Annotated in this window: 51 protein-coding genes (2 of these 51 running past the window's edge); 29 read left to right on the top strand and 22 right to left on the bottom strand. The window is 59.0% G+C overall.

Going from position 1 to position 57,671, the window contains the following annotated elements; genetic code table 11:
* Positions 1-246: the 3' portion of a type II toxin-antitoxin system MqsR family toxin gene (locus AB4O35_RS11065; RefSeq protein WP_049709879.1), read on the top strand. 66 nt of this gene lie to the left of the window's left edge; 246 of the gene's 312 nt are visible here — the last part of the coding sequence; its start codon lies off the left edge, out of view; its stop codon occupies positions 244-246.
* On the top strand, positions 243-734 hold the full coding sequence (locus AB4O35_RS11060) for a type II toxin-antitoxin system MqsA family antitoxin (RefSeq protein WP_065874998.1): 492 nt from the start codon (positions 243-245) through the stop codon (positions 732-734). The genes AB4O35_RS11065 and AB4O35_RS11060 overlap by 4 nt, the downstream gene beginning before the upstream one ends.
* A gap of 51 nt (positions 735-785) precedes the next feature.
* On the opposite strand, the gene AB4O35_RS11055 is transcribed toward AB4O35_RS11060, so the two are convergent.
* From AB4O35_RS11055 to AB4O35_RS11040, 4 genes are all read right to left on the bottom strand, one after another.
* Positions 786-1,550 carry an amino acid ABC transporter ATP-binding protein gene (locus AB4O35_RS11055; protein ID WP_003171943.1) on the bottom strand — a complete coding sequence of 255 codons (765 nt, stop codon included), beginning with the start codon at positions 1,548-1,550 and terminating at the stop codon, positions 786-788.
* An 11-nt stretch (positions 1,551-1,561) separates the two neighbouring features.
* Positions 1,562-2,659: an amino acid ABC transporter permease gene (locus AB4O35_RS11050; protein WP_460149590.1), complete on the bottom strand. Its 1,098-nt coding sequence runs from the start codon at positions 2,657-2,659 to the stop codon at positions 1,562-1,564.
* 10 nt (positions 2,660-2,669) lie between these two features.
* Positions 2,670-3,851 (bottom strand): amino acid ABC transporter permease, encoded by a 1,182-nt coding sequence (locus AB4O35_RS11045; protein ID WP_065874999.1) that lies wholly within the window; start codon positions 3,849-3,851, stop codon positions 2,670-2,672.
* A 72-nt stretch (positions 3,852-3,923) separates the two neighbouring features.
* Positions 3,924-4,955 (bottom strand): amino acid ABC transporter substrate-binding protein, encoded by a 1,032-nt coding sequence (locus AB4O35_RS11040; protein WP_065875000.1) that lies wholly within the window; start codon positions 4,953-4,955, stop codon positions 3,924-3,926.
* 345 nt (positions 4,956-5,300) lie between these two features.
* Between AB4O35_RS11040 and AB4O35_RS11035 the strand changes: the two genes are divergently transcribed.
* Both AB4O35_RS11035 and rhlB read left to right on the top strand, forming a co-directional pair.
* Positions 5,301-5,957, top strand: a complete 657-nt coding sequence (locus tag AB4O35_RS11035) for an alpha/beta hydrolase (RefSeq protein WP_065910574.1) — start codon at positions 5,301-5,303, stop codon at positions 5,955-5,957.
* Between the two features lie 96 nt (positions 5,958-6,053).
* Positions 6,054-7,514 carry an ATP-dependent RNA helicase RhlB gene (gene rhlB, locus AB4O35_RS11030; RefSeq protein WP_175402971.1) on the top strand — a complete coding sequence of 487 codons (1,461 nt, stop codon included), beginning with the start codon at positions 6,054-6,056 and terminating at the stop codon, positions 7,512-7,514.
* An 86-nt stretch (positions 7,515-7,600) separates the two neighbouring features.
* Here the strand turns inward: rhlB and AB4O35_RS11025 are convergent, their stop codons facing one another.
* The 9 genes from AB4O35_RS11025 to AB4O35_RS10985 all read right to left on the bottom strand — a co-directional run bounded on the left by AB4O35_RS11025 (position 7,601) and on the right by AB4O35_RS10985 (position 18,786).
* Entirely contained in the window at positions 7,601-11,563 is a 3,963-nt protein-coding gene (locus AB4O35_RS11025; RefSeq protein WP_460149589.1) for an RHS repeat domain-containing protein, read from the bottom strand.
* On the bottom strand, positions 11,560-12,414 hold the full coding sequence (locus AB4O35_RS11020) for a BRCT domain-containing protein (protein ID WP_460149588.1): 855 nt from the start codon (positions 12,412-12,414) through the stop codon (positions 11,560-11,562). The genes AB4O35_RS11025 and AB4O35_RS11020 overlap by 4 nt, the downstream gene beginning before the upstream one ends.
* Before the next feature lie 76 nt (positions 12,415-12,490).
* Positions 12,491-13,696: a hypothetical protein gene (locus tag AB4O35_RS11015; protein WP_460149587.1), complete on the bottom strand. Its 1,206-nt coding sequence runs from the start codon at positions 13,694-13,696 to the stop codon at positions 12,491-12,493.
* Positions 13,693-14,463 carry a hypothetical protein gene (locus AB4O35_RS11010; RefSeq protein WP_460149586.1) on the bottom strand — a complete coding sequence of 257 codons (771 nt, stop codon included), beginning with the start codon at positions 14,461-14,463 and terminating at the stop codon, positions 13,693-13,695. The genes AB4O35_RS11015 and AB4O35_RS11010 overlap by 4 nt, the downstream gene beginning before the upstream one ends.
* Positions 14,464-14,671: 208 nt before the next feature.
* Positions 14,672-15,124: a molybdopterin synthase catalytic subunit MoaE gene (gene moaE / locus AB4O35_RS11005; protein ID WP_065875007.1), complete on the bottom strand. Its 453-nt coding sequence runs from the start codon at positions 15,122-15,124 to the stop codon at positions 14,672-14,674.
* Positions 15,125-15,126: 2 nt separating this feature from the next.
* Positions 15,127-15,369, bottom strand: coding sequence for a molybdopterin converting factor subunit 1 (gene moaD, locus AB4O35_RS11000; RefSeq protein WP_049709886.1), 243 nt, complete (start codon positions 15,367-15,369; stop codon positions 15,127-15,129).
* A complete protein-coding gene (gene moaC / locus AB4O35_RS10995) occupies positions 15,366-15,839 on the bottom strand; it encodes a cyclic pyranopterin monophosphate synthase MoaC (protein ID WP_016978208.1) in 474 nt (157 codons plus the stop codon). Before moaC ends, moaD begins: the two co-directional genes overlap by 4 nt.
* Positions 15,840-15,927: 88 nt before the next feature.
* On the bottom strand, positions 15,928-17,322 hold the full coding sequence (locus AB4O35_RS10990; protein WP_065875008.1) for a PhoH family protein: 1,395 nt from the start codon (positions 17,320-17,322) through the stop codon (positions 15,928-15,930).
* 339 nt (positions 17,323-17,661) lie between these two features.
* Positions 17,662-18,786, bottom strand: coding sequence for a polysaccharide deacetylase family protein (locus tag AB4O35_RS10985; protein ID WP_065875009.1), 1,125 nt, complete (start codon positions 18,784-18,786; stop codon positions 17,662-17,664).
* Between the two features lie 199 nt (positions 18,787-18,985).
* Here AB4O35_RS10985 and AB4O35_RS10980 point away from each other — a divergent pair, with 199 nt between their 5' ends.
* The 14 genes from AB4O35_RS10980 to AB4O35_RS10915 all read left to right on the top strand — a co-directional run bounded on the left by AB4O35_RS10980 (position 18,986) and on the right by AB4O35_RS10915 (position 38,171).
* On the top strand, positions 18,986-19,894 hold the full coding sequence (locus tag AB4O35_RS10980; protein ID WP_065945253.1) for a hypothetical protein: 909 nt from the start codon (positions 18,986-18,988) through the stop codon (positions 19,892-19,894).
* Positions 19,895-20,029: 135 nt separating this feature from the next.
* Positions 20,030-20,809, top strand: coding sequence for a peroxide stress protein YaaA (gene yaaA, locus AB4O35_RS10975; RefSeq protein ID WP_065945254.1), 780 nt, complete (start codon positions 20,030-20,032; stop codon positions 20,807-20,809).
* 898 nt (positions 20,810-21,707) lie between these two features.
* Complete coding sequence (locus AB4O35_RS10970; RefSeq protein ID WP_065875012.1) at positions 21,708-23,024, top strand: nucleotide sugar dehydrogenase; 1,317 nt, start codon at positions 21,708-21,710, stop codon at positions 23,022-23,024.
* Positions 23,025-23,107: 83 nt separating this feature from the next.
* Positions 23,108-24,589, top strand: coding sequence for a mannuronan synthase (gene alg8 / locus AB4O35_RS10965; RefSeq protein WP_175402968.1), 1,482 nt, complete (start codon positions 23,108-23,110; stop codon positions 24,587-24,589).
* 37 nt (positions 24,590-24,626) lie between these two features.
* Positions 24,627-25,793, top strand: coding sequence for an alginate biosynthesis protein Alg44 (locus tag AB4O35_RS10960; RefSeq protein WP_065875014.1), 1,167 nt, complete (start codon positions 24,627-24,629; stop codon positions 25,791-25,793).
* Positions 25,794-25,876: 83 nt separating this feature from the next.
* Entirely contained in the window at positions 25,877-27,304 is a 1,428-nt protein-coding gene (gene algK / locus AB4O35_RS10955; RefSeq protein ID WP_371915014.1) for an alginate biosynthesis TPR repeat lipoprotein AlgK, read from the top strand.
* Entirely contained in the window at positions 27,301-28,788 is a 1,488-nt protein-coding gene (locus AB4O35_RS10950; protein WP_065875015.1) for an alginate export family protein, read from the top strand. Before algK ends, AB4O35_RS10950 begins: the two co-directional genes overlap by 4 nt.
* Entirely contained in the window at positions 28,788-30,362 is a 1,575-nt protein-coding gene (gene algG, locus AB4O35_RS10945; RefSeq protein ID WP_065875016.1) for a mannuronan 5-epimerase AlgG, read from the top strand. Before AB4O35_RS10950 ends, algG begins: the two co-directional genes overlap by 1 nt.
* Positions 30,363-30,373: 11 nt before the next feature.
* A complete protein-coding gene (locus tag AB4O35_RS10940; RefSeq protein ID WP_065910614.1) occupies positions 30,374-31,822 on the top strand; it encodes an alginate O-acetyltransferase in 1,449 nt (482 codons plus the stop codon).
* An 8-nt stretch (positions 31,823-31,830) separates the two neighbouring features.
* Positions 31,831-32,940 carry a mannuronate-specific alginate lyase gene (locus AB4O35_RS10935; RefSeq protein ID WP_083207046.1) on the top strand — a complete coding sequence of 370 codons (1,110 nt, stop codon included), beginning with the start codon at positions 31,831-31,833 and terminating at the stop codon, positions 32,938-32,940.
* Between the two features lie 146 nt (positions 32,941-33,086).
* Positions 33,087-34,628 (top strand): MBOAT family O-acyltransferase, encoded by a 1,542-nt coding sequence (locus tag AB4O35_RS10930; protein WP_065875018.1) that lies wholly within the window; start codon positions 33,087-33,089, stop codon positions 34,626-34,628.
* Between the two features lie 11 nt (positions 34,629-34,639).
* Complete coding sequence (locus tag AB4O35_RS10925; RefSeq protein ID WP_065945255.1) at positions 34,640-35,824, top strand: alginate O-acetyltransferase; 1,185 nt, start codon at positions 34,640-34,642, stop codon at positions 35,822-35,824.
* 16 nt (positions 35,825-35,840) lie between these two features.
* Complete coding sequence (locus tag AB4O35_RS10920) at positions 35,841-36,494, top strand: alginate O-acetyltransferase AlgF (protein WP_049709899.1); 654 nt, start codon at positions 35,841-35,843, stop codon at positions 36,492-36,494.
* A gap of 225 nt (positions 36,495-36,719) precedes the next feature.
* The gene (locus AB4O35_RS10915) at positions 36,720-38,171 is read left to right on the top strand and encodes a mannose-1-phosphate guanylyltransferase/mannose-6-phosphate isomerase (RefSeq protein ID WP_065875020.1); all 1,452 of its coding nucleotides are present in this window, start codon (positions 36,720-36,722) and stop codon (positions 38,169-38,171) included.
* A gap of 92 nt (positions 38,172-38,263) precedes the next feature.
* Here AB4O35_RS10915 and AB4O35_RS10910 read toward each other — a convergent pair whose 3' ends face one another.
* The gene (locus tag AB4O35_RS10910) at positions 38,264-38,746 is read right to left on the bottom strand and encodes a hypothetical protein (protein WP_065879585.1); all 483 of its coding nucleotides are present in this window, start codon (positions 38,744-38,746) and stop codon (positions 38,264-38,266) included.
* A gap of 170 nt (positions 38,747-38,916) precedes the next feature.
* Positions 38,917-39,330, bottom strand: a complete 414-nt coding sequence (locus tag AB4O35_RS10905) for a hypothetical protein (RefSeq protein ID WP_065875022.1) — start codon at positions 39,328-39,330, stop codon at positions 38,917-38,919.
* 180 nt (positions 39,331-39,510) lie between these two features.
* Between AB4O35_RS10905 and AB4O35_RS10900 the strand changes: the two genes are divergently transcribed.
* Positions 39,511-39,975 carry a multidrug transporter gene (locus tag AB4O35_RS10900; RefSeq protein WP_065879586.1) on the top strand — a complete coding sequence of 155 codons (465 nt, stop codon included), beginning with the start codon at positions 39,511-39,513 and terminating at the stop codon, positions 39,973-39,975.
* A gap of 14 nt (positions 39,976-39,989) precedes the next feature.
* Positions 39,990-40,802, top strand: a complete 813-nt coding sequence (locus AB4O35_RS10895) for an SDR family oxidoreductase (protein WP_065910575.1) — start codon at positions 39,990-39,992, stop codon at positions 40,800-40,802.
* Here the strand turns inward: AB4O35_RS10895 and AB4O35_RS10890 are convergent.
* A complete protein-coding gene (locus AB4O35_RS10890) occupies positions 40,799-41,656 on the bottom strand; it encodes a LysR family transcriptional regulator (protein ID WP_460149585.1) in 858 nt (285 codons plus the stop codon). The two genes, AB4O35_RS10895 and AB4O35_RS10890, sit on opposite strands and share 4 nt — an antisense overlap.
* A gap of 111 nt (positions 41,657-41,767) precedes the next feature.
* On the opposite strand from AB4O35_RS10890, the gene AB4O35_RS10885 reads away from it, so the two are divergent.
* Positions 41,768-42,952: an MFS transporter gene (locus AB4O35_RS10885; protein ID WP_065945256.1), complete on the top strand. Its 1,185-nt coding sequence runs from the start codon at positions 41,768-41,770 to the stop codon at positions 42,950-42,952.
* On the top strand, positions 42,949-43,350 hold the full coding sequence (locus AB4O35_RS10880; RefSeq protein WP_017526200.1) for a hypothetical protein: 402 nt from the start codon (positions 42,949-42,951) through the stop codon (positions 43,348-43,350). Before AB4O35_RS10885 ends, AB4O35_RS10880 begins: the two co-directional genes overlap by 4 nt.
* 105 nt (positions 43,351-43,455) lie before the next feature.
* Here AB4O35_RS10880 and AB4O35_RS10875 read toward each other — a convergent pair whose 3' ends face one another.
* From AB4O35_RS10875 to AB4O35_RS10860, 4 genes are read right to left on the bottom strand one after another with little or no spacing between them, the layout of a single operon-like run.
* Entirely contained in the window at positions 43,456-44,316 is an 861-nt protein-coding gene (locus tag AB4O35_RS10875; RefSeq protein ID WP_065875026.1) for an efflux RND transporter periplasmic adaptor subunit, read from the bottom strand.
* Between the two features lie 10 nt (positions 44,317-44,326).
* Positions 44,327-44,527 (bottom strand): DUF1656 domain-containing protein, encoded by a 201-nt coding sequence (locus AB4O35_RS10870; RefSeq protein WP_065875027.1) that lies wholly within the window; start codon positions 44,525-44,527, stop codon positions 44,327-44,329.
* A complete protein-coding gene (locus tag AB4O35_RS10865) occupies positions 44,517-46,694 on the bottom strand; it encodes an FUSC family protein (RefSeq protein ID WP_065875028.1) in 2,178 nt (725 codons plus the stop codon). Before AB4O35_RS10865 ends, AB4O35_RS10870 begins: the two co-directional genes overlap by 11 nt.
* 10 nt (positions 46,695-46,704) lie before the next feature.
* Complete coding sequence (locus AB4O35_RS10860; RefSeq protein ID WP_065875029.1) at positions 46,705-48,216, bottom strand: efflux transporter outer membrane subunit; 1,512 nt, start codon at positions 48,214-48,216, stop codon at positions 46,705-46,707.
* Positions 48,217-48,398: 182 nt separating this feature from the next.
* On the opposite strand from AB4O35_RS10860, the gene AB4O35_RS10855 reads away from it, so the two are divergent.
* From AB4O35_RS10855 to AB4O35_RS10835, 5 genes are all read left to right on the top strand, one after another.
* Positions 48,399-49,367, top strand: coding sequence for a LysR family transcriptional regulator (locus AB4O35_RS10855; protein WP_065879589.1), 969 nt, complete (start codon positions 48,399-48,401; stop codon positions 49,365-49,367).
* 213 nt (positions 49,368-49,580) lie between these two features.
* Positions 49,581-50,555, top strand: coding sequence for a 2-hydroxyacid dehydrogenase (locus tag AB4O35_RS10850; protein WP_065945257.1), 975 nt, complete (start codon positions 49,581-49,583; stop codon positions 50,553-50,555).
* A 113-nt stretch (positions 50,556-50,668) separates the two neighbouring features.
* Positions 50,669-51,571 (top strand): chemotaxis protein CheV, encoded by a 903-nt coding sequence (locus AB4O35_RS10845; RefSeq protein ID WP_065875032.1) that lies wholly within the window; start codon positions 50,669-50,671, stop codon positions 51,569-51,571.
* A complete protein-coding gene (locus AB4O35_RS10840) occupies positions 51,568-52,050 on the top strand; it encodes a GNAT family N-acetyltransferase (protein ID WP_065945258.1) in 483 nt (160 codons plus the stop codon). Before AB4O35_RS10845 ends, AB4O35_RS10840 begins: the two co-directional genes overlap by 4 nt.
* A gap of 108 nt (positions 52,051-52,158) precedes the next feature.
* Positions 52,159-52,902, top strand: coding sequence for a YkgJ family cysteine cluster protein (locus AB4O35_RS10835; protein WP_065875034.1), 744 nt, complete (start codon positions 52,159-52,161; stop codon positions 52,900-52,902).
* A gap of 126 nt (positions 52,903-53,028) precedes the next feature.
* On the opposite strand, the gene AB4O35_RS10830 is transcribed toward AB4O35_RS10835, so the two are convergent.
* Both AB4O35_RS10830 and AB4O35_RS10825 read right to left on the bottom strand, forming a co-directional pair.
* Complete coding sequence (locus tag AB4O35_RS10830) at positions 53,029-53,799, bottom strand: transporter substrate-binding domain-containing protein (protein WP_065875035.1); 771 nt, start codon at positions 53,797-53,799, stop codon at positions 53,029-53,031.
* A gap of 164 nt (positions 53,800-53,963) precedes the next feature.
* On the bottom strand, positions 53,964-54,197 hold the full coding sequence (locus AB4O35_RS10825; protein ID WP_065875036.1) for a hypothetical protein: 234 nt from the start codon (positions 54,195-54,197) through the stop codon (positions 53,964-53,966).
* 212 nt (positions 54,198-54,409) lie between these two features.
* Here AB4O35_RS10825 and AB4O35_RS10820 point away from each other — a divergent pair, with 212 nt between their 5' ends.
* Together AB4O35_RS10820 and AB4O35_RS10815 are read left to right on the top strand one after the other, a co-directional pair.
* Complete coding sequence (locus AB4O35_RS10820; RefSeq protein WP_065875037.1) at positions 54,410-55,576, top strand: efflux RND transporter periplasmic adaptor subunit; 1,167 nt, start codon at positions 54,410-54,412, stop codon at positions 55,574-55,576.
* Positions 55,573-57,671, top strand: partial view of a multidrug efflux RND transporter permease subunit gene (locus AB4O35_RS10815; RefSeq protein WP_065910579.1) — the 5' portion only. 1,000 nt of this gene lie beyond the right edge of the window; 2,099 of the gene's 3,099 nt are visible here — the first part of the coding sequence; the start codon lies at positions 55,573-55,575; its stop codon lies off the right edge, out of view. The genes AB4O35_RS10820 and AB4O35_RS10815 overlap by 4 nt, the downstream gene beginning before the upstream one ends.

The raw sequence follows: 57,671 nt of genomic DNA, 5'->3' as shown, positions 1-57,671 counted from the left end.
AGAGCGTTTACCCACACAGCACAAAGGTGCGGCAGGGAACTCCACTTCAGCATCAAGGAAATGCAGGATGCCATCTATGAGTTACAAAACTGGATGTTGTACAAGTCGATGACCACCTATAGAGATCATCGGGTTTGGCAGGACGTGTATCACACGTACGCAAAAGATAGGGAGATTTACATCAAGGTCACTTACTCCCCGGACGGTGACCCTCCGGTGATCTCCTTCAAGGAGAAGAACCTATGAAGGTAAAAAATTGCTACATCTGTGGTGCCCCCGACGCATTGCATTATTTTGAGGGCCGCAGTGAAACCATCAGGGTCAGAGGTATGGAGCGCCGGGTAGACAATCTTTCCGGCTGGGAATGTCACGTATGCGGTGACGGCTTTTGGGACCCCGATACCGATAGTGCGGATCGTTATGGCGAAGCCGGCGATGAACTCGTCATAGCAGCCCAAAAGATGATTGGCGCCGAGATGAAACGTATCCGCCGCAAATTGCACCTTACGCAAAAGGAAGCGGTGGAATTACTGTCCGGTGGCGGCCACAACGCATTCTCTCGCTACGAACGCGGCGAGCTTCTTCCCCCCAAGCCGCTGGTATTACTGATGCGGCTATTGGATCGTCACCCGCATTTGCTGGCAGATGCCGAAGTCTTGGCAGAAGGTGCTGACATGCGTGGCGCTTTCACCTACACCGTGAACAACGACGCTGAGGCACTCAAAGTGTCCTAGCCCCAAAAAATAAACCCGGCGCCAGGCCGGGTTTATTCATTCAAACATCGATCAATGCAAAATCTGGCTCAAGAACAACTTGGTCCGGTCATTCTGCGGGTTGTCGAAGAAGTCATTCGGCGCCGCCTGTTCCACGATCTCGCCCTTGTCCATGAAGATCACGCGGTTGGCCACGGTGCGCGCAAAGCCCATTTCGTGGGTCACGCACAACATGGTCATGCCGTCTTCGGCCAGGCCGATCATGGTGTCCAGAACTTCCTTCACCATTTCCGGATCGAGTGCCGAAGTCGGCTCATCGAACAGCATGATTTTCGGCTTCATGCACAAGGCACGGGCGATCGCCACACGCTGTTGCTGGCCGCCGGACAGTTGCCCCGGAAACTTGTGCGCCTGTTCCGGAATGCGCACGCGCTCCAGGTAATGCATGGCGATTTCTTCGGCCTTGCGCTTGGGCATCTTGCGCACCCACATCGGCGCCAGCGTGCAGTTCTGCAGGATGGTCAGGTGCGGGAACAGGTTGAAGTGCTGGAACACCATGCCGACTTCACGGCGGATCGCTTCGATCTGCTTGAGGTCGTTGGTCAGCTCCACGCCATCGACCACGATGCGGCCCTGCTGGTGCTCTTCCAGACGGTTGAGGCAGCGGATGGTGGTGGATTTGCCTGAACCCGACGGGCCGCACAGCACGATACGCTCGCCCTGCTTGACGTTGAGGTTGATGTCTTTCAACACGTGGAACTGGCCGTACCACTTGTTGACGCCCTGCATCTGGATAATGCCTTCAGGGCTCACAGGCTGTTTGATCGCTTCGCTCATAACATCAACTCCTAACGCTTGTGGCCAGTGTCGAGCTTGTGTTCCAAATGAATGGAATAGCGCGACATACCAAAACAGAAAATCCAGAACACCAGGGCCGCGAACACGTAGCCTTCAGTGGCCATGCCCAACCATTTCGGGTCGGCGGCGGCTTGCTTGACGCTGTTGAGCAGGTCGAACAGGCCGATGATGATCACCAGGCTGGTGTCCTTGAACAGCGCAATAAACGTGTTGACGATGCCGGGGATGACCATCTTCAGGGCTTGCGGCAGAATCACCAGGCCCATCGAGCGCCAGTAGCCGAGGCCCATCGCTGCGGCCGATTCGTACTGACCTTTGGGAATCGCCTGCAAGCCACCGCGCACCACTTCCGCCACGTAGGCCGACTGGAACAGGATCACGCCGATCAATGCGCGCAGCAGTTTGTCGATGCCCATGCCTTCGGGAAGAAACAACGGCAGCATCACCGAGGACATGAACAGCACGGTGATCAACGGCACGCCGCGCCAGAATTCGATGAAAGTCACGCAGACCACCCGAATCGCCGGCATGTTCGAACGCCGCCCCAGCGCCAGCATGATGCCCAGCGGCAAGGCGCCAGCAATGCCGACGGTGGCGATCACCAGGGTCAGCATCAGGCCGCCCCATTGGCTGGTCGCCACGTTGGTCAGGCCGAAGATTCCGCCGTGCAGCAGGAAGAACGCGATGATCGGGTACAGCACCAGGAAGCTCAGGCCGTAGACCGCCTTGCGTTGAAAACGCGAGATGAACAACGGCGCCACGCCAACGATGGCCAGCCACACGGTGAGGTCTACACGCCAGCGCAGGTCTCCAGGGTAGTAGCCGTACATGAACTGCCCGAAGCGCTGTTGGATAAACACCCAGCAGGCGCCCTCTTTGGTGCAGTCGGCGCGCGTGGTGCCGACCCAGTTGGCGTCGATGATCGCCCAGCTCAGGATCGGCGGCACCACCAGGTACACAAGGTAGAACGCGAGCAACGTCAGCAGCGTATTGAGCCAGCTGGAAAACAGGTTGGCGCGCATCCATGCCATCGGCCCGAACACTTTGTTCGGCGGCGGCATATCAGGTTTGAAAATATGTGAACTCATGGGCGTTTCCTCACCGCTCGATCAGCGCAATGCGCTTGTTGTACCAGTTCATCAGCAGGGAAATGCTGATGCTGATCGCCAGGTACACGCTCATGGTGATAGCAATAACTTCGATGGCCTGGCCGGTCTGGTTGAGCACCGTGCCGGCAAACAGCGAAACCATTTCCGGGTAACCGATACCGGCGGCCAGCGAAGAGTTTTTCGCTAGGTTGAGGTATTGGCTGGTCAGCGGCGGAATGATCACCCGCAGGGCCTGCGGAATGATGACCTTGCGCAGCGTCGGCCCAGGGCGCAGGCCCAGGGAACGCGCGGCTTCGGTCTGGCCATGGCTGACGGACTTGATGCCCGAACGCACGATCTCGGCGATAAACGCTGCCGTATAAACAGTAAGCGCCAGGGTCAGTGCCAGCAGTTCGGGGATGAGTACCCAACCGTCGACAAAGTTGAAGCCCTGCAGCTTAGGCATTTCCCAGTGCAGCGGCGCGCCGAAGATCAAGGCGCACAACGCCGGAATCACGATGAACAGCGCCAGGCCCGCCCAGAATTTGTGGAACGGTACGCCCGTCGCTTCAAAGCGCTTGTTGGCCCAGCGAGCCATCAGCACGATTGCGACAATCGCCACCACCACACTGACCACAAACGGCCAGAAACCGTCGGCTGCAAGCGCTGCCGGCATGTTCAGGCCGCGGCTGCTGACAAAGAAGGTGTCACCGAAGTTGTGGCTGTTACGCGGCCCCGGCATGGTCAGGAACACCGCGAAATACCAGAACAGGATTTGCAGCAGCGGCGGAATGTTGCGGAACACTTCCACATACACGGTTGCCAGCTTGTTGATCATCCAGTTCGGCGACAGCCGCGCGACGCCGATGATGAACCCCAGCAGCGTCGCCAGGATCACGCCGATAAACGTCACCAGCAAGGTGTTGAGCAAACCGATCACAAACACCCGGGCATAACTGTCCGATTCGGTGTAGTCGATCAGGTGCTGCGCGATGCCGAAGCCGGCACTGCGTTCAAGAAAGTCGAAACCCGAGGTAATGCCCCGGTGTTGAAGGTTGGTCTGGGTATTGTTGAAGAGGTACCAGCCCAGCGAGACCACCGCCACAATCGTGATGATCTGGAAGAGCCACGCACGCACTTTGGGATCGCTGAAGCTGAGCTTCTGCTTTGGTGCGCCGATTTGATTTTGCATGAAGTGCCCCGGAAATAATGGAACAGAACATCACCCGGTGGTTGGCCCACCGGGTGACAGAACCATCAGCGATCAGCGCACAGGTGGTGCGTATTGAATGCCGCCGGCGTTCCACAGCGCGTTCAGGCCACGGTCGATTTCCAGCGGGGTGCTCTTGCCGAGGTTGCGCTCGAACACTTCGCCGTAGTTACCGACTTGCTTGACGATCTGTACGACCCAGTCTTTCTTCACTTTCAGGTCTTTGCCGTATTCGCCGTCAGCACCGAGCAGACGAGCGACGTCCGGGTTCTTGGTGGACTTGGCTTCAGCTTCAACGTTTTTCGAAGTGATACCGGCTTCTTCAGCGTTGAGCATGGCGTAGCCAACCCAGCGCACGATGGCCAGCCACTCGTCATCGCCGTTACGCACGACTGGGCCCAATGGTTCCTTGGAAATGGTTTCCGGCAGGACCACGTAGTCTTTCGGTGCGGCCAGCTTGCTGCGCTGGGCGAACAGTTGGGACTTGTCGGAGGTCAGTACGTCGCAACGACCGGATTCCAGCGACTTGGCGCTTTCATCGGAGGTGTCGAAGGTGATCGGGGTGTATTTGAGGTTGTTGCCGCGGAAGTAGTCGGAAACGTTCAGCTCGGTGGTGGTACCGGCCTGGATACAGATGGTTGCACCGTCCAGTTCCTTGGCACTTTTAACGCCCAGCTTGTTGTTTACCAGGAAGCCGATGCCGTCGTAGTACGTGATGAAGCCTGGGAATTTCAGGCCCATGCCGGCGTCGCGGGAGCTGGTCATGGTGGTATTACGGGACAGAATGTCGACTTCGCCCGATTGAAGCGCGGTGAAACGCTCCTTGGCGTTCAACTGGCTGAATTTGACCTTGGTCGCGTCACCGAAAACGGCAGCGGCCACAGCGCGGCACACATCAGCGTCAATCCCCAGGATCTTGCCGCTGGCATCCGGTACCGAGAAACCCGGCAGACCGTCACTCACGCCACATTGCACAAAGCCTTTCTTCTGCACGGCGTCCAGCGTGGCGCCAGCTTGGGCGAAACCACTGACACCCAGTACAGCCGCCGCAGAAACGATGGCCAGGGTGGATTTCAATACCTTCATTCAAACCTCCAGTTGCTCTTGTTGTGTCGGAGCTCGAACCTCAGCGCACCCTTATGAGGCGATATCGACCCGTGTTGGCTTTTTTTGGGGTCAAGCGGCATGAGGTTGTTGCGGTCAATCCAGTTGCTATCCCATAAGCGGCAGTCACTGATAGTGTTACCGTCCTGAGATAGCGCTGACATCGTCCAACACATAGCAAGGCCCGTACCAGAGTGCCGGCTGAGCCGATTCAGCCCACGGTCAATAGCAAAAGATTCAACCGTGCGACATCTTCTTAACAGATCAACTAGTCGCGCACCGTTCCGTTGCACCTAATCGGAGCGCGCGCACATTAATGGAGCAGACATGACCGAACCCTTGATTCTTCAGCCCGCCAAGCCCGCAGACGCCTGCGTAATCTGGTTGCATGGCCTGGGTGCCGATCGCTACGACTTCCTGCCGGTGGCCGAGGCGTTACAGGAAAGCTTGCTGACGACCCGCTTCGTTTTGCCCCAGGCACCGACCCGTCCGGTGACGATCAACGGCGGCTATGAGATGCCCAGTTGGTACGACATCAAGGCCATGAGCCCGGCCCGCTCGATCAGCCTGGAAGAGCTGGAGGTGTCGGCAAAAATGGTCACGGATTTGATCGAAGCGCAGAAGAGAACCGGAATAGACGCGTCGCGGATTTTCCTCGCCGGGTTTTCCCAGGGCGGCGCCGTGGTCTTTCATACCGCGTTCCTGAATTGGGAAGGCCCACTGGGCGGCGTTATTGCCCTCTCAACCTACGCACCGACATTCGGCGATGAGCTGGAGTTATCCGCCAGCCAGCAGCGCATTCCAACGCTGTGTCTGCACGGCCAGTACGATGAAGTGGTACAGAACGCCATGGGTCGCACGGCGTATGAGCACCTGAAGAGCCGTGGTGTCACCGTGACATGGCAGGAATACCCAATGGGCCACGAAGTGTTACCCCAGGAGATACACGATATCGGCGCCTGGCTGACCGCGCGCCTGGGCTGAAACCCGGCGTTTATGTAGCCGTATGACAGACGCACTACGCCGCGCCCGATTCTTGCATTACACTGGCCGGCGTACATTCCTTAACCAATTAATGAGATCACCGTGCTCAAAGCACTCAAGAAGATGTTCGGCAAAAGCGAGGCTGAGCCGCTCGCGCCTGATTCCAGTGCTCCTGTCTCTATTACCGGCAGCCGCAACGACGGTGAACAACCCGGCCGGACAGCACCCGTTGCCCAGCCGAAGGTGACACCGCCTGAACAGGCAACACCGGCGGCAGCCGCTCCCGCGCCAGTGGCTCCAAAGCCTCGCCGCGAACGCGCACCAAAGCCGGTCGTCATCCCCTGGAAGCTCGAAGACTTCGTCGTCGAACCCCAGGAAGGCAAGACCCGCTTCCACGATTTCAAACTGGCCCCGGAACTGATGCACGCCATCCAGGACCTGGGTTTCCCGTACTGCACGCCGATCCAGGCGCAGGTGCTGGGCTTTACCCTGGCGGGCAAGGACGCCATCGGCCGCGCCCAGACCGGTACCGGCAAGACCGCCGCGTTCCTGATTTCGATCATCACCCAACTGCTGCAGACGCCGCCGCCGAAAGAACGCTACATGGGTGAACCGCGCGCGCTGATCATCGCCCCGACCCGGGAGCTGGTGGTACAGATCGCCAAGGACGCCGCCGACCTGACCAAGTACACCGGCCTCAACGTCATGACATTCGTCGGTGGCATGGACTTCGACAAGCAGCTCAAGCACCTCGAAGCCCGTCACTGCGACATCCTGGTAGCCACGCCGGGCCGCCTGCTCGACTTCAACCAGCGCGGCGACGTGCACCTGGACATGGTCGAAGTGATGGTGCTGGACGAAGCCGACCGCATGCTCGACATGGGCTTTATCCCGCAAGTGCGCCAGATCATTCGCCAAACTCCACCGAAGGCCGAGCGCCAGACCCTGCTGTTCTCCGCGACCTTCACCGAAGACGTGATGAACCTCGCCAAGCAGTGGACTACCGACCCGTCCATCGTTGAGATCGAAGCGCTCAACGTCGCCAGCGAAAACGTCGAGCAACACATCTACGCCGTGGCCGGCGCCGACAAGTACAAGCTGCTCTACAACCTGATCAACGATAACGGTTGGGAGCGGGTGATGGTGTTCGCCAACCGCAAGGATGAAGTACGCCGCATCGAAGAGCGCCTGGTGCGTGACGGCGTCAACGCCGCGCAGCTGTCGGGCGACGTGCCGCAGCATAAGCGCATCAAGACATTGGAAGGCTTTCGCGAAGGCAAGATTCGCGTGCTGGTGGCCACCGACGTGGCCGGGCGCGGGATTCACATCGACGGCATCAGCCACGTGATCAACTTCACCCTGCCGGAAGTGCCGGACGACTACGTGCACCGCATTGGCCGTACCGGCCGTGCCGGGGCGGCGGGGGTGTCGATCAGTTTTGCGGGTGAGGATGACTCGTACCAGTTGCCGTCGATTGAGACGTTGCTGGGCCGCAAGATCAGCTGTGAGACGCCGTCGACGCATTTGCTGCGGGCGGTGGAACGTAAGCGGCCTTAAGCGCAACGCGATTAAAAAAGTGAGCGGGCCCGCCCGCTCTCAAATTTGTTGCATCAAACACGTCCCGCGCCACCGTCCTACCGATATCAATTCCACCAGGATGGTTGGCGAATGCGCGACTCCTCGTCTCTGAATGCCTGAAAGTAACCTGCACTGCTCGTTGGCATATCAAAAAAAAGACTGCCAGCGGCCTGTGGCTGTGCCGAAGCGTTCGAACCCGGCCCCGTCGGGCCTGACTCAGAAGCCGGTGACGCCGCTTTGCTTCTGGCCTCTATCGCTCGGCCAAAATTGGTCGTTCTCAAAGCAAAGCGCGTGACGCCATAAACCTTGCTGAAGGTAGTAACGCCCTGTTTGTCGGTGAACTTGTAGGTCAAGCCCACCATGCGTTTGCCCGCCGCCTGCAGACCGCTTCCAAGCGGGGTATCAAAAAAGCCAGCGTACTTGACGAAGTCTTTGGCAGTCCCGGCTTTCGCTGCCGCGTTGTAAGCCAGGTTTGCCGATGTATAGGCTCCCCCAATACTGGCCGTCCATGAAGCAATGGAAAACCCTAAAGAGGCCCACCCCAGGTTGCGAATATGGTGGGAACGGTCCCACCCCGTCATTCTGTCAACCTCTGCAATGCCAAGCGCCGCAGTACTCAAGGTTCCACCCACTACGCCCAATGCAGAAGCGATAAAAACTGCCGATTTGGAGGCAACTACCATCGCCGCCGTAGCGGCGGAGGCTGTCGCAGCAACTGCCGCTGCGCCACCCGAAGCCGCTGCTAAACCTGCCGCCGTCGCCGCCGCCGTATAGGCAGCCGCAGCCGCCATCAACCCGGGCGTCGCAAATCCTACCGTTACTATCGACAGGGCTAATGCCGTCCCGGTCAGAACCCACTTCAGCCAGCTCGGCCACAAACCGCTGGGGTCCATCAAGTTGATTGGATTACACGCACAATACGCGTAGCTATTGAATCCACCCTCATCGAATGGAGCAAGCGGATCAACCTGCAGAAAAACCAGCAGACTAGGATCGTAGACGCGCTGGCCGTTGCCCAAAATATAGAGGTTGCACGACGCATCCAGTCGATGACCATTGAACGCTGGCAGTTGCAGGTCTGCCATGGTGCGAGTCTTTCCGTCATTCGGTACAACTTGCGCATCGCCATAGGGCGTGTAATGTCGCCGCACATGCGCAAGCCCCGGAGCCGATATGCCGCGCACGCTACCTGATGCATCGTTAGTGTGCAGTTGTGGCCCATCCACACCGCCGCTGCGCGCCAACACCTGATCCCCTCCGTCGGCAAAACGGATTTTTTTATTGCCTTCCACCACGGTATCAAGGCGGTCTTCCACGTACATCAGCTTCACAGGAGGTTCGTTGCCCCTGGAAGCAAGTACCTGGCGTGATTCGGCATCGTACTCATAGCTGTACTGGAGGGCATTGGCCCGTACTCCAGTCAGTTGATCAAAACTGTTATAGGTATAGGTCTGGCCTGAGGCTCCGACCTGCAAGTTGCCCGCCGCATCATAAGTCAGAGTGACATCCTGCACTGGGAGAGTGTGAGTGAGCCGGGTCAAACAGGTAGGGTCGGTGCCGGTGAAAAAGCGCACGCACGTATCTTGCGTACCGTCGGTAAAGGAGGTGATTACCTGGGTAATGTTATTAAGGCTATCAAAACTGAAAACCTGCCCTACGACGCCACGCCCCAACTGGTCCTTAGGCTGTTCGCGACCCTCACAGCGATAAGTCTTGAGCCTCAGGAAGGCATCGTAGGTAAATTTCTCATCGGTCACCACTTGTGAGCTCGCATCCGTCAGAACCCGTGTCGCCAGCATACTGTTGGCATCGTATGTGCTGGTGATCACTTGCAGCAGCGCGCCGTTCTGCTCAAAACGGCGTGAGGACTCACGCCCCAGCCCATCGTAAGACAGCATGGTTACGACTTCAGTGCTGCCATAGGCAGTGGTCAGGTTCTGTGGCCGACCCAACGTATCATAGCTCTGCTCAACGACCATACTGCCCGTGACTATCTTGGTAAACCGACCGCGCTCGTCATAATCAAGCCGACTAACCTGACCATCAGCGGCCGTTTGATGCAGCAGTCGACCGCCAGGGGAATAGCTGTAGAGGGCAGTCAACGAAGTGCCATTGATGTTTTGAGTCTCCTTCTCGAGATGGCCGTTCTCATCATGAACATACTCATGGATCAGGCCATTGGTCTCCGTGCGCGTCAGTGTTCCCGCAACATAATCATGCTTGTAGGTACTTACCGGGAGCCCCGTCATCTCCACCTTGGTTTGCACATCCAGCTCTTTGTCATAAGTAATGCTTTGACGAGCACCACGAGGGGATACCATCGCAACGGGCGCCATCCACCCTGCCTCATACTCCCATGTAGAGGCTTGCCCCGTGCCACGACTCTGGCTGGTCATGCGCCCCAGGCTGTCATAACTGCGTGTGCCCAACTGTTTGCCGTCGATCAAGAGTGCGCTGACCGTTTCGCTGCTGGTACCCGGCGCGTAGTCAATTTTGCGCAACCGTTGCGGGGTGCCGTCCACAGGCTTTTGAAGAACGGTCAACAGCCGGCCGAAGGTGTCATAGGTGAACTCACTCGAAGTGCCATTGATATCCTTCACCAGCAGGCATCGGCCCAGGCCATCATAGGTGCGCGACTCTACTTCGACGCCGTTATTGCTGGCATCAAGTCGCTCCACCTTCACCGGCTGACTATGCTCATTGAAATAAGTTTTCAGACGTTCACCACCCTCAACGCCCTCAACCTTGAGATTCAACTGCGGATCGTATTCATCAATCAGAACGCGGCCATCGGGACCGGTTACGCTGCTGGGGTTGCCCCAACCATTGTAGGAATAGACCGTCTTCAGCACACGCTGGCCGTCGGTCACATAATCGAAATCGACCTGTTCAATGAGTTGCCCAAGCGCATCGTAAGTCCGTGTTCCGATAGCGCGTTCCAGCGGTCCCGCCATCAGTTGATTATCGGAAACCTGGCGGCCAAGCCCATCAAACCTTGTGACGACCTGGCGACCTTGGGCATCTGTGGTGATCAGATGAGCAGCGTTGCTCTGCGTCGAAAAATGGTAGGCATAGTTACGCTTAGCCTGCTGCGGTTTGCCCGGAGAAACCACTTCCTCAACCAGTCGACCATTGACATCGAATGCTAGAGCCACTGCACAACCACCGTCCCGGATCATTGATTCCTGGCGCCGGTTGACCAGCGATAGTGTGCGTTGAGACTCAACCCATTGCCCTTCACGGCCCAGCAGTCGGCGCGTTTCAATAAGACGATCACCCGCGATGGTATAGCTGAAGTTGCTGACCAGCGTCAGTCCAGCAATGGTGCAAGAGGATGTTTCCAACCGACCTACCAGCTCGGCAGGCGCGCTGTAGTAAGTGTGCTGCTGGCTGAAACTCCCAGCCTGAAGGATGGACTGCTGCAAGACAAAGTAACTGGCGCCCGTCGCCGGCAAGCGGGTGTGGGTGTAGTCGGTGACTCGCGCAGCAACCGTGGCTCCCACAGGAAAAAGGCGCTCTTGCTTCACGTAGCGAGGAAAGAGGTTGTGAGAGTCGGCCGGGCATTTTGCAGCTTCACCAGTGATCGGGTAGTAGCTGTACTCGGTGCGAACGCCGGATACTTCAGTGAGACTTAGCTCATTGCCAAAGTCGTCGGTCTCGATATGCTCAGACACCTCCCTTGCAGGGTTACCCGCCCGTTCATAGCGCTGGGTAACCGTCTTCGGAATCGCGTAATTGGCCGGTTGATCAGAGAACTGACCCGCGACCACGTTATAGATGACGCTGGTCTTGCTTATGGTGCCATCGCGCCGCACCGTTTTTTCGGTCTGCAGGTGAAATTTGTTGTAGGTCGTACGTGTAACCATCAGCACCTTGTCATTGTCGGCTGCGTCAATGCGGGTTTCCTCCGACCAATAAACGTAAGCCCCCGCCACCTTCAACAAGTTGTCCTCGCCCTCCTGGAAACCACCTGAAAAAGGGTATCCGGAGAAGTTGCTGCCCGGACTGTAGCTATATTTTCTGATCATGCGCGGCTGATTGGCGCCAGGAATCTGCACCCACGTGTCGACGCTGGGAATGTATTGGTTGTTACCGTAGGCAAGGGTATTTTCGCTGTAGACAATGCGTTCCTCCCCCCCATAGGCCGCTTTACACTCTCGATAGCACTCAAGCCATTGCGGAACACGGTATAGGCGAACGTGTAAGCAGCAGACCCGGGCGGACCACTGCGATCATAGGGAACGGTGACACCGGTTAAATACTCGTTGGCATATGAAAATCGGACGCGTGCGTAACGCCCGCCGCCGACAAGGGTATCGACCGTCGACAGTATCCAGCTCTGGGAATAGGTCAACACCACAAGTTCCTCGCCCTTCTGATTAAGGATGCGATCGAGGTGTTCACCCAAAGCATATCGAAAGCTCAAGCTCTCGCCATTTTCAAACTGAATGGTATTTATACGATAGGGCACGGTACTGCCATGCTTTTTCAAAACCTCGACGGTTCCATCCTTATAAACTACATGTAGCGTGTCCGCAGCCGGCCGCTTGACCACCAAATCCCTTAACTTACGATCTGTGAATGCAAGCGTGCCCCCTACTGACGGCAGGCTCTGGGTTTTATAGCGCTCACCCGTGAGTAGCGTGAGCGTAAGGTTGTCAACATCAAACTCGGTATTACTGATTCGCCAACCAATACCGTACCTTGAAGGCTGAGTGTTCAGCATTGAAAATGACAGCGTGACATCCTTAGACACTTCTAAAGGGCCGTTTGGATATAAGGTTGCCAATTGAACCTTAGACGTGTATTGCAATGTGCGGTCATCGACAGAACCGGCCAAATAAGAGCCAAAGCAAAACGCATTCGAGTAAACATTCATACGGACGCACCTCAAGTCAGCATTTGAAATTGAACGCCGCCTCATCAATAACAACAAGACTCAAGGTTCCTAAGCACTAGTTATAATCGGTAAAGTAGGCGGTATTACCGTCCTCACTCTGATTAATATAATACGCCTGCTCACATCCGTAATTATCGATCAGCCGCAATGGCGTTTTTGTGTCTCCGCTACCGAACGAAATCGAAGGCCTTGTCACTCTCGCAATACGCATTACTGTATTATGATGATCCGCTTTTATTATAATATTTGGATCCACTAATCCATCATTCGCAATATCACCAAATCGAACGACGGCATTAACATCATCACCTAACAGCACACCAATTTTTCTAGAGCGCCCTAAAGCACCCCCATCATGAGCGTAACACGACTGAAATTTTAACCCTTCACTAGGCAACGACAGAGGGGTGTCCAACCCTTTGTTCATCAGAAACTCGACACCGCCCATTGACGGACGCACATAATACATATCTAAATCAGTAGAGACTGCGCCATTAAAAACATCATAGCGATTCACAGTTAACTCACCAACCCGAATAACATAAGGCCTGACAGGTGAAAGAGTGATAAATGAATTACCCACGTACCCGTAAGTTGTATAAACCACGCCACCTACAATTATTCTCGCCATAAATCTGATTGATTCTAATGGGATGCCTGGCGCAACGCGCATATATCGCTCAATTATTTCAGCTCTAGGATCATTGGTAACTGTATACCCACTATCATCACACACAGAGTTCTCGGCATCCAGGCTGCGAATTCCCGTATCGAAGATGTTTTTATCTGTGTCAACAGACCACCCCGTCGGGAGTGGGGCAAACTTATCTGATGAATAAAAGGTGATCGTTGCGCTTTTTTTCTCCTCATTCGTCAGGGGTTTTTCCACCCAGATGCTCCCATCGAGAGTTTCTTCTTTGACGACTTCAATCAAAACTTTGCATTGATGGCGATTATTGGTATAGAGCTCATTACTATTGGGCTGCCCACTAGGGAAAAAAATCTTGAAGACTTTGACGTTAGTTTCAGCGATCTCCTCATAGTCCTCCACCCGCATCCCAAAACCGCCAGATGATTTCGATAAACGGTATTTTTGTGTCGTCCCGACATTATCAATCAATGTCCATGCACTGCGAGTGTCTTCGCGAAGAATTGGCATATCATCACTCACGTGGAGAGCACGCATGATCGTCGGACGCTCATGAAATCGTACTAGCGGATTTTTCCATGGATGGTAGAAACCATGATGAATATCACTCAAATGCAGCTGCAGACCGGAATAGTCCCCCCCCTGACAACGCCAGCCTTCCACCCCAAGTTGTATGCTTCCTCATGTAAGAACGATGTTTGGAACAGCTCTCCCTCTTCAGAAAATTCAACAGACCGTCCAAGCCCTAAATTCCAAGTAAAATACATTGGGCTTGGAGGCGTCCAATAGGAACATTGAATGGTACATCTGGCGTCTACATACGCAGCATCTGCAGATTCAGAGAGATCCTCAGCTTTAATGACGAATGGACGGATCGGCTTAACGACTACCGACGAATCTTCCTCATCGCCTGCACAGCCTGCCGACGTATAAACTTGGCCATCAAATTCAACCTTGGCCACAAGGGTGATAGGTGCATAACTATCAGTTGGGGCGCAACGCATAAAACGCCGCACATACTCTTTTTTAGAACCTACACCGCAGATCGAAGTTTCATTTTTTCTAGCCTTGCCCTGCCCTGTTTTATTTTTTTGCAGGCCAAGATCATATTGATTTCTCTTCTTATCACACGACCATCCCGACGCGAGTGGTTGAATCTTATCAGCGAAACACTGGATGACCGTTACACTGGCACGCTCAGACTCCGACAATTCAGTTTCATGCCACACTCCGTTCCCATCCTGAGCCTCTTTAATCACTTCGATAATTAGCTCGCACTGATGGTTACCATTGGCATATACCGAGCAACGCGAACTTTCATCGCCAGAGCCTCTGATTGTAAAATGAGAAAGGCGAATAGAATCTTCGGTCTGAGCCATGTCAAATTCCTTATAGAAATTATGAAAAATAAGAAAATTACAGGCTCGACAAACTTATTATAAATTTCTTTAACCGCTATAAGCCACCGCACCATACGGTCGATTAAAAGTCTTTCACCAAGGTGATGACAACTGTCAGAAGTAACAGTTAATAAGAACAAATAGAAATAGTCATGAAGTTTTGCGCTTCAAAAAGCCATGAAAACTCTCACACGTTCCAACGATGTGCAGCCGCACAATCGCTTTCCCGCCCTTCCACCCAACGCGGCCCCTCACTGGTGTTCTCTTTCTTCCAGAACGGCGCCCGCGTCTTCAGGTAGTCCATCACAAACGCACAGGCATCAAACGCCGCCTGCCGATGGGCACTGGCGGCTGCAACAAACACAATCGGCTCACCCGGCTCCAGCGCGCCAATACGATGCAGCACTTCCAGCTTGAGCAACGGCCAGCGCTGCTCAGCTTCGACTGCGATCTTGGCCAGGGCCTTTTCGGTCATGCCGGGGTAGTGCTCCAGGAACATCCCTGCCACGTCCAGGCCGTCGTTGAAGTCGCGGACATAGCCCACAAAACTCACCACCCCGCCCACGCCCACATTGGCCGCGTGCATGGCATTCACCTCAAAACCCGGATCGAACGCCTGGGCCTGCACACGAATGGCCATGATCAGCCTCCGGTCACGGGTGGAAAGAATGCTACTTCGTCACCTGCCTGCACTGGCTCATCGAGGCCGCACAACTCTTCGTTGCGCGCACACATCAGGCTGGTCTCGTTGAGTACGGCAAACTCCGGGTCACTGGCCAACGCTAGACGCACCGCATCGACAGTGGCGAAATCGCCCTCCACCTCCAGCGAGTCAAAGCCCACTGCTTCGGCGTAACGCGCAAAAAACAATACGTTGATGCTCATGCCTGGTCCGCCTTGAAGTGCCCGCTTTTACCGCCGAGCTTTTCCAGCAGGCGAATGCTTTCGATGGTCATGCCACGGTCCACGGCCTTGCACATGTCGTAGATCGTCAATGCCGCGACGCTGGCAGCGGTCAACGCTTCCATCTCTACACCGGTCTGGCCGGAGAGTTTGCAGCGCGCCAGGATATGCACAGCGTCCACGCCATCGGCGCTCAGTTCGACCTTGACGCCCGTCAACATCAGCGGGTGGCACAGAGGGATGAGATCACTGGTTTTTTTCGCAGCCTGGATCCCGGCAATGCGGGCCACGGCAAATACGTCGCCCTTGGGATGGGCGCCGTCGACAATCATTTTCAGGGTCTCGGGCAGCATGCGCACGCGCGCTTCGGCCACCGCCTCACGGAACGTCACGGACTTGTCGGTGACGTCGACCATATGGGCGCGACCTTGGGAATCGAGATGAGTCAGCACAGGGATACTCCTGATCAGGAGCACCGATTGTAAACCTATCGCCGATCAAAATGTGGGAGGGGCAAGTGCCCTCCCACACTGACCGCATTTACAAGTGAGATTCGGCGTATTCGGCCAGAATCGAACGGGGCACCCCTTGCAGCGCAATGTGCACGCCGTTGGGGAAGTCTTTGAAGCGTTCCGTCAGGTACGTCAGCCCGGAGCTGGTCGCGGACAGGTAAGGGGTGTCGATCTGTGCCAGGTTGCCCAGGCACACCACTTTGGAACCGGCACCGGCACGGGTGATGATGGTTTTCATCTGGTGCGGGGTCAGGTTCTGGCATTCATCGATCAAAATCAGGCTCTGCTGGAAGCTGCGACCTCGGATGTAGTTGAGGGATTTGAACTGCAACGGCACTTTGCTGAGGATGTAGTCGACGCTGCCATGGGTGTTTTCGTCATCCATGTGCAAGGCTTCGAGGTTGTCGGTGATCGCCCCCAGCCACGGTTCCATTTTTTCCGCCTCGGTGCCGGGCAGGAAACCGATTTCCTGGTCCAGGCCCTGCACGCTGCGGGTGGCGATGATGCGGCGATAGCGCTTGGTCACCATGGTCTGCTCGATGGCGGCAGCCAAGGCAAGGATGGTTTTACCGGAACCGGCAGCCCCCGTCAGGTTGACCAGGTGGATGTCCGGGTCGAGCAGCGCGTACAGCGCCAGGCTCTGGTAGATATCGCGCGGTTTCAGGCCCCAGGCTTCCTGGTGCAACAGGGGTTCCTGATGCAGGTCGAGAATCAGCAGCTTGTCGACCTGGATTTCTTTGATCCAGCCCACAAAGCCCTGTTCGTCGATGATGAATTCGTTGATGTGTACAGCCGGCAGGTTGTCGATCAACTGTACCTGATGCCAGGTGCGGCCATGGTCCTGACGGGTTTCGACCTTGCTGACGAGGTCCCAGAAGGAGCCGGGCACCGTGTGATAGCCACGCGACAACATCGACACGTCGTCGACCAGTTGGTCAGTGCTGTAGTCCTCGGCAGCGATCCCACACGCTCGTGCCTTGAGGCGCATATTGATGTCTTTGGTCACCAGTACCAGGCGCAGATCCTTGTCGCGCGCGTGCAGGTCGATCAATTGGTTGATGATTTTGTTGTCGTTCAGATTTTCCGGCAGCAGGCTGTTGGGCTCGCTGCGCTTGCTCATCAGAATCGACAGCAAGCCCTTGGGCCCGCTTTTGCCACGCTGGATCGGTACGCCGACTTCAACATCCTCCGGCGATGCTTCGCCCAGTGTCTTGTCGATCAGGCGGATGGCCTGGCGGCATTCGGCGGCAACGCTGTGGTGCCCGCTTTTGAGTTTGTCGAGCTCCTCAAGCACGATCATCGGGATGGCGACGTGGTGTTCTTCAAAGTTAAGCAGTGCGTTCGGATCGTGGATCAGTACGTTGGTATCAAGCACATAAAGGATTGGCTGGTCGGAAGAAGGGTTACGTCCATGATCATCCATACTCGGTCACCTTTGTGGGAGCCAGTCGACGCAATACCTGGGCGGTGCTGCGCCTCGATTCGACCACCGACTGCACCTGAGTGACGTCAAGCGCAGTGCCCACATGAGGAGTCTTGGAAGACGCCACCTGTGTTGCAGGTTTCGGCGATCTGACTTCGTAATACCGCAAAACCCATGACAGGAAAAAGCACTTTGACGCTTTTTTGAAGTTTATTTTTCAGGATGACGAATAGCACTAGCCGTGTACCAGGTACCCCGTTAAAGTCGGAAGTCCGCCTGCATCGAAATATCGTACAAAATCACCCCGAAAATGCCTCACACCCAACAGGGCCGGGCACTTCAGCGAAACGCCTCTCGGCAGTCCTGCCAACCCAGTCCACTCTGTGCCGTTGCCTGTAGCAGGATGGGCAAAGCAACCCGCGCTTTGTCCTGGGTGTCGTGAAACACAATCACACCTTTGCGCCACAGCAGCATCAACGTCAGCACCCGTTGCGCCGACTCATCGGCCTTGAGCTTGCCCGGCTCGTCCTGGGAATCGATGTCCCACAATGCCACCTGCAAGCCTTGGGCTTGAAAGAAACCCTGGCTGTCGGCACGACGCTGGCCGTAGGGCGGACGGAAGAGAGGCACGTAGTTTTCCGGCATCAGGTTTTGCGCCAGTGAGGCACTGCGGGTGATGGAGCTCTGCCAATCCACCCAATGACTGTGGGAACGGTACTGCCAACCCTGGGTGCCCACGCACTGACCCTGGTACAGCGCCTGCACATCAGCAACGGAACTGCGCTCCACCCGGGTTTGCAGGCTGCTGCCGAGGGCGAAGAACGTGGCGTTCATCTTTTGCTTGCGCAGGTAGTCGGTGAGCCAGTCGGTGTTACCGCTGACCGAGGCCGGGCCGCCGTCGAAGGTCAGCAGGAACAGGCGGTCGTTGAATTCATCGCCATTACGCTCATGGTCGCCAAACCGCGCGATTTCGCTGCTGATCTGTGGAAACAGCGCAGCCTTGCGCAGCAGTTCGTCCAGGTACCGTTCATGGAAGCTATGACTGGGGGCGGCCCAGCCTATATAGAAGGAATCGCTGCTGACCTCGAACTTGCCGGCCTGCTCGCGCAGGTCGTCCATGTTTTCCACCAGGTAGCAGAACGAGGCATCCTCCTCGCAGCTCCTTTGGGCAAGCGTGTAGTTCTCCAGCAGGCGCTGCCAGAGCTGACGACGCAGGTCGTCGATGGCGGACAGATTGATGATCTTCAGGCCAAGGCGCTGTTTGAGCGCGCTTTCATCCTGATTCTCGCTGGCCAACAGGCTATGGGCGAACATCAGGATTTCCGCGCGCGAGGCGACGTCGAACAGCGCCGGGCTGCCGAGTTTTTCTGGCCAGGTGCCACGGTCGAGGCTGGCCACATCCACCGGGGCGGCGTGAGCGCTCAGGCAGAACAGGCAAGCGGATAAAAAAAGCGCGATTCGCACAACGGGTCTCCCTCTCCAGAGTCGACCGGCACTATAGCCGATCAGTCACTCGTCCACGCCTATGCCGGAGCGTGAATAGGGTCGGCGCTAAAGTGGCGCAGCACCTCATTTGCCCGGTAGAGTCAATTGAGCGCCGGTGTGTATCCAGCTGTGCGCAAAGGGATCCGCATTCATCTAAAGACCGAAAGGAATATTGAATATGCATGAGCAGGCAAGGCTGACCAAGAGCCATCAGACATTGGGGCAAGTCGGGCAATTGGTTTCCATTGAAGACATCGAAAAGAACTACTCGACCTCCGCCAAAGCCAATAGCGCAGTGGAGGTTGAGTGCGCGAACACACGCTGCAAGGTTAAAGTTCGCATTACTATCATTTCGCCCTCCAAGCCTGGCCGAAAAATAACGCCTTCATCCTATTTTCATGGAAAGCACATAGCGGGTTGCGATCGCAAACCTTCACAGCCGCAGCTGGCTCCTATGCACGCTTCACCAACGCAAGGAGCCAACCCGGATAAAAACAATATCCCCGCTGTTTGGGTGGATCCTATCGGCACCTCTCCTGGCTCCGGGGGCCCCACCGCGATCTCTCCAAGCCAGATCAATCCTTCAGGCGCTTCGACCCAAGGCCGATCCCGGACCGGCGCAGGCACGAGTAAAAGCCAGTCCCAGCGGGTTGAGCGCTTCGCGAAGGAGTGGCTCAAATTGACTCAGCAGGTCAGAAAAACCCAGCCGCTAGAAGCCCCCTGGAATCTCGGCGGCACTTACGCCTCAGCGTTTTATCCCTTTGATTATCAAGACACAGAATCGATGTATTCAGTTGGGACAAGAATACACACGGCCTCCGTGGTGTCGGGAAAACTCTCCAATGGCGATTTTTACATTCGCCTGAAAGAACAAAAAGCGCACGCAACTCCAAAGATCGTCATTATCAATGCTGCCATGCTGAGCGCCAGCGTCGCTGGCCAATCGCTGGCAATGCAGCTCATCAACCCAGGAGTACCGACCAGCAAAACGTACATTTTTTTCCTCGGCGCATTTCTGGCAAACCAGACGACGAGCCAGGAAGAATTGATCGTTGCTCACCCCCATTACTTTTACGTGCAAACCTAACAATGTGGAACGAGCCTTGACCCCGAGCGCATTTAACCCCTAGGCGCGTAACGAGTGCATACCTATCGCCATCATAGGTGGAGTCAAAACGCCCAAGCCCCTAGAATCCCTCCCACGATTACAGGAGCCAACTTCATGCTGATGGTGATTTCCCCCGCCAAGACCCTCGATTTCGAGACCGCGCCCGTGACCCAGCGCTTCACCCAGCCGCAGTACCTGGACCACTCCCAGGAACTGATCGAGCAATTGCGCACCCTCAGCCCGGCGCAAATCAGCGAATTGATGCACGTCTCCGACAAGATCGGCGGCCTCAACGCTGCCCGGTTCGGCAGCTGGACCCCAGCGTTCACCCAAGCCAACGCCAAACAGGCGCTGCTGGCGTTCAAGGGTGACGTCTACACCGGCCTGAATGCCGAAACCTTCAGCGATGCCGATTTCACCTACGCCCAGGACCACCTGCGCATGCTCTCGGGTCTCTATGGCCTGCTGCGCCCGCTGGACCTGATGATGCCGTACCGCCTGGAAATGGGCACCAAACTGGCCAACGCCCGTGGCAAGGACCTGTACGCCTTCTGGGGCACGCGCATCAGCGAATGGCTCAATCAAGCGCTGGTCGAACAAGGTGATGACGTACTGCTCAACCTGGCCTCCAACGAGTACTTCTCGGCGGTCAAGCGCACGGCCCTGAACGCACGGATCATCAACACCGAGTTCAAGGACCTGAAGAACGGCCAGTACAAGATCATCAGCTTCTACGCCAAGAAGGCACGGGGCATGATGAGCCGCTTTGTGATCGAAGAACGTATCAACGACCCGGAAAAGCTCAAGGCGTTTGATGTGCAAGGGTATCGCTTCAATGCAGAGCAGTCGAAACCGGATAACCTGGTGTTTTTGCGCGATCACGCACCGCAATAAGGCGTAACCGCCTCTTCAGACAATGAGGTCCAAATGTGGGAGCGGGCTTGCTCGCGAATGCGCAATGTCAGCCACTGAATGAGTTGACTGACCCACCGCATTCGCGAGCAAGCCCGCTCCCACATTTTTAGGTGCACGCCCATCAAGATTCGTCATATTTTTGGCGTCAAAAAACATCCTGAAGCATGTCTAACAATTCTTTCACTCGACATTCGTCATTTTTTTTCGTAGTGGCACCACTTTTTTAAAAGCGTGATGGCACAAAACTATCCCTGCGCGCCAACTCCCCACAACTACTGGCCCAAATAGCAAGTGCTATCAATATAGTACTAGTGCCATCTTGCCTAATATTTCAAGAAATTTCGGGAAACAGGATGAGCGGCCCGGAACTTCGTCAAAACGCACGGCTCATACCACCGGTAACGAAATTCTCTGTTTCTGTAGGAGATGACTTACATGACGACCAATGGAGAGTATCGAAGTTGTCACATTAAACTTTGACCGAATGGTCACTTTACAAATGCTTAGTTACGAGCGGCGACAAGGATGATTTGCCACGAACTATGAGGCCAAGGCTGTGCTTACCCTAATGGGTCAGTGATACAACCCAAGACATTGATATTTAAGGCTAAAAACCCATATCAAAATCTTGTGGCACTGGCGCCACGCCCTTCTCCCAGGAAGGCTGGCTGCATTTCAGGGCAGGCCCCAATAACAAGGCCAAGTTGCGCACAACTTGAGTGCAATAGTTAGTCACTCGCTATTTAACATGCCTGCACGCGATAAGTCGGCGTCTATTCGCCTAACTTTCGCGGCATCAGTGACGCTTGCAAACATGAACTCCGGCCAATTATTGGCATGATTAACACCGTCTTCAATGACACATGAGGTAAATGCGATGCGCATCAGCATATTTGGTTTGGGTTACGTTGGCGCAGTCTGTGCCGGTTGCCTGTCTGCACGTGGCCACGAAGTGGTCGGCGTAGATATCTCCAAGGATAAGATCGACCTGATCAACGCTGGCAAATCGCCGATTGTTGAGCCAGGCCTGGGCGAACTGTTGAGCCAGGGTATTGAAACCGGCCGGCTGCGCGGCACGACCAACTTCGCCGAAGCCATCCGCGATACCGACCTGTCGATGATTTGCGTCGGCACGCCGAGCAAGAAGAACGGCGACCTGGAACTCGACTACATCGAAGCGGTATGCCGCGAGATCGGCCTGGTCCTGCGTGACAAAGCCACCCGCCACACTGTGGTCGTGCGTAGCACCGTCTTGCCAGGCACCGTAGCCAACGTGGTGATCCCGATCCTCGAAGACTGCTCTGGCAAAAAAGCCGGTGTGGACTTCGGCGTTGCAGTCAACCCGGAATTCCTGCGTGAATCCACCGCCATCGCTGACTACGACCTGCCACCGATGACCGTGATCGGCGAATTCGACAAAGCCTCCGGCGATGTCCTGCAGTCGCTGTACGAAGAACTCGACGCACCGATCATCCGCAAGGACATCGCCGTTGCCGAGATGATCAAGTACACCTGCAACGTGTGGCACGCCACCAAAGTGACCTTCGCCAACGAGATCGGCAACATCGCCAAGGCTGTCGGCGTCGACGGTCGCGAAGTGATGGAAGTGGTCTGCCAGGACAAGACCCTCAACCTGTCCCAGTACTACATGCGCCCAGGCTTCGCCTTCGGCGGTTCGTGCCTGCCAAAAGACGTGCGTGCCCTCACCTACCGCGCCAGCACCCTGGACGTGGAAGCGCCGCTGCTCAACTCGCTGATGCGCAGCAACGAGTCCCAGGTGCAGAACGCCTTCGACATCGTTTCCAGCCACGACAAACGCAAAGTCGCGCTGCTGGGCCTGAGCTTCAAGGCCGGCACCGATGACCTGCGCGAAAGCCCGCTGGTCGAGCTGGCAGAAATGCTGATCGGCAAGGGTTATGACCTGAGCATCTACGACAGCAACGTCGAGTACGCCCGTGTCCACGGCGCGAACAAAGACTACATCGAAGGCAAGATCCCGCACGTGTCGTCCCTGCTCAACTCGGACTTCGACGACGTGATCAACAACTCCGACGTGATCATCCTGGGCAACCGCGATGAGAAGTTCCGTGCCCTGGCGCAGAACGCACCGCACGGTAAGCAAGTGATCGACCTGGTGGGCTTCATGTCCAAGGCCACCAGCACGACCGGTCGTACCGAAGGCATTTGCTGGTAACAGCAACGGCCAGTTCCGGGCTGCAAGCGTACTAATCCCCAGCGCTTGCAGCCTGGAGCCTTCTTCACCTTCGGATGACGCTCATGTCCAAGTTAAAACACGTACTGCTCCAATCCGCCGGCTGGCTGTTCTTCCTGAGCCTGCTGATGGGACTCGCCCTGCTGCTGCCGGCGAGTACGTTCGACGCTGAGTCGAAGAATTTTATTTTCCTGATTGGCGCCGTCGGTATCTGGCGCTACTCGATGGGTGCAACGCATTTCTTTCGCGGCATGCTGTTCCTGTACGTGGTCTACCCGCACCTGCGCCGCAAAGTGCGCAAGCTGGGCAAGGCCGCCGACCCGTCCCATGTGTTCCTGATGGTCACCAGTTTCCGTATTGATGCGCTGACCACTGCACAGGTCTACAGCTCGGTGATCCGTGAAGCCATCGAATGCGGCTTCCCCACCACCGTGGTCTGCTCACTAGTGGAAATGTCCGACGAGCTGCTGGTGAAGAGTTTGTGGGAACGCATGAACCCACCGGAGCACGTCAAGCTCGACTTCGTGCGGATCGCCGGTACCGGCAAACGCGACGGCCTGGCCTTTGGTTTCCGCGCCATCTCCCGCCATCTGCCGGATGACCGCGCAGTGGTTGCGGTGATCGATGGCGACACCGTGCTCGCCGAAGGCGTCGTGCGCAAGACCGTGCCGTGGTTCCAGCTGTTCGGCAATGTCGGCGGCCTGACCACCAACGAGTTCTGCGAAGTGCGCGGCGGCTACATCATGAGCGAGTGGCACAAACTGCGCTTCGCCCAACGCCACATCAACATGTGCTCCATGGCCCTGTCCAAGCGCGTACTGACCATGACCGGTCGTATGTCGGTGTTCCGTGCCAGCGTAGTGACCGACCCGGGCTTTATCGCCGATGTGGAAAGCGACTCGCTGCAACACTGGCGCCTGGGCCGCTTCAAGTTCTTGACCGGCGACGACAAGTCCAGCTGGTTCAGCCTGATGCGCCTGGGTTACGACACGTTCTACGTGCCGGACGCCGCGATCAATACCGTGGAACACCCGCCGGAAAAAAGCTTCATCAAGGCCAGCCGCAAGCTGATGTTTCGCTGGTACGGCAACAACCTGCGCCAGAACTCCCGTGCCCTGGGCCTGGGTGTGCGTCGGTTGGGCTTGTTCACCAGCGTGGTGCTGTTCGACCAGCGCGTGTCGATGTGGACGTCCCTGCTCGGCCTGACCGTGGCGATCATCGCCACTTTCAAATACGGCGGCGCGTTCATCCTTGCGTACCTGCTGTGGATCGGCATCACCCGCCTGATCCTGACCCTGCTGCTGTCGTGCTCCGGCCACAAGATCGGCCCGGCCTACCCGGTGATTCTCTATTACAACCAGATCATGGGCGCGCTGGTGAAGATCTACGTGTTCTTCCGCCTTGATCAACAGTCCTGGACCCGCCAGGACACCAAACTGACCCGCGATTTGGCCAGCTTTCAACGTTGGTTCAACACCTGGTCGTCTCGGACCATGACCTTCTCCGCCGGCAGCATCTTTGTTGCCGTGTTGCTGATGATGGTCTGACCCTGCCAAGCCTGAATTAACTCTAGGAAATGCCCTGATGAACAGTCCAGTAAACGCCAACGTAGTCCACGAATCCGAAGCCCAGCGCCAGCACGCCCGCGTCAAAATCCCGGCCAAGCTGCGCTTTTTCAACACCGACCGCACGCCGACCGAAGCACGCGTGCTCGACCTGTCCGCTGGCGGCCTCGCGTTCACCGCGACGCAGCCGCTGACCATCGGTGAAGTGCACAAGGGGCGCCTGCAATTCGTCATCGATAACCTCGGCCTGGCGATGGACGTGGAGCTGCAGATTCGCTCCTACGACCGCCAGACCGGCCGCACCGGTTGCCAGTTCCAGAACCTCGATGCCCAGGATATTTCCACCCTGCGCCACTTGATCACCTCGCACTTGTCCGGTGACATCGTGACCATGGGCGACGTGCTCGCGACCCTGCAGCGCGACAACTTCACCAAGGCGCGCAAGGTCAAGGACAGCGGCAGCAACATGAGCGCCTTCGGTCGCTTGCGCGCCGTGACGTTCAGCCTGGCAATCTTCCTGGTGGGTCTGGCCGCGTTCGGCTTTGTGTTCAAGTCGGTCTACGGCATGTACTTCGTCAGCCACGCCCAGGCCGGCATTGTCAGCGTGCCTGGCATGAACGTGACCATGCCGCGCGACGGCACCGTGCAAAGCCTGCTCAAGGGTGATGCGATCGCGGCCAAAGGCGCACCACTGGCCACCTTCAGCACCAGCATGCTGGATGTGCTCAAGGGCCATCTGGATGAAGACCAACTGCAACCGGCCAAGGTTGAAGAGCTGTTCGGCAAGCAAATGACCGGCACCCTGACTTCGCCATGCGATTGCATCGTTGCCCAGCAAATGGTCGCCGACGGTCAGTACGCCAGCAAAGGCGATGTGATCTTCCAACTGGTACCGCGCGGCGCCCAAGCCAATGTTGAAGCACGCTTCACCTATCGCCAGTTTGGTGACGTTCGCCCAGGCACACCGGTGAGCTTCCAGGTGGCCGACGAAGAACAACTGCGCACCGGCACCATCGTCAGCAGCACCAGCCTGAACAGCGCCGACCTGTCCTCCGACATCCGCGTGCAGATCAAGCCTGACGCTCCGCTGGACAGCACCTACGCCGGCCGCCCGGTCGAAGTGACCAGCGACCGCGGCCCATCGCTGAACTGGCTGATCGACAAAGCCATGGCTCACGGTCTGTAAGCGAGGACATGCCTGTGATGACTTTCCCAAAAACACCGCAATCCCTGTGGGAGCGGGCTTGCTCGCTAAGGGATCAGCGCGGTATGCCTGATGGACCGCGTCGCCTGCTTCGCGAGCAAGCCCGCTCCCACATTGGATCGCTGTGCACATTGGCACTGGCCATTTCTCTGGCCGGTTGCGCCGGCCTGCCTGACCAACGCCTGGCCAATGAAGCGCTCAAGCGTGGCGACACCGTCACCGCGCAGCAGAATTACCAGCAACTGGCAGACCTGGGTTACAGCGAGGCCCAAGTGGGCCTCGCCGATATCCAGATAGGCACCCGCGATCCGGCGCAAATCAAACAGGCTGAAGCCACTTACCGTGCGGCGGCGGACACCTCGCCCCGCGCCCAGGCACGCCTCGGCCGCCTGCTGGTGGCGAAGCCCGGCTCCACCGAAGCCGAGCACCATGAAGCCGAAGGCCTGCTGAAAAAAGCTTTTGCCAACGGTGAAGGCAACACGTTGATCCCGCTGGCGATGCTGTACCTGCAATACCCGCACAGCTTTCCGAACGTGAACGCCCAGCAGCAGATCAGCAAGTGGCAAGCAGCGGGTTATCCGGAAGCCGGCCTGGCCCAGGTGCTGCTGTATCGCACCCAGGATACCTACGACCAGCATCTGGATGATGTGGAGCGCATTTGTAAAGCCGCGCTCAACACCACCGACATCTGCTACGTCGAGCTGGCCACGGTTTACCAGAAAAAAGCCGAACCGGAAAAACAGGCCGAGCTGCTCAAGCAAATGGAAGCGGGCTACAGCCGTGGCACCGTCACCGCACAACGCGTCGACAGTGTTGCTCGCGTATTGGGTGATGCTTCGTTGGGCAAGACCGACGAAAAAACTGCCCAGGCCCTGCTGGAAAAAATCGCGCCTGGCTACCCGGCTTCCTGGGTGAGCCTGGCGCAACTGCTCTACGACTTCCCGGAGCTCGGCGACGTCGACCAAATGATGAAGTACCTGGACAACGGCCGCGCCGCCGACCAGCCGCGCGCCGAGCTGTTGCTGGGCAAGCTCTACTACGAAGGCAAGTGGGTACCGGCAGACGCCAAGGCCGCCGAAGCACACTTCCAGAAAGCCGTAGGCCGCGAAGTGGCTGCCGATTACTACCTCGGCCAGATCTACCGCCGTGGCTACCTGGGCAAGGTCTACTCGCAAAAAGCCCTGGACCACTTGCTGACGGCGGCGCGCAACGGCCAGAACAGCGCCGACTTCGCCATCGCCCAGTTGTTTTCCCAAGGCAAGGGCACCAAGCCCGACCCACTGAATGCCTATGTCTTCAGCCAATTGGCTAAAGCCCAGGGCACGCCAGAGGCCAATGACTTGGCCACGCAGCTGGAGGCACCGCTGACGCCTGAGCAACGCGCTCAAGGCCAACGCCTGGTGCAACAGGAACTGGCCGCACGCGGCACCCTGGCCCAGAGCACGCTGCAACTGCACGCCCTGCAAGAAGAAGACGGCGAGGAATCCCTATGAAGCTCAACCCATTCGTCAAGGCCGGCATCGGCCTGACCTTCGCCCTGCTGTGGTCGTGCCCGACCCTGGCCGCCCTGACCGAAGCCAAGAACTTCGGCCTGGAAGTCAAAGCCACCGCGCAGTCCGAAGATGACCGCGACCTCGGCACGCAGAAAGGCGGCGACGTCAACGGCATCGGCCTCGACCTGCGCCCGTGGATCTACGGTGAAAGCGGCAACTGGAGCGCCTACGCCATGGGCCAGGCGGTTGCGTCCAGCGACATCATCGAGACCGACACCCTGCAACAGTCGGCCAATGACGAAAACCAGCAAACCAGCAACAACGATCGCAAGACCAAGAAAAACTACTTGGCCATGCGTGAGTTCTGGGTCGGCTACAGCGGCTTCACGCCCTACCCTGGCGAGATCCTCAAGCTCGGTCGCCAACGCCTGCGCAATGACGACGGACAATGGCGCGATACCAACATCGAAGCACTGAACTGGACCTTTGACACCACCCTGCTCAAGGCCAACGTCGGCGTTGCCGAACGCTTCAGCGAATACCGCACCGACCTCAAGGAACTGTCGCCGAAGGACAAGGACCGTCAGCACCTGTACGCCGACGCTTCCTACCAGTGGACGCCGGGCCAATGGATCGGCCTGCGCGGCCACCACACCCATGACAACGGCAAGCTCGATTACCCGGAACCGGGCCAGCCGACCGACTCGCTGGACAAGCGCGAGAACGGCGACCTGACCTGGCTCGGCATCGAAGCCAACAGCGACGCCTATAACTGGCGCAACACCAACACCGTCAACTATTGGGCGAGCATCACCGGCATGCAGGGCGACCGTGACACGGTCAACGCTTTGAAGGCCGACGGCACCCGCCCCGACCAGGCCAAGCGCAGCGATGACGTGAATGGTTGGGCTACCGACTTGGGTATCCGCCTGCGCCTCGACCCGCAGTGGCAAGTGGGTGCTGCCTACGCCCGCGCCAGCGCCGAGTACGAACAGAACGGCCTGCAAAGCAACCGTTCGAACTGGACCGGCACCCAGTCCCGCGTGCACCGCTTCGGCGAAGCCTTCCGTGGCGAAATGAACAACATGCAGTCCATGAGCCTCTTCGGTTCCTGGCAGTTGCGCGAGGACTACGACGCCAGCTTGGTGTACCACAAGTTCTGGCGTGTCGACGGTAACAAGCCGGTGGGCAGCAACGGCATCGATGCCGTGCAGAACAACACCGACGATGTGACCGGCGCGATCCTGTCCAGCACTTCCCTGCCGCTTGAAGACGGCAAGAAAGACCTGGGCCAGGAGATGGACCTGGTCGTTACCAAGTACTTCAAGACCGGCTTGCTGCCGGCCGCGCTCAGCCAGTCGATCGACGAACCGTCGGCCCTGGTGCGCTTCCGTGCCGGTGTGTTCAAACCGGGTGACGCCTATGGCAGCCAGGTCGATTCGTACATGCATCGCGCCTTTGTCGACGTGATTTGGAAGTTCTGATGGGAGCCTGCGCAATGATTCCTCAACGCTTGCTGGTGACCGCGATGCTGATGGCCAGCGCCACAGCCTTCGCCGATACCGCGCAGCAGGTCAAGGCGCCGACCATCGCCAAAGAACTGCAACAGGCCAAGACCTACACTATTTCCAGCCCGCCGACCGCGCCGCTGGAAATGGCCAAGCCGGCCCTGCCGGATCTTTCGGGCTACACCGCTGCAGCGATGCAAAAGAAGATCGTGCGTGGCAAAGCGGGCAAGATCAGCATCCGTCGCATGATGCAGGAAGACGCCCTCAAGGACTTCATTGGCGGTGACAACAAGATGGCCGAATGGGTGGTGCGCCAGCACGGCATTCCCCAGGCGATCTTTGTCGATGACGGCTACATGAACCTCAAGGACCTGCTGGGCAAGGTGCCCAAGCAGTACCTGAGCGAAACCTCGCCGGGCGTGTTCCTGGCCAAGTTGCCGATCGTGGTCGGGCGCAAAGGCATCCTGGAAATCGACAAGAAGACCCAGGAGTTGCGTTTGTCCCAGGAAGCCGGTTCGTTCCTGATCAACGATGGCCAGCTGTTTGTGAGTGACACCAAAGTCACCGGCTGGAGCGAAAAAGCCAACGGCCCGGCGCTGTTCAAGTCGCCCAAGGAATTTCGCCCGTTCCTGCTGGCTTGGGGCGGCACCGAGACGTACATCGCCAATACCAAGATGGCGAGCTTCGGCTACGCCAACAGTAAGTCGTACGGGGTGAGTATTTCCCAGTACACGCCGAATATGGCCAAGGTACTCAAGCGCCCTGAGCCGACCGGCTGGATCATTGATTCCGAGTTCTCGGACATGTGGTACGGCTTCTACTGCTACGAGACCACGGGCTTTGTGATCAAGGGCAATACCTACAAAGACAACATCGTCTACGGCATTGACCCTCATGACCGTTCCCACGGCCTGATCATCGCGGACAACACCGTCTACGGCACCAAGAAGAAGCACGGCATCATCATTTCCCGGGAAGTGAACGACAGCTTCATCTTCAACAACCGCAGCTACGACAACAAGCTCTCCGGCCTGGTGCTCGACCGTAACAGCGTCAACAACTACGTGGCTGACAACGAGTTCTACCGCAACCACACCGACGGCATCACGCTCTATGAGAGCGGTGACAACCTGCTGTGGGGCAATAAAGTGATTGCCAACCGTCGCCACGGTATCCGCGTGCGTAACAGCGTGAACATCAAGCTGTACGAAAACACCTCGATGGCCAACGGCCTGACGGGGCTTTACGGCCACATCAAGGATTTGACCGACACCGACCGTGACATCGCCCTCGACCCGTTCGACGCCAAAGTTTCGCTGATCGTGGTCGGCGGAGAGCTGGCGGGTAACGGCAGCGGACCGCTGTCCATCGATTCGCCGTTGAGTGTCGAGTTGTACCGCGTGTCGATGCTGGCGCCGACCAAATCCAGCGGCATCAGCTTCTCCGGCATTCTTGGCGAGCGCCAGGAAGAAATTCTCGACCTGCTGGTACGCCAGCAGAAAGCCGTGCTGATCGACCCTGTCGAACGCCAGACCGAAATGCAGGACTGAGGATGACCCTTATGCACCCACACATGATCAAACTGCTCAGCCTCTCGGGTCTGACCCTCGGCCTGCTTGCGGCCAGCCAGGGCGTGCGCGCCGACGAAATCAAGGCGCCGACCTTCACCGCCGAACCGTGCTGCAGCCTGTGCCCGGCGGCGCATGATGCGAGCAACTACACCACGCGCTACCAGCAGAACTTCACCACCTTGGTACAAGCCCAGGGCGACTGGCTGTTCCGTACCCAGGAAGACCTGCGTACCGAGTTCGACACCACGCCTTCCGGCTACAAGCGCATGCAACAGCTGCACGATGCGTTCAAGGCCAAGGGCGTTGAATTGGTGGTGGTTTACCAGCCCACCCGTGGCCTGGTGAACCGCAATAAACTCAACCCGGAAGAGAAAGCCAAGTTCGATTTCGACAAGGCACTGGGCAACTACAAGACCATGCTCGGCCGTTTCGCCAAGATGGGCTACGTGGTGCCGGACCTGTCGCCGTTGACCAACGAACAGCTTCCGGATGAACTGCCGGCCCACGATTTCTACTTCCGTGGCGACCAGCACTGGACGCCCTACGGCGCCCAGCGCACGGCGAAAATCGTCGGTGCCAAAGTGCGTGCAATGCCTGAGTTTGCCGACATTCCCAAGCGCGAATTCGAAACCAAGCGTTCCGGGCGCATGGGCAAGACCGGCACCCTGCACAACATGGCCGGCCAGCTGTGCGGCACGAGCTACGCGATCCAGTACATGGACCAGTTCACCACCGAGCCCAAAGGCGAAGCCGGTGATGGCGACCTGTTCGGCGACTCGGGCAACCCGCAGATCACCCTCGTGGGCACCAGCCACAGTGGCAAGAACTACAACTTCGCCGGTTTCCTCGAGCAGGAAATCGGTGCCGATATCCTCAACGTCGCCTTCCCTGGCGGCGGTCTGGAAGGTTCGATGATCCAGTACCTGGGCAGCGACGAATTCCAGAAGTCGCCGCCAAAGATTCTGATCTGGGAGTTCTCGCCGCTGTATCGCCTCGACCAGGAGACCATCTATCGCCAGATGATGTCCCTGCTCGACAACGGCTGCGAAGGCAAGACCGCACAGATGACGGCCAGCACGACATTGAAACCCGGCAAGAACGAATTGCTGGTTAACAGTTCGAACAAAGACCTGCGCAACGCCAACCACCAGGTTGATATCCGCTTCGCCGATCCATCGGTGAAAACCTTGCAAGCCACCCTCTGGTACATGAACGGGCGCCACGAGGACATCAAGATCGAGAAACCCGAAACATCCGATACAGACGGGCGTTTCGCCTTTGAACTGCGCACCGATGAAGACTGGGCCTCGCAGAACTTGCTGGCCGTGGAAGTGCAGGGTCCCGAAGCGGGCGCTGCCGCGCAAAAGGTTGAAGCGAAAATTTGCACACGCAACGTATTCCCAAGCAGCGGTCAAAAAACCGCATCACTCGGGCAATGAGGTTACCTATGCAGAAGTTATTGATCCCTACGTTACTCGGCCTGGCGATGTTCGCCGGCTCCGTTAACGCCGCCGCGCCACTGCGTCCGCCCCAGGGTTATTTCGCACCGATTGAAGCCTTCAAGACCGGCGACTTCAAGAATGACTGCGACGCCATGCCGGCGCCGTACACCGGCTCGCTGCAATTTCGCAGCAAGTACGAAGGTTCGGACAAGGCGCGTTCCACGCTGAATGTGCAATCCGAAAAAGCCTTCCGCGACAGCACCGCTGATATCACCAAGCTGGAAAAAGACACCAGCAAGCGCGTGATGCAGTTCATGCGCGACGGTCGTCCGGAGCAGCTGGAATGCACCCTCAACTGGCTCACGAGCTGGGCCAAGGCGGATGCGTTGATGTCCAAGGACTTCAACCACACCGGCAAGTCCATGCGCAAATGGGCGCTGGGCAGCATGGCGTCGGCCTATGTACGCCTGAAGTTCTCCGATTCGCACCCGTTGGCCAACCACCAGCAGGAATCGCAAATCATCGAAGCCTGGTTCAACAAACTGGCCGATCAGGTAGTAAGCGACTGGGACAACCTGCCGCTGGAGAAAACCAACAACCACTCCTACTGGGCCGCCTGGTCGGTGATGGCAACGTCCGTCGCCACCAACCGCCGCGACCTGTTTGATTGGGCGGTGAAGGAATACAAGGTCGGCGTGAACCAGGTCGATGACCAGGGCTTCTTGCCGAACGAATTGAAGCGCCAGCAACGCGCCTTGTCGTACCACAACTACGCCCTGCCGCCGCTGTCGATGATCGCCAGTTTTGCCCTGGTCAACGGTGTTGATCTGCGCCAGGAAAACAACAGCGCGCTCAAGCGCCTGGGCGACAAAGTGCTGGCCGGGGTGAAAGACCCGGAAATCTTCGAACAGAAGAATGGCAAAGAGCAAGACATGAAGGACCTCAAGGAAGACATGAAATATGCCTGGCTTGAGCCGTTCTGCACCCTCTACACCTGTGCGCCGGATGTGATCGAGCGCAAACACGGGATGCAGCCATTCAAGACGTTCCGCCTCGGGGGTGACCTGACCAAGGTGTACGACCCGACGCATGAAAAGGGCAACAAAGGTAGCTGACGAAACGCACTTCAAATGTGGGAGCCCGCTCCCACAGTTTGAACCGGTTTCGTCAGTAGGAATGTAGTACCGCCCCCTCGCGAAATCGTGGGGGGGTTTGGGGGGGCTCTGGCCCTTGACTGTTGGTTAAACATGGAGAGATCGGGATGGTTTTCTCGTCCAATGTGTTCCTGTTTCTGTTCTTGCCGATCTTTCTCGGCTTGTACTATTTGAGCGGGCAACGCTATCGCAACCTGCTGCTGCTGCTGGCCAGCTACGTGTTCTACGCCTGGTGGCGAGTGGACTTCCTGGCGCTGTTCGCCGCGGTGACGCTGTGGAACTACTGGATCGGCCTCAAGGTCGGTGCGGCAGGCGTGCGCACCAAGCCGGCCCAGCGCTGGCTGCTGCTGGGCGTGGTGGTCGACCTGTGCATCCTCGGCTACTTCAAGTACGCCAACTTCGGCGTCGACAGCATCAATGTGATGATGAAGTCGGCGGGCCTGGAGCCGTTTATCCTGACCCACGTGTTGTTGCCGATCGGTATCTCGTTCTACATCTTCGAGTCCATCAGCTACATCATCGACGTGTACCGTGGCGACACCCCGGCCACGCGCAACCTCATCGACTTTGCAGCGTTCGTGGCGATCTTCCCGCACTTGATTGCCGGCCCTGTGTTGCGCTTTCGCGACCTGGCCGACCAGTTCAACAACCGCACCCACACCCTCGACAAGTTCTCCGAGGGCTGCACGCGGTTCATGCAGGGGTTCATCAAGAAGGTCTTCATCGCCGACACCCTGGCGGTGGTGGCCGACCATTGCTTCGCCCTGCAAAACCCGACAACGGGCGATGCCTGGCTCGGCGCGCTGGCCTACACCGCACAGCTGTACTTCGACTTCTCCGGCTACAGCGACATGGCGATTGGCTTGGGCTTGATGATGGGTTTCCGCTTCATGGAAAACTTCAAGCAGCCGTACATCAGCCAGTCGATCACCGAGTTCTGGCGTCGCTGGCACATCAGCCTCTCCACCTGGCTGCGTGACTACCTGTACATCACCCTGGGCGGCAACCGTAAAGGCACGCTGACCACCTACCGCAACCTGTTCCTGACCATGTTGCTCGGTGGCCTGTGGCACGGTGCGAACATCACCTACATCGTGTGGGGCGCCTGGCACGGCATGTGGCTGGCGATTGAAAAAGCCATCGGCCTCAACACCTCGCCGCGCAGCTTCAACCCCGTACGGTGGGCCTTTACCTTCCTGCTGGTGGTGATGGGCTGGGTGATCTTCCGCGCCGAAAACCTGCACGTCGCCGGCCGTATGTACGGTGCGATGTTCAGCTTTGGCGAGTGGTCGCTGTCGGAACTCAACCGCGCCAACCTCACCGGCCTGCAAGTAGCAACCCTGGTGGTGGCCTATGCAACCCTGGCGTTTTTTGGCCTGCGCGACTTCTACACCAATCGCCCTGCCGAGAAAACCGAGAAGACCAAGCCAGCCGACCCGAGCCTGATCAAGGCCGTACCGGGCGACAACCCTGGCAGCATCCACGAGCCCGGCTTCACCGTGGGCCAAGATGCCGCCGTGCAACCGGCCTACTGGACCGCTGACTGGCCACGCTACGCCATGCGCGCTGCGGTGCTGCTGCTGTTCGTGGCGTCGATTCTTAAATTGTCGGCGCAGAGTTTCTCGCCGTTCCTTTACTTCCAATTCTGAGGGAGCCGACCATGACCCGTTCATTACGCGTCCTCTATATCGGCCTGTTCCTGGTGGTGCTGCTGGCCCTGGGTGCCTGGTCACTGCGCAGTTTCTTCGGTTTCAGCACCAATGCCGACGCAACCGTGCTCAACGGCCGTTGGACCAAGGCTGTCGAGACGCACTACGACGAAGAGTTCCCGATCAAACGCCTGGGCACCAACCTGTGGGCAGCGCTGGATTATAAGCTGTTCAATGAAGGTCGCCCTGGCGTGGTACTGGGTCGCGATCACTGGTTGTACAGCGACGAGGAGTTCAACCCCGCCGTCAACGAAGACCAGAACCTTGAAGGCAACTACGCGCTGGTCGAAGGCGTACGCCAGAAGCTTAAGGCGCAGGGCATTCAGCTGGTGATGGCGATCGTGCCGGCCAAGGTGCGCCTGTACCCGGAACACCTGGGTGAAGTGAAACCGGCCAGCGTCCACGCCAACCTGTACCAAGACTTCCACGCCCGTGTCGCCGCCGACAAGATCATCGCCCCCGACCTGCTTGGCCCACTGCAACAGGCCAAGCTCGCTGGCAAGCAAGTGTTCCTGCGCACCGACACGCACTGGACGCCGGACGGTGCTGAAATTGCCGCCAAGCAGTTGGCTAAGACGATTACCGAAAAGACCCCGCTGAGCGGCGAGCCACAGCGCTTTGTCACCGAAGCCGAGAAAACCGAGCCGCACAAAGGCGACCTGCGCCTGTTCCTGCCTCTGGACCCGCTGTTCGAAAACCTGATGCCACCTAAAGAGCCGCTGGAAAAACGCGTCACGCACCTGGCCGAAACCAAAGGTGACGACGCGCTGTTCAGCGACAGCGAAACCCCGGTGGCACTGGTGGGCACCAGCTACAGCGCCAACCCCAACTGGAACTTCGTCGGCGCCCTCAAGCAAGCCCTGGGCAGCGACGTAGTCAGCTACGCCGAAGACGGCCATGGCCCGATCCTGCCAATGCTCAGCTACCTCAAAAGCGATGACTTCAAGAACAGCCCGCCACAGGTGCTGATCTGGGAGTTTCCTGAACGTTATCTGCCCGTGAACAACGAAATCGGCGATGCCGACCCCAAGTGGGTTGCGCAACTTAAACAAGCCGGTACGCGCCAACAGAACATGGCACTGAACACCCCAGCTAAAAACCCAAAATCCGAGACGCCCGACCGGGCGCAAAACTGAAAGAGAGGTAACTCACATGACTTTCACTACTACTCCGCGTCGTCTCGCCAAAACCTTGGCCCTCGCCGCTGGCATGAGCATCGCTTCGATGTCGGCCTTCGCCGGTGATGCTGCCTTGTACGGCCCCGTCGCACCGAAAGGTTCGAGCTTCGTGCGCGTCTACAACGCCTCAAATCAAGAAGTCAGCGCCACCGTTGGCAGCACCAACCTGAGCGAAGTCGCGCCACTGGCGAGCAGCGATTTCAGCTTCATGCCGGGCGGTGACTACAGCGCGAAGGTAGGCAGCCAGACCGTGCCGGTCAAACTCGCCGCAGACCACTACTACACCCTGGTCAACAACGGCAGCGGCCAGCCACAGCTGATCGAAGAACCACCGTTCAAGAATAAGCAGAAGTCCCTGGTGCGCGTGCAGAACCTCAGCGACAAGGCCCTGACCCTGAAAACCGCTGACGGCAAGACCGACGTGGTCAAGTCCGTGGCTGCCAAAGGCCGCGGCGAGCGCGAAATCAACCCGGTGAAAGTGAGCCTGGCCTTGTATGACGGCGACAAGAAAGTCAGCGACCTGAAGCCAGTGGCGCTGGAGCGCGGTGAAGCCGCCGTGCTGTACGTCACGGGTTCCGGTTCGAGCCTGTCGCCAGTCTGGGTGAAACGCCCAGTGTCGACCCGCTAACTGAATTTTCGATCTGGCTCCATTCCCCTTGTGGAAACAGGGCCCTGTGGGAGCCGGGCTTGCCCGCGATGGCATCCCCTCGGTGTAACTGAAACACCGAGTCGCCTGCATCGCAGGCAAGCCAGCTCCCACAGGGACCGAGTAGCCCGATCGAACCGAGACAAAAACAAGAGTGAAACGACAAACCTTCGTAGCTCTGACCCAAATTGATTCAAGGAGAAACACATGATCCCAGTAATCCTTTCCGGTGGTAGCGGCTCACGTCTTTGGCCGCTTTCCCGTAAACAGTTTCCTAAACAATTCCTGGCCCTGACCGGCGAACACACGCTGTTCCAGCAAACCCTGGAACGCCTGGTGTTCGAAGGCATGGACGCCCCGATCGTGGTCTGCAACAAGGACCACCGCTTTATCGTCAACGAACAACTGGCGACCCGTAAGCTGGAATGCCAGCGCATCCTGATGGAACCGTTCGGCCGCAACACGGCGCCGGCCGTGGCTCTCACCGCGATGATGCTGGTCAACGAAGGCCGCGACGAGCTGATGCTGGTGCTGCCGGCCGACCACGTGATCGACGACCAGAAAGCCCTGCAACGTGCACTGGCCCTGGCTACCGTAGCCGCCGAGCGTGGTGAGATGGTGTTGTTCGGCGTGCCGGCGACCCGTCCGGAAACCGGTTATGGCTACATCAAGTCCACGGCTGATTCGCTGCTGCCCGAGGGCGTGAGCCGCGTGCAACAGTTCGTGGAAAAGCCCGATGAAAAACGTGCCGTCGAGTTCGTCAAAAGCGGCGGTTACTTCTGGAACAGCGGCATGTTCCTGTTCCGCGCCAGCCGCTTCCTCGAAGAGCTGAAAAAGCACGATCCGGACATCTACGACACCTGCGTGCTGACCCTGGAACGCAGCGAGCAAGATGCCGACACCGTGTCCTTCGACGAAGCCACCTTCGCCTGCTGCCCGGACAACTCCATCGACTACGCTGTGATGGAAAAAACCCAGCGCGCCTGCGTGGTTCCGCTGAGCGCCGGCTGGAGCGACGTGGGTTGCTGGGCGTCGCTGTGGGCTGTCAACGACAAAGACGTCCACGGTAACGTCAGCAAAGGCGACGTGGTGATCCAGGACAGCCGCAACTGCATGATCCACGGCAACGGCAAACTGGTGTCGGTGATCGGACTGGACAACATCGTGGTCGTTGAAACCAAGGACGCGATGATGATTGCCCACAAGGACAAGGTCCAGGGCGTCAAGCAGATGGTCAACACCCTGAACGACCAGGGCCGCACTGAAACCCAGAACCACTGTGAAGTCTATCGCCCGTGGGGCTCCTACGACTCGGTGGACATGGGCGGCCGCTTCCAAGTCAAACACATTTCGGTCAAGCCGGGCGCGTGCCTGTCGCTGCAAATGCACCACCACCGCGCCGAACACTGGATCGTGGTCAGCGGCACGGCCGAAGTGACCTGTGACGAGAACGTGTTCCTGCTCACCGAAAACCAGTCCACCTACATCCCGATCGCTTCGGTGCACCGCCTGCGTAACCCAGGCAAGATCCCGTTGGAGATCATCGAAGTACAATCGGGCAGCTACTTGGGCGAAGACGATATCGAGCGATTTGAAGATATCTACGGCCGCTCGACGCCAGTTGAACGTGGCGTGTCGGTGAAAACTATCGCGCAGTAAAACAGTCGTACAAGAAGCCCCCGTCCAGCCGACTGCGTCCCCTATCCGCAGCCGGTTGGGCGGGGGCTTTTTAGTTCACAGGCCGTTCAAGCCTATGCGCGACCGCCCCAGTTACTCGGGGAATAGGCATTGTAATTGCCCGTATTGTTAGTGCTGGTGCCCGCAATGTCATATTTTTTCTTGCCATATTCCTCCATAGTCCTGCCGCCCCAGACCATAGCCCCCCCGAAAACTTTCGCACCTGCGCCACCATTGGTCGCAACTCTCGCGCCAACCCCCTGCATCGCCGCACCTGCCACCGTTATGGCGACCCCGGCGACCTTACCCTTATTCGAATCATCTTTAACGTGAAGCGCCGTTGAAAACTGCGAATTGACGCGATTGCTGATGCCTTGCATGAGTGTCTGGCGCAGATTCGTAAGCCCCAGGTTTTGCATACGCGGTAACCCGTTCGAGCTGACCTCTTGCTTGGGCACTTGATTGGGTGTTCCCAACACCGCAGGCGCTGGCGTGGATGCCAGCGAGACAAAGGCGTCGGTACAGGGGCGAGGGTATTTGATACGGTCATAGAACATCTCACTTCGTAAGTCTACGGTTGAGTTCCTTCATGGCTTAGCGCGCAACTCCGTGCTCAAACTCTGTGGGAAAAAGCTCGAAACCGGTTCCCGTATCAAAGGAAATGCCCACGCACCCAGGTCGTGCTTTGCGGCTGCTGAACAGACGCAATCCTGGGTTTTGATTGCCGTTACCTACGACTGGCGCGATCGAATGTGTCGGCACCATACTCTTGGGCAACCTTGCCTCCCACGATCATCGCGGCGCCGAGGACTTTGGACAACGTCCCACCGCTGGTGACCAGTGTTTGCCCAGCCTCCTGGGTTGCCATGCCGCCCATGGCAATACCAAATCCCTTGGCGTGCCTGGCGTTCATACCGCTGTTGCGCAGATCTGCTGAAGGCGCTTGCAGCAAGGTTTGCCCCAAGTTTGTAAGCTTCTGATTCTGCATACGACCAGACGGGCGTGAACCCGGCTCTTCGTTCGTTTGCCTGGACGCTCCAGCCGTATTCGGCGCTGGTGCTCGCTGAGCCGTGATGAGAGAGGTCACCGCCGACGCCAGGGCGGAGGTGACGGCCGGCGCAAGAAGGGCTGCTGCAATCATAGTTTTTCTCACTTAATCAGACTGCGGTTGATAACCCTCCTGGGTAGTTGGCATTTCCCTATGCTGGCTCTGTGGAGAAAATGAGTTATCAGGTTCCCTGTAAACGAAAACCGCTACCCGCGATAGGCACCGAGGCCACCCCGCAGGTAGGATGTTTTATCTGCTTATGAGGTTGTCATCATGTTCTTCGGCGTCCTATTGATCATCACCTGGTTGATCCTGTTGCTGCGCTATCCGGCCAAGGCCTTGCCGGTGTCGCTGGCCGCCGCCGTTGGCCTGGGTCTGGTCGCCGTTTGGGTGGTATGGCTGGACAACCGCGAAGCCTCTCAATTAGCCCGACTGGAACTGCGCATCACCTATGCCGCCGCAGAATGCCCGGCCGACCGGCCGCTCAAACTGACCCTGAACAACGGCAACGACGTGCCCCTCACCGAGCTGCGGTGGCGCGTCGCCGCCTATGCGCCGGGCGACACGGTCAACCTCGCCGACAATGTCTACGCCGCCCCGCGCTATCGCGGACCGGGTGAGTTGCAGGCCGGCGCCACCTGGGACGATTGCCTGCCCACACCGCCTCTACGCGCCGGCTACCGCCCGCAAACCCTCGAATTTCGTGCCGAGCACCTGCAAGGCAGTTTCTCGGACTGACAAAGGACTGACCCATGCCCAACGTACTCATCACCGGATGTTCAAGCGGCATCGGCCGTGCCCTGGCGGATGCCTTCAAAACCGCCGGCTACACGGTGTGGGCCAGCGCCCGCCGCCCGGAAGACGTCGCCGCCCTTTCCGCCGCCGGGTTTAATGCCGTCGAACTGGACGTCAACGACAGCGCCGCCTTGCAGCGCCTGGCCGAACAATTGGGCGAATTGGATGTGCTGGTCAACAACGCCGGTTATGGCGCCATGGGTCCGTTACTCGACGGCGGCACCGAAGCCATGCAGCGCCAATTCGAGACCAACGTGTTCTCTATCGTGGGTGTGACCCAAGCGTTGTTTCCGGCCCTGCGGCGCAGTAAAGGCCTGGTGGTGAATATCGGCAGTGTTTCCGGTGTGCTGGTCACGCCGTTTGCCGGCGCCTACTGCGCGTCAAAAGCCGCCGTACATGCCTTGAGCGATGCACTGCGCATGGAACTGGCGCCGTTTGGCGTGCGCGTGATGGAAGTGCAACCCGGCGCCATCAACACCCACTTCGCGAAAAACGCCGGGGCCCAGGCCGAGTTGTTGATCAATGAGCAATCCCCTTGGTGGCCGTTGCGCGACGGCATCCGTGCGCGCAGCCAGGCCTCCCAGGACAAACCCACACCGGCCAGCGTGTTTGCGGCGGATGTGCTGAAGGCTGTGCAACAAGATCTACCGCCACGCCTGCTGCGTTCGGGCAATGGCAGCCGGGCATTGCCGTTGATGGCGGCGTTACTGCCCAAGGGGTTGCTGGAGAAGGTACTCAAGAAGCGCTTCGGGCTCGCCGGCTCGCTTTAGCTCTTCATGAAATCAATAAACGCCCGCATCTTCAGCGGCAAATGCCGAGTGTCCGGATACAGTGCGTAGACCCCTTGCGGGGCGAAGCGATGGTCCGGCAACAGGCGCACCAACCTGCCGGCGTCCAGATCGTCTTTGACCAGCCATTGGGGCAACACCGCCACGCCATGCCCGCGCACGGCGAAGGCTTGCAGGACTGCGGCGCTGTCAACCACGAGGGTGGTGTGCCCCGTGCGGTATTGATGCTCGACGCCCACCGAGTCGGTCACCGTCAATTCGGTCAGCCGCCCATGGCCCAACCTGGGCATCTGCTCCAATTCATCCAGGGTGCTAACCCCTGCTAACGCTGGCGCCGCCACGGCAAACACCTCGAACGTCGACAACTGCACCGCGCGCAGGTTGGAATCCAGCAAACGTCCCAGGCGGATCGCCACGTCAAAACGCTCGGAGATCAAATCTGCATGGGTCGAGGAGGTGGATAAGTGAATATTCAAGTCCGGATGCAAGCGGCGGAAAGCTTCGATAGCCGGAACGACCACGGCCAACGCGTATTCCACGGTGGTGGTAATGCGCAACGAACCTTTGAGCTGGGCATGCTCCGAGCGCGCCTCTTCCACCGCCAGCCGCGCCTCTTCGAGCATGCGCGTACAGCGCAGGTAGAAGCGTTCGCCGGCATCGGTCAGCGCCAATTGGCGGGTGTTGCGGGTCAACAGGGTCACGCCCAACTCGGCTTCCAGGCGTTTGAGGTTGAAGCTGACCACGGCGCGGGTCTGCCCCAGCAAATCAGCCGCAGCCGTCAGCGAGCCGGCCTCGACCACGGCCTTGAAGGTGTCGAATCGGTCCAGGCTGACCATCGGCAGCGCGCTCCTTTGTCAAAATATTTTTGACAAACTAACAGGCAAACCGACGTATACCAAACACTGCATCCCTCCTACCCTGCCCGCTTCATTCGCAGGATTGCGCCCATGACCTACCGCTCGAAAGTCGCCTGGATCTTTTTGCTAGGCTTCGCCCTGGACTTGGTGAATATGTTTGTCGCCACGGTCGCCTACCCGGATATCGCCCGCGACCTGCAGGCCTCGGTCACGCAACTGGCGTGGATCAGCAACGCCTACATGCTCGGCCTGACGGTGATCATTCCGCTCAGCGTCTGGCTGGCCGCGATGATGGGAGAAAGAGCCTTGATCGCCGCCAGCCTGCTGTTGTTCGCCGGAGCCTCGGTGATGGTGGGCCAGGCGAGTTCGATTGAAACGCTGATCGGCTGGCGCGGCCTGCAAGGGCTGGGCGGTGGCCTGCTGATTCCCGTTGGGCAGGCCATGGCTTACCGGCACTTCCCTGCCGCTGAGCGCAGCCAACTGACGGCGCGGGTGATGTCAGTGGCGTTGTTGGTGCCCGCGTTGTCCCCAGCGTTGGGCGGTTTGATTGTCGACAGCCTGTCATGGCGCTGGATCTTCTACGCCAACCTGCCGCTGGCGCTGATCACACTGCTGCTGGCCCTGCTGTGGATAAAACCCGACGCGCCCACACCTGTAAGGCCGGGCCTGGACGTGAGCAGTATTTTCAAACAGATCGGCAGCCCGATGTTGCGGGTCGCCATGCTGATCTATCTGTGCATTCCCGGCGTCTTTATCGGCACCAGCCTGATCGCCATCCTCTACCTGCGCGGCCTCGGCTATGACGCCACGCACACCGGTGCGCTGATGCTGCCCTGGGCGCTGGCCTCGGCAGTCGCAATTTACCTCAGCAAAAAGCTCTTCAACCGTTGCGGGCCGAAGCCGTTGTTGCTGGCGGGCATGGCGCTGCAATGCATCGGCATTCTGTTGCTGAACGAGCCTGCGCTGATTATCCCGGCCTATCTGTTGATGGGTTTGGGCGGCAGCCTGTGCAGCAGCACCGCGCAAACCCTGGCGTTTCTCGATATCCCCGCCGAACGCATGGGCCACGCCAGCGCCTTGTGGAACATCAATCGGCAAGTGAGCTTCTGCCTGGGCGCCGCGCTGCTGAGTGGATTGTTGTCGGCCTTGGATTCTTTCGCCATTACCTTCACGATGGCAGCAGCCCTGACCCTGCTGCCTCTTTTTGCAGTGCTGCGCCTGGACACGTCCCGAGTGCGCGCATTGCTCCACCCTGCCAGCGAGCCTCACCGATGATTGATTACAGCGACTTTTTTGAAGAAGTGATCCAGACCCACGTCGAGATCGAGCAATGGTTTGCCGGGGTTGCGCCAGAGGGCACCTTGCAGAACTTGCTCGCGCGCTTCTCTCCGGAATTCAGCATGGTTGCCCCGGCGACCGGCACACGGGTCAATACCGCCGGGGTCAACGCCCTGTTCACGCGTTTGGGCGGCATGCGTCCGGGGTTGAAGATCACGTTGAGCGAGATGACCGGGATTGACCGGCATGCGCGTGGCGCCACGGTGACTTATCGTGAACATCAGGTGGATGACAGCGGCACGCAGACGGACCGCCGCGCCACGGTGGTGTTCGAGAAGCAGGCCAGTGGCGCGCTGTTGTGGCGTCACCTGCATGAGACCTTTATCAAAGCCTGACAGGGTCGATAAATGTGGGAGCGGGCTTGCTCGCGAAGGCGTTGGGTCAGTCGATGGATTAGGTGACTGTCACACCGTATTCGCGAGCAAGCCCGCTCCCACATTTTAGTTGCGTGTTTGATCAACAATCACCGTGCAAGTAATCCCCGCCGCCAACAACACCCCCTCCGGCACTTCATCGATATGAATGCGCACTGGGACCCGCTGCGCCAAACGCACCCAGTTGAAGGTGGGGTTCACATCGGCAATCAGCTCGCGGCTTTCGGGGTTGTCACGGTCATAGATGCCGCGCGAGATGCTTTCTACGTGCCCCTTGAGGGTCTCGCCGCTCATCAATTGCATATCGGCTTTATCACCGACCTTGACGTGAGGCAGTTTGGTTTCTTCGAAGAACCCGTAAACCCAGAACGAGTTCATATCGACAACGGCCATCTTGGCTTCGCCGATGCGCGCGTAGTCGCCGCGATGCACATTCAGGTTGGTGACATAACCATCGACCGCCGCGACGACTTGAGTGCGTTTCAGGTTGAGTTCGGCCGCTTCCAATTGCGCCAGAGCGTGCTGGTAATCTGCCAAGGCCGAATCGGCGATGTTGCTGGCGTCTTCGCGGTTTTCCTTGGAGATCACCAGCGCATCGAGGTCGGCGCGGCGGTGGGCGTTGACCTTGCGCATTTCCCAAGTGGCCTTGCGCGAAGCCACCAACGATTGCGCCTGCTTGACTGCGATGCGGTAGTGCTCGGGGTCGATCTGCATCAGCAAGTCGCCCTTTTTCACCAACTGGTTGTCACGCACCGGCACGTCGACCACTTCACCCGTAACGTCAGCCGCCACGTTGATGATGTCCGCACGCACGCGGCCGTCGCGGGTCCACGGGGTCTCCATGTAATGCACCCACAGCGTGCGGCCAATCCAGATCGCCAAGGCCAGTACCAGCAAGGTCGCGAGCAGGCTGAAAAACTTTTTCATCGGGGCATTCTCAACGGTAGACGGTCAGCGCCAGGGCGCCAAACAGGCAAACGAACAGGCTCAGGCGCAGCAACGCCGGGTGCCAGAAAAAACGGTACAGGTCGAACCCGGCCAGGAAGCGATCCAGCGCCCAGGCCAGCACGGCCGCGATCAGGAACATCAGGGTGATGGTCGGCATGTACACGCCGTGGAAGGCGATTTCACGGGGCATTCGGGGATCCTTTGAGGGCAGCGAGCGGCGATTGCGGGTCCAGCAATGAGGTGCGGATAAAATGCAGGTAGCTTTTCACCCGCCGCAGCGCCGAGGTATCGAAGTGCGGGGCGAAGGGTTCGTCGGTGGCCTGCACGCGGCTGATCGCGTGGTCCACAGCGATCAGGCCACGCTCCAGGTTGCTCGCGCTGGGTTGCAGGAACAAGCGCACCAGCGAGCGGCCCATCACGCGGATCGCCTGGCGCCAGGGCTGGGATTCGGCGTACGCCGGGTGCACCGGCAAAATCGCCTGTTCCTTACGCAACTCGATGATCGCGTGGCCGACTTCCAGCACCACGAACATCCAGCGCAGCAGGTCGCGCTGCACGTGTGGCTGGCCGACGGCGAGGCCGTAGGCCTGGTGCAGCAGGTCGCGGGTGCGGCTTTCGAAACTCGAGGCCAGGCCCTTGAGCTTGCCGCTGATCGCGTACACCACTTGCTCGCGCAGGTCCTGCTCCAGGCGGCGCCACAGCCAGCGGCTGTTGGGCGGCAGGATGATCGCCCCCGCCGCCGCGCACACCAGCATGCCGATGACCATGGCGATGTAGTCGTTGATAAAGGTGTAGGGGTTGTAGACCGTGAGGTTGTCCGGCACCGAGCCGGTGCTGAAGAAGATCAGCAGGCCCACGCCCACACCCGCGTATTGCGGGCGTGAAGCGAGGAAGGCCCCAAAGATGATCACCGGGGCGAGCATCACGCAGAGCAGCGGGAAGCCGTCGATCAAGGGAAATACGAAGAACATTTCGACAAAACCCACCAGCGCGCCGATCAAGGTGCCGCACGCCATCTGGAATGCCATGCGCTTGGGGTTCGGTGTGGCGGCGGACAAGCCGACGGTGGCGGCGGCGATCAGGGTCATGGTGGCGCCGCTGGGCCAGGCGGTGGCAACCCAATAGCTGCCGAGCACGATCAAGATGAATGACGCACGAATCCCTGAGGCGGCGCAGGCCAGCCAGTTGGTTTTCGGTATGAAGGTTTCGTCCCACTGCTCGCGCGCATGGCTGTGATCCGCGAGGGAGGCGTGGGTTTGCGCGTAGTTGTGCAGGTCATCGACAAAACGGTAAAGCAGCTCGTAGGCGGTATGGAAATCCAGCTGTTCGGCTTCGCTGGGGCTCTGTTCCTGGAAGGTCGCGCGCAGGCTGCGGACCTTGGCCGGCAGGCCGTCCTTGTAGGCGCTCAGATGAGCCACCAGGCGCGCTGCGTCAGGGCTGGTGAGCGCGCGACCGGAGAAGCCATCGAGCACTTCGGCAAGGTCCTGCAGGCCGGGTTTGATGGCGGCGACCACATGATCGGCGTCATCGGTTCGCAGGCGTTCAAGCAACTGGTGCAAGGCGTTGAACCGCGTGGTGATGCTCATGAATTCGCTGTTGAGGCGGCTCAGCCGACCGTTGCGCCGGCGCATGTGCGGGTCTTCAAACACGGTGAGGCTGCGCAGCCCTTCCAGGCCGATCGCTTCGGCGATAAACCGGACGTTGCTGGCCTCGAAACCGTCCCGTTTACTGCGCCCGCGCAGGCCGTCGGTGACAAACAGCGCGAACACGCCAAAACGTTGGTACAAGGCGTTGCGCATGGCGGCGCTGCTGGTTTGCGGCAGGATCGCCGCGCTGACCAGCGTGGAACACAATATCCCCAGGGAGATTTCCAGCACGCGCCACACCGCCGCCATAAAGGCGCCGTCCGGGTGGGCCAGGGCCGGCAAGCCGACCATCGCCGCCGTGTAGCCGGCCAGTACAAACCCGTAGGCGCGAAAGTTACGGTTGCGCGTCGCACCGGCGGTGCAGACGCCGACCCAGATCGCCAACGCGCCGAGGAACAGTTCGGTATTCTGCGCAAACAGGGCAATCAACAACACCATCACCGCCGACCCCGTCAGGGTGCCAAGGAAGCGGTAGAAACTCTTGGCAAACACCTGGCCGCTCTGCGGTTGCATCACGATAAACACGGTGATCATTGCCGTGCGCGGTTGCGGCAGCTCCAGGCGCATGGCCAACCACAGCGTGAGGAACGCGGCGATCAGCACCTTGAAGATATACACCCAGGTCACGCCGTCGCTGCGTGCCCAGTCGAAAAAACCACGGCGCCACTCAAGGGAATGCAGCCAGCGCAGCGGTGCAGGCAAGGGGGTCATCACATCCTACTCAGTGATCAAACACGGCGAGCGCCGCCGGGGTCTTGCTCGGGAGGATCTTGGTATCTGGCGGTACGTCGTCGCCGGCTTTGATGCCGCCGCCAAGAGCGGTCACCAGTTCGGCGTGGGTGGTCAGGCGTGCGGCCTGTACGTGTTGCTCGATCTGCTGCTGGCGGAACAGCAAGGTCTGGGCGTTGAGCACATTGAGGTAGTCGGTGAGGCCGCGCTGGTAGGCGATCATCGCGATGTCGTAGGTCTTTTGCGCCGAGGCCACCGATTGCGCGGCGAAAGAGGATTGCTTATCCATCGATTCACGGCGGATCAATTGATCGCTGATGCCTTTGAGCGCATTCACTAGGGTTTGGTTATAGCGCGCCACCGCGATGTCATATCCGGCACTGGCCTCACCCAGTTGCGCACGCAAGCGACCGCCGTCGAAGATCGGCAAGGTGATCGCCGGGCCAACGTTGTAGTTGAATTTCTTGCCCGCCAGGAACGCCAGCATGCCGCCGCCGGTGGCCACGTAGCCGAGGCTGCCGACCAGGTCCACGTTGGGATAAAAGCCGGCGTGGGCCACATCGATGCCACGCGCCTGGGCGGCAACTTGCCAGCGGCTGGCGACCACATCCGGGCGTTGACCGAGCAATTGCGCGGGCAGGCTTGAGGGTAATGTCAGCGGTGCGGCCAGAGACAGTGTCGGGCGTTGCAATCGCGCGCCCTCCCCCGGGCCTTTGCCCGCCAACGCCGCCAGCTGGTTACGGCTCAGGGCAATTTCTTCGTCCAGGGCGTCAAGTTGGCGGTGGGTTTCCGGCAGCGGGGTTTCAGCCTGGCTGACGTCGAAGTGCGTGCCGATCCCGGCGTTCAGGCGTTTGTTGGCCAGGTCGAGAATCTGCTGCTGTTGCGCCAGGGTGGCCGCGACGATATCGCGATTGGCGTAATGCAAGGACAGCTGGATATAAACGCGCACCACGTTGTTCTGCAATTCGAGCTGGGCCTGGCGCGCTTCGGCGGCGCTCATATGCGCCAGGTCGACGGCACGCTCGGAGGCATTGCTTTCGCGGCCCCAGAGATCGAGGGCATAGCTCAGGCCGAGGGACGAATTGTTGTCCCAGGTGTTGGCGCCACTCAATTCACCGGGACCGTAGAACTGATCCTTCGGCCAGTTGTGGCGCTTGAGGGTGGTGTCACTGTTGACCTGCAACGACTCGGCTGACTCGGCAATGCCGGCCATCGCCCGTGCTTCACGTACGCGTGCGGCGGCCATGGCCATGCTCGGGTTGTTTTGAGTGGCGAGGTCGACCCAGCGGTTGAGTTGAGGGTCGCCGTAGGCCCGCCACCATTGCGCGGTGGGCCAATGAGCGTCCTTGGCGGCACTCTGGATCGCTTCGTCGGTGGCCAGGTTGTTGGCGTTGAGGGACTGGCCTTGGGGGGCGATTCCTCCGGTTCCGATGCAGCCGCTGATTGCTAACGATAAAGCCCAAACACTGAGAGCCTTCAACTCTCTGTTGATGCGACGCGGCACTGCTGCGAATTCCTGAGGTGGGGGTGCGGGGAGAGGTGGCGCAATTCTAGGCGGCGGCATGGAGGACGATAAGCTGGCATTCCTGTGAATCTTTGTTACCGTTCAAGCGATAATCCGTTGGTAGGGATCACTGGACGGCGTAACTTTCTGTCACAATTTGGCATCTCCCCTGAGAACTCTCCATGGACACTTTGCAAAACATGCGCGCCTTCAGTTGCGTGGCCGAAGCCGGCAGCTTCACCGCCGCCGCCGTGCACCTGGATACCACCACGGCCAACGTGTCGCGCGCGGTCTCCAACCTTGAGGCCCATCTGCAAACCCGCTTGCTCAACCGCACCACCCGCCGCATTGCGCTGACCGAAGCCGGAAAGCGTTATTTGCTGCGCTGCGAGCAGATCCTGGCCTACGTCGAAGAAGCCGAGGCCGAAGCCAGCGACGCCCACGCGCGCCCTTCCGGGCAGCTGAAAGTGCACACCATGACTGGCATCGGCCAGCATTTCGTGATTGACGCCATCGCCCGCTACCGCCGTACCCACCCGGACGTGACCTTCGACCTGACCCTGGCCAACCGCGTGCCGGACTTGCTCGACGAGGGCTATGACGTGTCGATCGTGCTCGCCAGCGAGCTGCCGGACTCGGGTTTCGTGTCGCAGCGCCTGGGCATCACCTACAGCATCGCCTGCGCCTCGCCGGATTACGTCAAGGCCAAGGGCTGCGCGCATCGCCCCCATGACCTGCTCAACCATGCCTGCCTGCGCCTGGTCAGCCCGGTGATCCAGCTGGACAAGTGGACCTTCAACGGCCCCGAAGGCCAGGAAAGCGTGGCGATCAACACCTCGCCGTTCCTGGTGAACTCGGCCGATGCGATGAAAACCGCGATCACCAGCGGCATGGGCATCGGCTTGCTGCCGGTGTATGCGGCCATCGAGGGCTTGCGCAACGGCACGCTGGTGCGGGTGATGCCCAATTACCGCTCCCAGGAGTTGAACCTGTACGCCATCTACCCGTCGCGCCAATACCTCGATGCGAAGATCAAAACCTGGGTGGAATACCTGCGCGGCTCGCTGCCGGAGATTCTGGCAGCGCACCAGGCGGAGTTGGTGACGTATGAGTTGAGTGGCAGCCTGAGCGGCGCGCGAATGGCGAACTGATTGTAGTGAGCGGGCTTGCCCCGCGCTGGGTGGCGAAGCCGCCCCAACCCGAGCACCAAATTTCTCCAGTTAGAACGAGGTGTTAGGTTTTAGGGCGGCTTCGCCACCCAGCGCGGGGCAAGCCCGCTCACTACAGCCCCCTCAATTCGCACAACAATACTCAATAATGTTAGCGTGCTTGGTATTCTTCCGTAGTCGATGAGCCCGCCTGCAATGAAAAAGACTGTCCTCGCCTTCAGCCGTGTCACCCCGGAAATGATCGAACGCCTGCAACAGGATTTCGAGGTGATTGCGCCCAACCCCAAGCTGGGCGATATCAACGCTCAATTCAATGAAGCCCTGCCCCACGCCCACGGCCTGATCGGCGTGGGTCGCAAGCTGGGCCGCGAGCAGTTGCAAGGAGCGGGCAACCTGGAAGTGGTGTCCAGCGTGTCGGTGGGCTACGACAACTATGACGTGCCGTACTTCAACGAGCGCGGGATCATGCTCACAAATACCCCCGACGTCCTCACCGAAAGCACCGCCGACCTGGCCTTCGCCCTGCTGATGAGCAGCGCCCGCCGCGTGGCCGAGTTGGACGCCTGGACCAAAGCCGGCCAGTGGAAAGCCAGCGTGGGCGCGCCGTTGTTCGGTTGCGATGTGCATGGCAAGACGCTGGGCATCGTCGGCATGGGCAATATCGGCGCGGCCGTGGCACGGCGTGGGCGCTTGGGTTTCAACATGCCGGTCCTGTACAGCGGCAACAGCCGCAAGCCGGCGCTGGAGCAGGAACTGGGCGCACAATTTCGCAGCCTGGATGAACTGCTGGCCGAGGCGGACTTCGTCTGCCTGGTGGTGCCGTTGAGCGACAAGACCCGCCACCTGATCAGCACCCGCGAGCTGGGGTTGATGAAGTCCAGCGCGATCCTGATCAACATCTCCCGAGGCCCGGTGGTCGACGAACCGGCGCTGATCGAAGCGCTGCAAACCCAGCGCATCCGTGGCGCCGGGCTGGATGTGTATGAGCAAGAGCCGTTGGCCGAGTCGCCGCTGTTCCAGCTGAGCAATGCCGTGACCCTGCCGCATATTGGCTCGGCCACCCATGAAACCCGTGAAGCCATGGCCAACCGCGCCCTGGACAATTTGCGCAGCGCCCTGCTGGGCCAACGTCCGCAGGACCTGGTGAACCCGCAAGTCTGGAAGGGTTGACACAAATGCCCTGTGGGAGCGGGGCATGTACCACACAAAATACGGTTAAAGCCTGGCTCCCCCAAGTCGATAACCTTCCATAGATCGTCCTCCCTGATCCACAGAAGGTTTTTATGTCCACCACCAAAGCCCGCGCAGACTCACTTTCGCTTCTGCTCTTTACCTTGCGCAGCGGCAAGCTGATGGCCATCAACCTGCTGAAAGTCAGCGAAATCATTCCGTGCCCGCCGCTGACCAAGCTGCCGGAGTCTCACCCGCACGTCAAAGGCATCGCCACCCTGCGCGGTGCCTCGCTGGCAGTGATCGACCTGAGCCGTGCCCTGGGCGAAATGCCCCTTGAAGACCCCAACGGCGGCTGCCTGATCGTCACTGATGTGAGCCGTTCCAAGCAGGGTCTGCATGTGCAGGCGGTGAGCAAGATCGTGCATTGCCTGACCACCGACATCCGCCCGCCGCCCTATGGCTCCGGCGGTAACCGCGCGTTCATCACTGGAGTCACCCAGGTGGAAGGCGGCCTGGTGCAGGTGCTGGATATCGAAAAAGTCATCCACGGTATCGCGCCGGCTCCGATCGAAGTGGCGCCTACCGACCTGACCATGGAAGAAGCTGAAGTACTCGGCCATGCGCGGATCCTGGTGGTCGATGACAGCCAGGTCGCCCTGCAGCAATCGGTGCACACCCTGCGCAACCTCGGCCTCACCTGCCACACTGCGCGCAGTGCCAAGGAAGCCATCGATGTGCTGCTGGAGCTGCAAGGCACGGCCGAGCAGATCAATGTGGTGGTGTCGGACATCGAGATGTCCGAAATGGACGGTTACGCCCTCACCCGCACCCTGCGTGAAACCCCGGACTTCCAGCACCTGTATGTGTTGCTGCACACCTCCCTGGACAGCGCGATGAACAGCGAAAAAGCCCGTCTGGCCGGGGCCAACTCGGTGCTGACCAAGTTTTCCTCGCCCGAGCTGACCAAGTGCCTGGTAGTGGCCGCCAAAACCGTGGCGCAACAGAGTCTGTGACCGAGTATTTCCAACTACTGCGCCGCGACCTGAGGGGCAGCCTGCCCGCACCGCAGTGGCCGGCCAATACACAGTTGGATCATTACCGCGCAGACCTCGCCCCGGCGATTCACGCGGTGTTGCGCATGACCCAGGACCAGGGCGGCGGCCGCGTTCCCAACCTGGAAACCTGGCAGCGCCAATTCACTACCGATGCCGAGTTCGACCCCACGCTCTGCCTGGTCGCCAGCAACGGCGAGGGCATTCTCGGGGTGGCGCAGTGCTGGACCAGCGCCTTTATCAAGAACCTGTGCGTACACCCTTGCGCCCAGGGCCAGGGAGTGGGCCGTGCGTTGTTGCTGCACAGCTTCCAGGTATTCAAGCAGCGCGGCGAACCCTACGTGGACCTCAAGGTGCTGGAGAGCAACCTGCGTGCCCGGCAACTGTATGAAAGCGCAGGCATGGTATTTGTCCTACGGGATGTGGTCGCAGACGACTGACAGTCGCTGGCGCATAACTTGCTTCCAGAGTGCCTGAACGGTGAACAGAGGTAAAAACCCGTCACCGTTCCTGCGTGCCCTCTGACCTAGCCTGGTGACAGATCTGCCATGAACACCCACTTTTCCTGCGTCGGTTGCGGTAAATGCTGCACCGACCATCACGTCCCCCTGACACTCGACGAGGCCCGCCTGTGGGCGGCGGACGGCGGTAACGTCATCGTCCTGGTGGAAGGGTTCCTGGGTAATGGCCTGGGCCTGCCCCAGCAGCAACGCGAACATGCCGAGCGCCGTTCGGTGGTGGTACCCAGCGGCAACACCGAGGCGTTTGTGGCGATCACCTTTGCTGCCTACAACGCCGGACGCTGCCGGAATCTTGACGAAGACAACCTGTGCCGCATCTATGAACGCCGGCCATTGGTGTGCCGCATCTACCCGATGGAGATCAACCCGCACATCCCGCTGAACCCTGCCGCCAAGGACTGCCCACCGGAATCCTGGGAACAGGGCCCTGCGCTGATCGTAGGCGGTGAGTTGATGGACCTGGAGCTGGCTGAGTTGATCCGCCGTTCACGTCAGGCCGATCGCGATGACGTGCAGACCAAGGAAACGGTGTGCGCCTTGCTGGGCATACGGACCACGGCGCTCAAGGGGGATGGGTTTACCGCTTACCTGCCGGACATGGGCGCATTTGGCCAGGCGCTTGAGTCCGCAGCGAATCAGCCACCCGTGGCCAGCGAGTGGGTGTTCCATGTGTCGGGCCTGGACATCGCCGAACAGGTGCTGGATGCCGGCGCGCGGGTTGCGACTGAGGTGCCGGCCAACTATGCGTTTATTTCGTTGCGGGCAGCTTAGACTGTTCCGGCCTCATCGCGGGCAAGCCCGCGATAGTGATGGTCCTTTCACCACAAGCGCGGTGATTTGTGACGCACTGGCTGGCACCGTCCAGCGCGACGCCAGTATGCTGGGCCTGTTGGACGCTCACGGTGCATCCAGCCGGTAAGGCGCAAGAATCCGCTGATACTCGCCGTTGTGCATAAGTTGTTCAAGGGCGCGATTAAGCTCCGTACGCAACGCTGTGTCGGTATTGCGCAGTGCAATCGCCACGCCCTCGCCCAGCAGTTCGGTAGACACGGCAGGGCCCAGGAAGTCGAAATCCGCACCTGCGACCGTGTCGAGCAAGGCGTTGCGGATTTCCACGGTGCCCTGCAGAGTGGCGTCAATATCACCTGCCACCAGGCTGCGCACCAATTCGTCGTTGAGCCAGAAGCTCTTGATGATCACCCCGTTGCGCGCCCATTGCGACCGGGCGAAGGCTTCGCGATTGCTGCCCAACAATACGCCAACGCGCTTGCCCTTGAGCGACGCCGTCGTTGGCATCAGGCCTGAGGTTCGATGCGCGACCAGGCGCGTGGTGAAGGGGTAGAGGATATCGCTGAAGCTCACCCAGCGCCGTCGCTTGGGCGTGGGCGCGATCCCCATGATTGCATCGAATTGGCGGGCATCAAGGTCTTCGAAGTTTTCGACCAACACCTGGTCGACCCAGGTGCAGCGCGCATTCAACTGCTGGCACAAAGCATTGCCCAGCTCGATATTCAGGCCGACCAACTGTCCTTGTGGGTTACGGCTCTGGAAGGGGGGGAATTGCGCGGCAACGGCGAAGCGGATTTCGCGTCGCGGTTGATCAATGCCAGCAACGGCATCCACCGCGAGCAACAGGGCAAGCGCTACACAGAGCTGTATCAGGGCCACAGGAAACATCCTTTTCCGGAAAGAGCGCCCTCTATCCAGCCTCGGTAAAAAGTCGAGGCCGAACAGAAGCGGTGCAAGCTTTCAAGAAACGATCGCGAGCCTACAAGCGGAAATTTCAGCGGGCACTGTAGGTTGCATCCTGCAAGGCGTGTTGCAGATTATTCCTAACGTTTACCCATCGAACGACGAGTACCCGGCGGCGCCATGCCAGGGGTCTTGGTGTGGCCGTTCTTGGCACCGTTTTTGTACCAAGGCTGGGCGTCACTCTTGCTGCCACCCAGTTCACCCGGTTTGAAGGGAAACTTGAACGCCGGGATCTCGGCTTTTTCAACGCCGTCGGCGTTGGCCGAATCGACGAGGTCGGCCGCTTCAACAGGTGTGTGTGTCGGGGATTTCATGAAAGCTCCGGGGCATGCAGAAGATGATGTGGGCCAAGTGAAGGATCACATAGGTAGGAAGTATACCTGCGCGACTCAGATCTTTGACCAGCGTCGTACGAATGGTCAGGAGTTAACTGACGCGGCTGTCAGATAGCGGTCACTTTACTGACTGGGTCAGCAGGCTATAAATACTCACCCCTACCTCAACCCCTGCCTTGGCGCCTTACAGCATGCACATTAAAAGAAAAACTGTATTGACCGTGGGAGTCCTCGCAATTCTGGCTGTCGCGGCCTGGGCGCTGACCCGACCTGCCAAGCCCAAACTGGTTGCCTCCACCGCCGTACCGGTAAGGGTCGTGAAGGTGGTGGAGCAGGACTTGCCGCGCTACGTGACCGGAATCGGCTCGGTGCTGTCGTTGCACAGCGTGGTTATTCGCCCGCAAATCGACGGCATCCTCACTCGATTGCTGGTCAAGGAGGGGCAACTGGTCAAGGCCGGTGACCTGCTGGCGAGCATCGATGACCGCTCGATCCGTGCCAGCCTCGACCAGGCCAAGGCGCAACTGGGCGAAAGCCAGGCGCAACTGCACGTGGCGCAGGTCAACCTCAAGCGCTACAAGGAACTGAGCATTGATGATGGCATCTCCAAGCAGACCTACGACCAGCAACAGGCGCTGGTCAACCAGCTGAAAGCCACGTTACAGGGTAATCAGGCCGCCATCGACGCGGCCCAGGTGCAACTGTCTTACACGCAGATTCGCTCGCCCGTCACCGGCCGCGTCGGTATCCGTAGTGTGGATGAAGGCAACTTCCTGCGCATGAGCGATGCCCAAGGGCTGTTCTCGGTCACCCAGATCGACCCGATTGCCATCGAATTCTCCCTGCCCCAGCAGATGTTACCGACATTGCAGGGCCTGATCGCAGCGGCTTATCCCGCCCGCGTAGACGCCTACCTGGGTGCCGATACCGAAGGCGAAAACGCCGACCTGCTCGGCCAGGGCCGCCTGAGCCTGATCGACAACCAGATCAGCAGTACCACCGGCACCCTCCGCGCCAAGGCCGAATTCAGCAACAGCATGCAGAAACTCTGGCCGGGCCAACTGGTGACGATCAAGATCCAGACCGCCCTCGACCGCAACGCCCTGGCGGTTCCGCCAAGCGTGGTGCAGCGCGGCCTGGACTCGCACTTCGTGTACCGCGTCAACGGTGACAAGGTAGAAATCGTGCCGGTGCAAGTGGTGTATCAGGACAGTGAACGCAACATTCTCAAGGGCATCCAGGCGGGCGATGTGCTGGTCAGCGATGGTCAGTCGCGGCTCAAGGCGGGCGCCAAGATAGAGGTCCTCAAAGAGCCACCCCAAGTGATCCAGACCGCTGACGTCATGGTGCAGCCATGACGACATCCCGGGGCTCGATTTCCGCCTGGTGCATCGACCGCCCGGTCGCCACCCTGCTGCTCACGTTCGCCCTGGTACTGCTCGGGCTGATTGCCTTTCCAAAATTACCCATCGCCCCACTGCCAGAGGCTGAGTTTCCCACCATTCAGGTGACCGCACAGTTACCAGGCGCCAGCCCGGACACCATGGCATCGTCGATTGCGACCCCACTGGAAGTGCAATTCAGCGCAATCCCTGGCATGACTCAGATGACCTCCAGCAGTGCCTTGGGCTCCACTCTGCTGACCCTGCAATTCACCCTCGATAAAAGCATCGATACCGCTGCGCAGGAAGTGCAGGCAGCTATCAATACCGCTGCCGGCAAACTGCCGAGCGATATGCCGAGTCTGCCGACCTGGCGTAAGGTAAACCCGGCGGACAGTCCGGTTCTGATCGTCAGTGTCAGCTCCCACGACATGCCCGGCACTGAACTGAGTGATTTGGTGGAAACCTTGTTGGCGCGCCAGATCAGCCAGATCGACGGCGTAGGCCAGATCAACATCACCGGCCAGCAGCGCCCGGCGATTCGCGTGCAGGCTTCTCCCGATAAGCTCGCCGCCATCGGCCTGACCTTGGCCGACATCCGCCTGGCGATCCAGCAATCCAGCCTCAACCTGGCCAAAGGGGCGCTGTACGGCAAGAACAGCGTCTCGACCCTGGCAACCAATGATCAGCTATTTCACCCGGGTGAATACGGCGACTTGATCGTCTCCTACAAGGATGGCGCCCCTGTTCAACTGCGCGACGTCGCCAAAGTCGTCAGCGGATCGGAAAACGCCTACGTTCAGGCGTGGGCCGTCGACACGCCTGGCGTTAACCTGGTAATTACCCGCCAGCCCGGCGCCAACATCGTCGAGACCGTGGAGCGCATCCAGGCCGAATTACCACGACTGGAAGCCATGCTGCCGGCATCGGTGCAGGTCAGCGTGCTGATGGACCGTACCACCACCATCCGTGCCTCGCTGCACGAAGTGGAAATGACCTTGTTGATCGCCGTATTGCTGGTGGTCGGGGTGATGGCGATTTTCCTGCGCCAATGGTCGGCGACCATCATTGTCTCCAGCGTGCTGGGCGTATCGTTGATCGCGAGTTTTGCCCTGATGTACGTGCTGGGCTTCAGCCTGAACAACCTGACCCTGGTAGCCATCGTGGTGGCCGTAGGCTTTGTGGTGGACGATGCGATTGTGGTGGTGGAGAACATCCATCGCCATCTGGAGACCGGCATGGACAAGCGCGAGGCGGCGATCAAGGGGTCCAGTGAGATTGGCTTTACCGTGGTGTCTATCAGCGTGTCCCTGGTGGCAGCCTTTATTCCGCTGCTGTTCATGGGCGGCGTAGTCGGCAGGCTGTTCAAGGAGTTTGCCTTGACCGCCACGTCGACCATCCTGATTTCCGTCGTGGTGTCCCTGACGCTGGCGCCGACCCTGGCCGCATTGTTCATGAATGCACCAAACCACCGCGCGCATGACAAACCCGGCTTTGGTGAAAGACTGCTGGCAGCCTACGAAAGAAGCTTGCGTCGCGCCCTGGCCCACCAGCGCACCATGGCTGGCATCTTCATGCTGACCCTGGCGCTGGCCGTGGTCGGCTATGTGTTTATCCCCAAGGGTTTCTTTCCGGTGCAGGACACCGGTTTTATTCTCGGCACCAGCGAGGCGGCGGCGGACGTGTCTTACCCGGACATGGTCGCCAAGCACAAGGCGCTGGCGCAAATCATGAAGGATGATCCGGCTGTGCGAGCGTTCTCCCACTCCGTCGGTGTAACCGGTAGCAACCAGACCATCGCCAACGGGCGCTTCTGGATTTCCCTCGTACCCCGAGGTGATCGGGATGTGTCCGCCAGCCAATTCATCGACCGCATCCGACCCAAGCTGGCCAAGGTGCCGGGCATCGTGTTGTACCTGCGCGCGGGCCAGGACATCAACCTCAGCTCCGGCCCAAGTCGTAGTCAATATCAGTACGTGCTCAAGAGTAACGACGGCGCGACGCTGAACACCTGGACCCAACGCCTGACCGAAAAACTGCGTTCCATTCCGGCGTTCCGCGACATCTCCAA

The organism is Pseudomonas sp. H1_A03, assembly GCF_054685145.1.
The sequence above is the reverse complement of the archived record's forward strand: the minus strand, read 5'-3'. Positions and strand labels throughout refer to the sequence as shown.

Bases quoted from the DNA above. Each gene is read 5' to 3' on its own strand.
- AB4O35_RS10890 (WP_460149585.1), bottom strand. From the start codon at position 41,656: ATGGTCAGCCTGGACCGATTCGACACCTTCAAGGCCGTGGTCGAGGCC.
- moaD (WP_049709886.1), bottom strand. From the start codon at position 15,369: ATGAGCATCAACGTATTGTTTTTTGCGCGTTACGCCGAAGCAGTGGGC.
- AB4O35_RS10970 (WP_065875012.1), top strand. From the start codon at position 21,708: ATGCGCATCAGCATATTTGGTTTGGGTTACGTTGGCGCAGTCTGTGCC.
- AB4O35_RS11055 (WP_003171943.1), bottom strand. From the start codon at position 1,550: ATGAGCGAAGCGATCAAACAGCCTGTGAGCCCTGAAGGCATTATCCAG.
- AB4O35_RS10980 (WP_065945253.1), top strand. From the start codon at position 18,986: ATGCATGAGCAGGCAAGGCTGACCAAGAGCCATCAGACATTGGGGCAA.
- AB4O35_RS10880 (WP_017526200.1), top strand. From the start codon at position 42,949: ATGATTGATTACAGCGACTTTTTTGAAGAAGTGATCCAGACCCACGTC.
- AB4O35_RS10910 (WP_065879585.1), bottom strand. From the start codon at position 38,746: ATGTTCTATGACCGTATCAAATACCCTCGCCCCTGTACCGACGCCTTT.
- AB4O35_RS10915 (WP_065875020.1), top strand. From the start codon at position 36,720: ATGATCCCAGTAATCCTTTCCGGTGGTAGCGGCTCACGTCTTTGGCCG.
- AB4O35_RS11045 (WP_065874999.1), bottom strand. From the start codon at position 3,851: ATGCAAAATCAAATCGGCGCACCAAAGCAGAAGCTCAGCTTCAGCGAT.
- AB4O35_RS11010 (WP_460149586.1), bottom strand. From the start codon at position 14,463: ATGGCTCAGACCGAAGATTCTATTCGCCTTTCTCATTTTACAATCAGA.
- AB4O35_RS10900 (WP_065879586.1), top strand. From the start codon at position 39,511: ATGTTCTTCGGCGTCCTATTGATCATCACCTGGTTGATCCTGTTGCTG.
- AB4O35_RS10920 (WP_049709899.1), top strand. From the start codon at position 35,841: ATGACTTTCACTACTACTCCGCGTCGTCTCGCCAAAACCTTGGCCCTC.
- AB4O35_RS10850 (WP_065945257.1), top strand. From the start codon at position 49,581: ATGAAAAAGACTGTCCTCGCCTTCAGCCGTGTCACCCCGGAAATGATC.
- AB4O35_RS10825 (WP_065875036.1), bottom strand. From the start codon at position 54,197: ATGAAATCCCCGACACACACACCTGTTGAAGCGGCCGACCTCGTCGAT.
- AB4O35_RS11040 (WP_065875000.1), bottom strand. From the start codon at position 4,955: ATGAAGGTATTGAAATCCACCCTGGCCATCGTTTCTGCGGCGGCTGTA.
- AB4O35_RS10855 (WP_065879589.1), top strand. From the start codon at position 48,399: ATGGACACTTTGCAAAACATGCGCGCCTTCAGTTGCGTGGCCGAAGCC.
- AB4O35_RS10845 (WP_065875032.1), top strand. From the start codon at position 50,669: ATGTCCACCACCAAAGCCCGCGCAGACTCACTTTCGCTTCTGCTCTTT.
- AB4O35_RS10990 (WP_065875008.1), bottom strand. From the start codon at position 17,322: ATGGATGATCATGGACGTAACCCTTCTTCCGACCAGCCAATCCTTTAT.
- AB4O35_RS10835 (WP_065875034.1), top strand. From the start codon at position 52,159: ATGAACACCCACTTTTCCTGCGTCGGTTGCGGTAAATGCTGCACCGAC.
- AB4O35_RS10885 (WP_065945256.1), top strand. From the start codon at position 41,768: ATGACCTACCGCTCGAAAGTCGCCTGGATCTTTTTGCTAGGCTTCGCC.
- AB4O35_RS11035 (WP_065910574.1), top strand. From the start codon at position 5,301: ATGACCGAACCCTTGATTCTTCAGCCCGCCAAGCCCGCAGACGCCTGC.
- AB4O35_RS10905 (WP_065875022.1), bottom strand. From the start codon at position 39,330: ATGATTGCAGCAGCCCTTCTTGCGCCGGCCGTCACCTCCGCCCTGGCG.
- AB4O35_RS10865 (WP_065875028.1), bottom strand. From the start codon at position 46,694: ATGACCCCCTTGCCTGCACCGCTGCGCTGGCTGCATTCCCTTGAGTGG.
- AB4O35_RS10940 (WP_065910614.1), top strand. From the start codon at position 30,374: ATGCACCCACACATGATCAAACTGCTCAGCCTCTCGGGTCTGACCCTC.
- algK (WP_371915014.1), top strand. From the start codon at position 25,877: ATGCCTGATGGACCGCGTCGCCTGCTTCGCGAGCAAGCCCGCTCCCAC.
- AB4O35_RS10925 (WP_065945255.1), top strand. From the start codon at position 34,640: ATGACCCGTTCATTACGCGTCCTCTATATCGGCCTGTTCCTGGTGGTG.
- AB4O35_RS10875 (WP_065875026.1), bottom strand. From the start codon at position 44,316: ATGAAAAAGTTTTTCAGCCTGCTCGCGACCTTGCTGGTACTGGCCTTG.
- AB4O35_RS10935 (WP_083207046.1), top strand. From the start codon at position 31,831: ATGCAGAAGTTATTGATCCCTACGTTACTCGGCCTGGCGATGTTCGCC.
- AB4O35_RS10950 (WP_065875015.1), top strand. From the start codon at position 27,301: ATGAAGCTCAACCCATTCGTCAAGGCCGGCATCGGCCTGACCTTCGCC.
- AB4O35_RS11050 (WP_460149590.1), bottom strand. From the start codon at position 2,659: ATGAGTTCACATATTTTCAAACCTGATATGCCGCCGCCGAACAAAGTG.
- AB4O35_RS11060 (WP_065874998.1), top strand. From the start codon at position 243: ATGAAGGTAAAAAATTGCTACATCTGTGGTGCCCCCGACGCATTGCAT.
- algG (WP_065875016.1), top strand. From the start codon at position 28,788: ATGGGAGCCTGCGCAATGATTCCTCAACGCTTGCTGGTGACCGCGATG.
- AB4O35_RS10820 (WP_065875037.1), top strand. From the start codon at position 54,410: ATGCACATTAAAAGAAAAACTGTATTGACCGTGGGAGTCCTCGCAATT.
- AB4O35_RS10930 (WP_065875018.1), top strand. From the start codon at position 33,087: ATGGTTTTCTCGTCCAATGTGTTCCTGTTTCTGTTCTTGCCGATCTTT.
- AB4O35_RS10960 (WP_065875014.1), top strand. From the start codon at position 24,627: ATGAACAGTCCAGTAAACGCCAACGTAGTCCACGAATCCGAAGCCCAG.
- yaaA (WP_065945254.1), top strand. From the start codon at position 20,030: ATGCTGATGGTGATTTCCCCCGCCAAGACCCTCGATTTCGAGACCGCG.
- AB4O35_RS10870 (WP_065875027.1), bottom strand. From the start codon at position 44,527: ATGCCCCGTGAAATCGCCTTCCACGGCGTGTACATGCCGACCATCACC.
- AB4O35_RS11025 (WP_460149589.1), bottom strand. From the start codon at position 11,563: ATGATCAGAAAATATAGCTACAGTCCGGGCAGCAACTTCTCCGGATAC.
- alg8 (WP_175402968.1), top strand. From the start codon at position 23,108: ATGTCCAAGTTAAAACACGTACTGCTCCAATCCGCCGGCTGGCTGTTC.
- AB4O35_RS11020 (WP_460149588.1), bottom strand. From the start codon at position 12,414: ATGAATGTTTACTCGAATGCGTTTTGCTTTGGCTCTTATTTGGCCGGT.
- AB4O35_RS10895 (WP_065910575.1), top strand. From the start codon at position 39,990: ATGCCCAACGTACTCATCACCGGATGTTCAAGCGGCATCGGCCGTGCC.
- moaE (WP_065875007.1), bottom strand. From the start codon at position 15,124: ATGGCCATTCGTGTGCAGGCCCAGGCGTTCGATCCGGGTTTTGAGGTG.